The organism is Enterobacter sp. 04-C-12-SI-ECC (genome assembly GCF_047530715.1).
Taxonomy (GTDB): domain Bacteria; phylum Pseudomonadota; class Gammaproteobacteria; order Enterobacterales; family Enterobacteriaceae; genus Enterobacter; species Enterobacter bugandensis.
Map to the genome: position 1 here is coordinate 1 of NZ_JBLKDI010000024.1, position 57,501 is coordinate 57,501.

49 protein-coding genes, 1 pseudogene and 1 riboswitch (1 of these 51 only partly in view) are annotated in these 57,501 nt (G+C 56.2%); of the genes and pseudogenes, 19 read left to right on the forward strand and 31 right to left on the reverse strand.

All coding sequences use genetic code 11. The annotated features are described in order from the left end of the window. The 7 genes from ACMWL8_RS22045 to ACMWL8_RS22075 form a co-directional block, all read right to left on the reverse strand. Positions 1–85: IS1 family transposase (locus tag ACMWL8_RS22045; RefSeq protein WP_001774864.1), on the reverse strand; the 85-nt coding region annotated here is incomplete at its 3' end. Between the two features lie 165 nt (positions 86–250). Further along, positions 251–1,384: a glutathione-independent formaldehyde dehydrogenase gene (locus ACMWL8_RS22050; protein ID WP_017384068.1), complete on the reverse strand. Its 1,134-nt coding sequence runs from the start codon at positions 1,382–1,384 to the stop codon at positions 251–253. A 351-nt stretch (positions 1,385–1,735) separates the two neighbouring features. Next, positions 1,736–2,871 (reverse strand): IS3 family transposase gene (locus ACMWL8_RS22055; RefSeq protein WP_201405648.1). Its coding sequence is split into 2 segments (ribosomal slippage): positions 1,736–2,625 and positions 2,625–2,871, totalling 1,137 coding nucleotides; the frame shifts between segments, so codons are not numbered across the junction. 126 nt (positions 2,872–2,997) lie between these two features. After that, a complete protein-coding gene (locus ACMWL8_RS22060; RefSeq protein WP_017384060.1) occupies positions 2,998–3,426 on the reverse strand; it encodes a hypothetical protein in 429 nt (142 codons plus the stop codon). Between the two features lie 3 nt (positions 3,427–3,429). After that, positions 3,430–5,547: a hypothetical protein gene (locus ACMWL8_RS22065; RefSeq protein ID WP_017384059.1), complete on the reverse strand. Its 2,118-nt coding sequence runs from the start codon at positions 5,545–5,547 to the stop codon at positions 3,430–3,432. Beyond that, complete coding sequence (locus ACMWL8_RS22070) at positions 5,535–7,301, reverse strand: hypothetical protein (RefSeq protein WP_007897920.1); 1,767 nt, start codon at positions 7,299–7,301, stop codon at positions 5,535–5,537. The genes ACMWL8_RS22065 and ACMWL8_RS22070 overlap by 13 nt, the downstream gene beginning before the upstream one ends. Continuing rightward, on the reverse strand, positions 7,288–8,535 hold the full coding sequence (locus tag ACMWL8_RS22075; protein WP_007897923.1) for a tyrosine-type recombinase/integrase: 1,248 nt from the start codon (positions 8,533–8,535) through the stop codon (positions 7,288–7,290). The genes ACMWL8_RS22070 and ACMWL8_RS22075 overlap by 14 nt, the downstream gene beginning before the upstream one ends. 613 nt (positions 8,536–9,148) lie before the next feature. On the opposite strand from ACMWL8_RS22075, the gene ACMWL8_RS22080 reads away from it, so the two are divergent. Then, positions 9,149–9,784, forward strand: coding sequence for a hypothetical protein (locus tag ACMWL8_RS22080; protein WP_012477419.1), 636 nt, complete (start codon positions 9,149–9,151; stop codon positions 9,782–9,784). A gap of 135 nt (positions 9,785–9,919) precedes the next feature. On the opposite strand, the pseudogene ACMWL8_RS22085 reads toward ACMWL8_RS22080, so the two are convergent. From ACMWL8_RS22085 to ACMWL8_RS22105, 5 genes and pseudogenes are all read right to left on the reverse strand, one after another. After that, positions 9,920–11,095 (reverse strand): annotated as a pseudogene (locus ACMWL8_RS22085) (YgiQ family radical SAM protein); the annotation flags it as partial. A gap of 131 nt (positions 11,096–11,226) precedes the next feature. Next, a complete protein-coding gene (ftsP, locus tag ACMWL8_RS22090; RefSeq protein WP_028014423.1) occupies positions 11,227–12,639 on the reverse strand; it encodes a cell division protein FtsP in 1,413 nt (470 codons plus the stop codon). 58 nt (positions 12,640–12,697) lie between these two features. Then, the gene (gene plsC, locus ACMWL8_RS22095; protein WP_028014424.1) at positions 12,698–13,435 is read right to left on the reverse strand and encodes a 1-acylglycerol-3-phosphate O-acyltransferase; all 738 of its coding nucleotides are present in this window, start codon (positions 13,433–13,435) and stop codon (positions 12,698–12,700) included. Between the two features lie 162 nt (positions 13,436–13,597). Then, positions 13,598–15,856 (reverse strand): DNA topoisomerase IV subunit A, encoded by a 2,259-nt coding sequence (parC, locus tag ACMWL8_RS22100; RefSeq protein WP_045261341.1) that lies wholly within the window; start codon positions 15,854–15,856, stop codon positions 13,598–13,600. Positions 15,857–15,974: 118 nt separating this feature from the next. Next, complete coding sequence (locus ACMWL8_RS22105) at positions 15,975–16,376, reverse strand: YgiW/YdeI family stress tolerance OB fold protein (protein WP_023309189.1); 402 nt, start codon at positions 16,374–16,376, stop codon at positions 15,975–15,977. Between the two features lie 139 nt (positions 16,377–16,515). Here ACMWL8_RS22105 and qseB point away from each other — a divergent pair, with 139 nt between their 5' ends. The 5 genes from qseB to lysM all read left to right on the forward strand — a co-directional run bounded on the left by qseB (position 16,516) and on the right by lysM (position 20,068). After that, positions 16,516–17,175: a quorum sensing response regulator transcription factor QseB gene (qseB, locus tag ACMWL8_RS22110; RefSeq protein ID WP_045261340.1), complete on the forward strand. Its 660-nt coding sequence runs from the start codon at positions 16,516–16,518 to the stop codon at positions 17,173–17,175. After that, positions 17,172–18,509: a quorum sensing histidine kinase QseC gene (gene qseC, locus ACMWL8_RS22115; RefSeq protein ID WP_041908123.1), complete on the forward strand. Its 1,338-nt coding sequence runs from the start codon at positions 17,172–17,174 to the stop codon at positions 18,507–18,509. The genes qseB and qseC overlap by 4 nt, the downstream gene beginning before the upstream one ends. A 105-nt stretch (positions 18,510–18,614) precedes the next feature. Then, positions 18,615–19,196, forward strand: a complete 582-nt coding sequence (locus tag ACMWL8_RS22120) for an NAD(P)H-dependent oxidoreductase (RefSeq protein ID WP_041908121.1) — start codon at positions 18,615–18,617, stop codon at positions 19,194–19,196. A gap of 31 nt (positions 19,197–19,227) precedes the next feature. Then, positions 19,228–19,542, forward strand: coding sequence for a putative quinol monooxygenase (locus tag ACMWL8_RS22125; RefSeq protein WP_008502984.1), 315 nt, complete (start codon positions 19,228–19,230; stop codon positions 19,540–19,542). A gap of 85 nt (positions 19,543–19,627) precedes the next feature. Continuing rightward, positions 19,628–20,068, forward strand: a complete 441-nt coding sequence (gene lysM / locus ACMWL8_RS22130; protein WP_028014428.1) for a peptidoglycan-binding protein LysM — start codon at positions 19,628–19,630, stop codon at positions 20,066–20,068. A 33-nt stretch (positions 20,069–20,101) separates the two neighbouring features. Here the strand turns inward: lysM and ACMWL8_RS22135 are convergent, their stop codons facing one another. From ACMWL8_RS22135 to ACMWL8_RS22145, 3 genes are read right to left on the reverse strand one after another with little or no spacing between them, the layout of a single operon-like run. Continuing rightward, a complete protein-coding gene (locus ACMWL8_RS22135) occupies positions 20,102–21,289 on the reverse strand; it encodes a glycoside hydrolase family 88 protein (RefSeq protein ID WP_045261339.1) in 1,188 nt (395 codons plus the stop codon). Positions 21,290–21,306: 17 nt separating this feature from the next. Further along, positions 21,307–22,572, reverse strand: coding sequence for an oligosaccharide MFS transporter (locus ACMWL8_RS22140; RefSeq protein ID WP_241276759.1), 1,266 nt, complete (start codon positions 22,570–22,572; stop codon positions 21,307–21,309). A 32-nt stretch (positions 22,573–22,604) separates the two neighbouring features. Then, a complete protein-coding gene (locus tag ACMWL8_RS22145) occupies positions 22,605–24,419 on the reverse strand; it encodes a DUF2264 domain-containing protein (RefSeq protein WP_045261123.1) in 1,815 nt (604 codons plus the stop codon). Positions 24,420–24,585: 166 nt separating this feature from the next. On the opposite strand from ACMWL8_RS22145, the gene ACMWL8_RS22150 reads away from it, so the two are divergent. Then, the gene (locus tag ACMWL8_RS22150; protein WP_028014432.1) at positions 24,586–25,425 is read left to right on the forward strand and encodes a helix-turn-helix transcriptional regulator; all 840 of its coding nucleotides are present in this window, start codon (positions 24,586–24,588) and stop codon (positions 25,423–25,425) included. A gap of 41 nt (positions 25,426–25,466) precedes the next feature. On the opposite strand, the gene ACMWL8_RS22155 is transcribed toward ACMWL8_RS22150, so the two are convergent. Genes ACMWL8_RS22155 through ACMWL8_RS22175 form a run of 5 tightly spaced genes read right to left on the reverse strand, consistent with a single transcriptional unit; the run spans position 25,467 to position 30,128 of the window. After that, positions 25,467–26,342, reverse strand: a complete 876-nt coding sequence (locus ACMWL8_RS22155; protein WP_028014433.1) for a MurR/RpiR family transcriptional regulator — start codon at positions 26,340–26,342, stop codon at positions 25,467–25,469. After that, positions 26,339–27,289 carry an iron-siderophore ABC transporter substrate-binding protein gene (locus tag ACMWL8_RS22160; RefSeq protein ID WP_045261124.1) on the reverse strand — a complete coding sequence of 317 codons (951 nt, stop codon included), beginning with the start codon at positions 27,287–27,289 and terminating at the stop codon, positions 26,339–26,341. The genes ACMWL8_RS22155 and ACMWL8_RS22160 overlap by 4 nt, the downstream gene beginning before the upstream one ends. A 9-nt stretch (positions 27,290–27,298) precedes the next feature. Then, positions 27,299–28,339, reverse strand: a complete 1,041-nt coding sequence (locus tag ACMWL8_RS22165; protein WP_045261125.1) for a FecCD family ABC transporter permease — start codon at positions 28,337–28,339, stop codon at positions 27,299–27,301. Beyond that, positions 28,336–29,319 carry a FecCD family ABC transporter permease gene (locus ACMWL8_RS22170; RefSeq protein WP_045261126.1) on the reverse strand — a complete coding sequence of 328 codons (984 nt, stop codon included), beginning with the start codon at positions 29,317–29,319 and terminating at the stop codon, positions 28,336–28,338. Before ACMWL8_RS22170 ends, ACMWL8_RS22165 begins: the two co-directional genes overlap by 4 nt. After that, a complete protein-coding gene (locus tag ACMWL8_RS22175; RefSeq protein WP_045261146.1) occupies positions 29,316–30,128 on the reverse strand; it encodes an ABC transporter ATP-binding protein in 813 nt (270 codons plus the stop codon). Before ACMWL8_RS22175 ends, ACMWL8_RS22170 begins: the two co-directional genes overlap by 4 nt. A 385-nt stretch (positions 30,129–30,513) precedes the next feature. Here ACMWL8_RS22175 and ACMWL8_RS22180 point away from each other — a divergent pair, with 385 nt between their 5' ends. Further along, positions 30,514–32,652, forward strand: a complete 2,139-nt coding sequence (locus ACMWL8_RS22180) for a TonB-dependent siderophore receptor (protein ID WP_045261127.1) — start codon at positions 30,514–30,516, stop codon at positions 32,650–32,652. Between the two features lie 84 nt (positions 32,653–32,736). On the opposite strand, the gene parE is transcribed toward ACMWL8_RS22180, so the two are convergent. From parE to nudF, 5 genes are read right to left on the reverse strand one after another with little or no spacing between them, the layout of a single operon-like run. Continuing rightward, entirely contained in the window at positions 32,737–34,629 is a 1,893-nt protein-coding gene (gene parE, locus ACMWL8_RS22185; RefSeq protein ID WP_028014439.1) for a DNA topoisomerase IV subunit B, read from the reverse strand. Between the two features lie 28 nt (positions 34,630–34,657). Then, a complete protein-coding gene (gene yqiA / locus ACMWL8_RS22190) occupies positions 34,658–35,239 on the reverse strand; it encodes an esterase YqiA (protein ID WP_041908103.1) in 582 nt (193 codons plus the stop codon). Further along, positions 35,239–36,066, reverse strand: a complete 828-nt coding sequence (gene cpdA / locus ACMWL8_RS22195; protein WP_028014441.1) for a 3',5'-cyclic-AMP phosphodiesterase — start codon at positions 36,064–36,066, stop codon at positions 35,239–35,241. Before cpdA ends, yqiA begins: the two co-directional genes overlap by 1 nt. 27 nt (positions 36,067–36,093) lie before the next feature. Beyond that, positions 36,094–36,516: a DUF1249 family protein gene (locus ACMWL8_RS22200; RefSeq protein WP_003862516.1), complete on the reverse strand. Its 423-nt coding sequence runs from the start codon at positions 36,514–36,516 to the stop codon at positions 36,094–36,096. After that, the gene (gene nudF / locus ACMWL8_RS22205) at positions 36,513–37,145 is read right to left on the reverse strand and encodes an ADP-ribose diphosphatase (RefSeq protein WP_028014443.1); all 633 of its coding nucleotides are present in this window, start codon (positions 37,143–37,145) and stop codon (positions 36,513–36,515) included. Before nudF ends, ACMWL8_RS22200 begins: the two co-directional genes overlap by 4 nt. A 204-nt stretch (positions 37,146–37,349) precedes the next feature. On the opposite strand from nudF, the gene tolC reads away from it, so the two are divergent. From tolC to ACMWL8_RS22220, 3 genes are all read left to right on the forward strand, one after another. Next, complete coding sequence (tolC, locus tag ACMWL8_RS22210) at positions 37,350–38,828, forward strand: outer membrane channel protein TolC (RefSeq protein ID WP_028014444.1); 1,479 nt, start codon at positions 37,350–37,352, stop codon at positions 38,826–38,828. 161 nt (positions 38,829–38,989) lie between these two features. Then, the gene (locus ACMWL8_RS22215; RefSeq protein WP_028014445.1) at positions 38,990–39,655 is read left to right on the forward strand and encodes a DUF1190 family protein; all 666 of its coding nucleotides are present in this window, start codon (positions 38,990–38,992) and stop codon (positions 39,653–39,655) included. 2 nt (positions 39,656–39,657) lie between these two features. Then, positions 39,658–40,818 carry a glutathionylspermidine synthase family protein gene (locus ACMWL8_RS22220; RefSeq protein WP_045261129.1) on the forward strand — a complete coding sequence of 387 codons (1,161 nt, stop codon included), beginning with the start codon at positions 39,658–39,660 and terminating at the stop codon, positions 40,816–40,818. A 38-nt stretch (positions 40,819–40,856) separates the two neighbouring features. Here the strand turns inward: ACMWL8_RS22220 and ygiD are convergent, their stop codons facing one another. Beyond that, positions 40,857–41,645 (reverse strand): 4,5-DOPA dioxygenase extradiol, encoded by a 789-nt coding sequence (gene ygiD, locus ACMWL8_RS22225; protein WP_045261130.1) that lies wholly within the window; start codon positions 41,643–41,645, stop codon positions 40,857–40,859. A gap of 130 nt (positions 41,646–41,775) precedes the next feature. On the opposite strand from ygiD, the gene zupT reads away from it, so the two are divergent. From zupT to ACMWL8_RS22250, 5 genes are all read left to right on the forward strand, one after another. Continuing rightward, entirely contained in the window at positions 41,776–42,549 is a 774-nt protein-coding gene (gene zupT / locus ACMWL8_RS22230; RefSeq protein ID WP_028014448.1) for a zinc transporter ZupT, read from the forward strand. 333 nt (positions 42,550–42,882) lie between these two features. Beyond that, positions 42,883–43,443 carry a fimbrial protein gene (locus ACMWL8_RS22235; RefSeq protein ID WP_045261131.1) on the forward strand — a complete coding sequence of 187 codons (561 nt, stop codon included), beginning with the start codon at positions 42,883–42,885 and terminating at the stop codon, positions 43,441–43,443. 73 nt (positions 43,444–43,516) lie between these two features. Continuing rightward, positions 43,517–45,955, forward strand: coding sequence for a fimbria/pilus outer membrane usher protein (locus ACMWL8_RS22240; protein ID WP_045261132.1), 2,439 nt, complete (start codon positions 43,517–43,519; stop codon positions 45,953–45,955). 9 nt (positions 45,956–45,964) lie between these two features. Then, entirely contained in the window at positions 45,965–46,726 is a 762-nt protein-coding gene (locus tag ACMWL8_RS22245; RefSeq protein WP_045261133.1) for a molecular chaperone, read from the forward strand. After that, positions 46,710–47,771, forward strand: coding sequence for a fimbrial protein (locus tag ACMWL8_RS22250; RefSeq protein WP_028014452.1), 1,062 nt, complete (start codon positions 46,710–46,712; stop codon positions 47,769–47,771). Before ACMWL8_RS22245 ends, ACMWL8_RS22250 begins: the two co-directional genes overlap by 17 nt. Before the next feature lie 44 nt (positions 47,772–47,815). Here ACMWL8_RS22250 and ribB read toward each other — a convergent pair whose 3' ends face one another. Next, positions 47,816–48,469: a 3,4-dihydroxy-2-butanone-4-phosphate synthase gene (ribB, locus tag ACMWL8_RS22255; RefSeq protein ID WP_045261134.1), complete on the reverse strand. Its 654-nt coding sequence runs from the start codon at positions 48,467–48,469 to the stop codon at positions 47,816–47,818. A gap of 106 nt (positions 48,470–48,575) precedes the next feature. Then, positions 48,576–48,726: riboswitch (FMN riboswitch) on the reverse strand. 121 nt (positions 48,727–48,847) lie between these two features. Here ribB and ubiK point away from each other — a divergent pair. Continuing rightward, positions 48,848–49,144: a ubiquinone biosynthesis accessory factor UbiK gene (gene ubiK / locus ACMWL8_RS22260; RefSeq protein WP_028014454.1), complete on the forward strand. Its 297-nt coding sequence runs from the start codon at positions 48,848–48,850 to the stop codon at positions 49,142–49,144. A 64-nt stretch (positions 49,145–49,208) separates the two neighbouring features. On the opposite strand, the gene hldE is transcribed toward ubiK, so the two are convergent. The 3 genes from hldE to ACMWL8_RS22275 are packed head-to-tail and all read right to left on the reverse strand — an operon-like array spanning position 49,209 to position 54,858. Continuing rightward, a complete protein-coding gene (gene hldE, locus ACMWL8_RS22265; protein WP_003862540.1) occupies positions 49,209–50,639 on the reverse strand; it encodes a bifunctional D-glycero-beta-D-manno-heptose-7-phosphate kinase/D-glycero-beta-D-manno-heptose 1-phosphate adenylyltransferase HldE in 1,431 nt (476 codons plus the stop codon). Between the two features lie 40 nt (positions 50,640–50,679). Then, positions 50,680–53,535, reverse strand: a complete 2,856-nt coding sequence (gene glnE / locus ACMWL8_RS22270; protein WP_045261135.1) for a bifunctional [glutamate--ammonia ligase]-adenylyl-L-tyrosine phosphorylase/[glutamate--ammonia-ligase] adenylyltransferase — start codon at positions 53,533–53,535, stop codon at positions 50,680–50,682. A 21-nt stretch (positions 53,536–53,556) separates the two neighbouring features. Then, positions 53,557–54,858 (reverse strand): inorganic triphosphatase, encoded by a 1,302-nt coding sequence (locus tag ACMWL8_RS22275; protein ID WP_045261136.1) that lies wholly within the window; start codon positions 54,856–54,858, stop codon positions 53,557–53,559. A gap of 229 nt (positions 54,859–55,087) precedes the next feature. Between ACMWL8_RS22275 and ACMWL8_RS22280 the strand changes: the two genes are divergently transcribed. Together ACMWL8_RS22280 and ACMWL8_RS22285 are read left to right on the forward strand one after the other, a co-directional pair. Beyond that, positions 55,088–55,708: a TIGR04211 family SH3 domain-containing protein gene (locus ACMWL8_RS22280; protein ID WP_028014457.1), complete on the forward strand. Its 621-nt coding sequence runs from the start codon at positions 55,088–55,090 to the stop codon at positions 55,706–55,708. Positions 55,709–55,768: 60 nt separating this feature from the next. After that, positions 55,769–57,010: a multifunctional CCA addition/repair protein gene (locus tag ACMWL8_RS22285; protein ID WP_028014458.1), complete on the forward strand. Its 1,242-nt coding sequence runs from the start codon at positions 55,769–55,771 to the stop codon at positions 57,008–57,010. Positions 57,011–57,023: 13 nt separating this feature from the next. On the opposite strand, the gene bacA is transcribed toward ACMWL8_RS22285, so the two are convergent. Continuing rightward, positions 57,024–57,501: the 3' portion of an undecaprenyl-diphosphate phosphatase gene (gene bacA, locus ACMWL8_RS22290; protein WP_028014459.1), read on the reverse strand. It continues 344 nt past the right edge of the window; only the last 478 of its 822 coding nucleotides appear in the window; the start codon falls outside the window, past its right edge; the stop codon is at positions 57,024–57,026.

The window sequence follows — 57,501 nt, forward strand, 5'->3', positions numbered from 1 at the left end:
GCTGATGTCCGGCGGTGCTTTTGCCGTTACGCACCACCCCGTCAGTAGCTGAACAGGAGGGACAGCTGATAGAAACAGAAGCCACTGGAGCACCTCAAAAACACCATCATACACTAAATCAGTAAGTTGGCAGCATCACCTGGCAGCTGAAAGTATGAATAATAACGCCCTGACAGGATATTTTATTGCACCCTGTCAAAAGTCATACATTCTTTCCCGGTTTTTGCTTTCTCATACCGGATAACTCTATTTAAGGCTTAAGGATAACCTTCGTCCATCCTTCATCCCGCTCATCGAAGTGCTTATATCCGGCAGGAGCCTCTTCAAGCGAAAGACGATGAGAAATTATTTTGCCCGGACTGGCTTTATCGTGATGGATGAGGCGAGACAGCTGACGGTTATAGGCCTTAACGTTCGCCTGGCCGGTACGGATTGCCTGTCCTTTAAACCAGAAACTCCCAAAATCAAATGGCATCTTACCCTCTCTGGCAAGCTCCGATTCAGCCCCCGGATCCTGAGGAATAAAGACGCCAACCACACCAATTCCCCCGGTTGCTTTCGTCGACGCAACAAGACTGTTCATGGTGACAGAGTTATCTTCATGGCCATGTTTGTTACAGCACTGATAGCCAACACATTCGCAGCCACAATCCGTACCGCGTCCATCCGTCAGGTCGAGAATTTTTTGTACAGCTTCATCGCCAGTAGCATTGATGCCCGTCGCCCCCATTTTTTCAGCCAGAGCCAACCGGTCTGTGTGCGTATCAACCACAAACACCTGTGAAGCACCTTTAATGATCGCCGAATGAGCTGCCATCAAACCGACCGGCCCCGCGCCATAAATGGCCACGCTTTCACCAGGCTTCAATCCGGCAAGTTCTGTTGCATGCCAGCCGGTAGGAAAAATGTCAGAGAGCATCACATAATCATCTTCTTTTTCTGCCGCATCAGGGGGAAGAACAAGGCAGTTAAAGTCGGCAAATGGCACCCGAAGCAGTTCCGCCTGCCCCCCCTCCCAGGGACCCATTTCAGCAAAACCATAAGCTGCGCCTGCCGAACCCGGATTGGTAGTGAGACAAAAGCCGGTCAGACCTTTTTCACAGTTTTCGCAAAAACCACATCCCACGTTAAACGGCAGACAAACATAGTCGCCCACCTTAATACGTTCAACGCCTGAGCCAATTTCGACCACTTCACCCAGGTTTTCGTGACCCAGAATCCGTCCCTGTTCAAAGCTGGTCCGGCCCTCATACATGTGCAAGTCCGACCCACAAATGTTGGTGGTGGTGATGCGGACGAGTACATCCGTGGGGCGGACAATTTTCGCATCCGGTACGTCTTTTACTTTTACATCATAAGGACCGTTGTAAATTACTGCTTTCATGATCTTCTCCTTCTTGCGTGCGGAAAGGAAATGCTGCCCGGCGGATTGGGGTATCAATCGAGTTTAGCTGCCATAACAGATCTCGCGATCGGCGAAAGGACGATTAGGATGTTTCTTAACTAAGTGCATTGAAGTCTGTAAGACAGGTACTTACCGATGAAGGCTGCCTGGAAAACGTAAAAACATCACACGTTAATCCGGTTTTTTTAAGCAGGCAGGGGATTACGGACAGCTTTGAGCGAGAAGCGGATAAAGTAAATCTATCTCATTTCTGCATTGTGCCAGAAGTAGACATAGGTGAATTAGGTAACCCTAGTGGACTGACCCCACGCCCGTAGACAAATTCTGTCCTCACGATGAGGCCTGTTCGAAGGCCTCCGGACTGAGGCCGCCGAGGTGACTGTGGCGCCGGGCCCGGTTGTAGAACACTTCAATGTAATCGAAGATATCGGCCCGGGCCAGATCCCGGGTTTTATAGATGCGTTTTCTGATCCGCTCTTTTTTCAGCGAACTGAAGAACGATTCGGCCACCGCATTATCCCAGCAGTTGCCACGCCTGCTCATGCTCGGGGCCAGGTTATTAGCCCGGCAGAAGCGCTGCCAGTCGTCACTGCCGTACTGGCTGCCCTGGTCTGAGTGCACGATGACCTCGCCGTCCGGTTTTCGCCGCCAGACGGCCATCATCAGCGCGTCGAGTGCCAGTTCGCGTGAGAGAGTGGGCTTCATCGACCAGCCGACCACATTACGGGCGAAGAGATCGATAACCACCGCCAGATACAGCCAGCCCTGCCAGGTGCGGATATAAGTAATATCTGTGACCCAGACCTGATTGGCCCGGACAACAGTAAACTGCCGTTGCACGCGATTAGGGGCAACCACTGAAGGCCGGCCGGCGATACGACGCGGCGCTTTATAGCCGCGTACGGCTTTGATCCGGTTTTGTTGCATAATACGACCCACCCGGTTTTTGCCGCAGGTTTCCCCGATTTCGTTCAGGTCGCCATGAACCCGCCGGTAACCGTATACGCCTCCGCTCAGTGAATATGAGTCGCGGATAAGCATCAGCAGACGCTGGTTATCTTTATCACGCGCCGAGACCGGGTTGTGCAGCCACGCATAGAACCCGGCCCGGGCGACATTCAGTACCCGACACATCGTCATCACACCCCATACAGTGCGGTGTTCATTGATAAAGCGGTACTTCAGTCGGGCTCCCTTGCAAAGTACCGCGCGGCCTTTTTCAGGATATCCCGTTCTTCTTCGGTGCGTTTTAGCTGCGCCCGGAGTTTCAGGATCTCGCTTTTGGCTTCCAGTAAATCCCGGGCATGCTGTTCGCTGTTATCAGGTTTGATAGCCCGTAGCCACTTGTAGAGGCTGTGTGCAGAAACGCCCAGACGGTCGGATACTTCGGCAACGGAATAACCGCGTTCTGTTATCTGACGGACGGCTTCTTCCTTAAATTCAGGTGTAAATCGTGGTGTGCCCATACGCTCCTCCTATGCTCAAACTATAGGGCAGGATCGTCTACCGGGGCGGGGTCAGTCCATAAATGACTCTGAGGTGTCTGTTAAACGCGTGGCGATTCACCTCGCGTCCTTCCGTTCAGTATAGCCTCAGTCCCTGACACCACCCGAGAACGGAATGACGTCCCCTTTCTCCCTCCCGGTGTTGCGTTCAAGCTCCCTGACATACTGCTGTAAAAGTATAAGGTTATGTAACAGCTCTACATTTTCAGCCATCATCTTTTTGATTTCTTCCCTCAGCTCATTTCTCTGACGGCGATACTTTTCTTTCAGCTTGATCTGCTGCTCAATGCCCTGCTCATCAACCGGCGCGGTGCCCTGGCACGTTTTTTTCAGACTGCGGATAGCCTCCCTGACCTGCCTGTACTCAGGACAGTTATAATTCAGGGTGCCGTTTGCCAGCCCCGCTCGTTTTTCCACAGCATACTGGCTGATACGCTCCCCTGATAACATCAGTTCCCTCAGGGCCTGCTCTGCTCTTGCCTGTGTTTTTTTAACCCCCGACTGTTCGTTCGTCATGCTCTATTCATCCTTTTCAAAAAAGCGGACAGCATCTGCATAAAAATCTCTCTCAAGCATCAGAAAATCCCTGTCAGCCTGAGGAGCATTATTTCGCACGGCAATCTCCAGAAGGTTGTCATAATGAGCCATCCTGCGTTTCCACACGGGAACAGAATCAGCTCCGGCCAGCATGTTCTCACATCCCGGATTGCAGGACGCTGACTGAACAACCGCCTTAAACTCGCAGTCATGGCCATTCATGCAATAAAAACCGTTTCCAAGAGATACCAGTTTTTGCCCGCCTCGTTTAGCCATGCTCATCGCTTTTTTCAGTGTAGGAAACGTCATCTGATGTAAGTGCCCACCTCTCTGGGACATCAGTAACTTCCCGCCTTCGCCATAAAGCAGGCCTTCATGCTGATAAGAAACAGCCCTGGAAGCTGAGAGTTCGGTATCAACCCTTTCAATCTCGGCAGCGAATGCCTGAGGGATCGCCCGGCTAAAATGCGAAGCGTTGAGTGCACCGGACATATACCACTCCGTCATGCCTCTGATTAAGTGCTTAAACTGCCGGATAAGATCATTAGTAGAAATCAGATCAAGACGCCTGAGGTGTACAGCAAGTGAACGGCGAAACTGATGGGTTCGCAATGGCCAGAAAGCCCCCTCCCGAATCTCCATCGCAACGCGTTCATCATCACGTATGTTTGGATTTAAAAGCCTGAACTCATCAATATGGTCACGTCGGATGAACAGATGGTGTCTTTTCACAAATTTCTTTGCCCACTCAGTCTGGCGCTGCGTCCCCATAAAAGAGAGTTTTTGCTCCGAGAACCACGACCTGATATTTAAAGACAATGGAACATTGTCCAGCGTCTTCCCGTCCAGGCCTGTCATGATTTGATTAATTCTGCGTAAATGCTGAAAAGGCTTTTCCACATAGCGACAAACAACCCAGTCTTCGTGACTTCCACCTTCCGGGGCGAACTTATGCAACACCGAACGAAGTCCCAGGATATCACCATCATAAATCAGTGAACCGTGCATCACGCCAAGCACTTCGCTGTGTCTCATCCCCGACATGGCCTGTATCACATTCATGACTTTTAACGTCAGCTCAAAATGCCAGGTGTTCAGCTTTATGTGATCAACGCCAATAAAATCAGATCTCCAGCGCTTATTTTTATGTACCGAGAACCAGCCCTGCATCCCGGGGCCAAGTGTCGCGAAAAGCGCCCGAATTTCCCCGGCAACAATATTGTAGTAATACGCGGCCCGGTAATCCGGTATGCTTTTTGCTGTCCCTCTTTTACGGGCTTCCAGCATCGACGTATAGTAAGGCGAATCATAAAAACCGTTTATGATAGCGCACAGCCGGGAAAACCCGTCAAAATCGAAATCACTGATTTCAGCATCCAGTTCAGTAATCAGCCCTTCCCAGACAGACATCATAAGACTGAAAGGCATACAATATGTCTGGTTTGAATCATCCACACTGTTGTAACTGTCGAAGCTAATATCAGGAAAGTAACCGTATTTTCGAAGACGGGTATGACCTGTCAGCGAGATATCCGCCAGGTCCATAAAGTAATTACGTAATGTTCTTTCAGAACGCTTCCTGCCGTGCTCATCCTCCTCCTTCATCTTTACAATGAAAGCATTCCGGACAAGCGGAAAACGAAGCTGAAACAGACTGCGATACCCCATAGACTCAATAATACGGGCTCCCGCCACAATGTTTGCACATTTCCGGATCAGTGACTGCGTCTTCGCGGTCCTGCCGACAATCCAGAGCAGGCTGGCTGAGATGATTTTGGCTTCAAGACGCAGTTCAGGATCCCGTATGCCTGAAAAATTAACGGTTCTTAACGTTTCACCAATATGGGTTCTGACATAGCGATTGGTCCAGACATCATCCCTGAAATAAATATTCAGCGTCTCCTCATTGATAAAACGCATATCATGTTCATCTGAGCTGGCGATAACCAGGCAGTTATTCAGACGTTCAAAGCTTTTGTTTTCTAGTGCCTCACAGATGATATCCTCAGTCGGAAACTCATCCCCTGAACGAAGCGGCGTTCCGGCAGGAAACTCCGCCATTCGACTACGGCTTACCTCTTTTTTCTTCAAATCTGCCATACCGGAGCCACACCTTCTCGCTGAAGTTTAACGCGCGCTTTTTTCAGGGTCGCCTCATCTACCAGCCCAAGCCGTAAATCAATCTTCAGGAGTAACGTTTCATAACGCTCCACAGCATTGACCGAACCGATGTACAACGGTTTTCCATACTCGATAGCATGCCTGAATGACAGCAGGAGCCATACAGACTCCAGCGTTTCCACAACGCAACTTTTTGAACATTCGACACAATGAGAAAAATCCGCACAAGCCTTTGGTGTCCGGCCAAATCGTTTTTGCTTTTTTATAAAGCGCAATTCAATATCTGTAGGCGGCTCCTGCGATCGACATCCCAGGCCATTCAATAAAAGATCCACACCCTCATCGCTTCCACGCAGATCGATCCCCAGCTCATCAGCAACTTTTACCCGCTCGGATAACGCACGTGTCGCAATCCCCTGATTCATAAGCGTATCAAGTGCAGCACTGAAGTTTTCCTTCGCCCCCTGTGGGTTACCTGCAGCATAATTCCGCCTGTAAGTGCCCCAGTTATGCTGTGCTTTTTCCGCCGTAATCAGACCATTCTTTAATGTTCTGTCCGTATACTGCTCAGACGTTTTGCGCAAGCCAGAAACGGTAATTGATGGAAGCGAGGGATTAAGCTGCCGCATCGTGGCCCACGCCCCCTCAGAGTTAGAAAATTTAGTCAGATGACTGGGATTAAGAGAATAAAGCTTACGGAATTTCACCTGCGGCTCACTCAGAAACAGCGCCTGTACCGGAGGGAAGTTATCTGCGGAAACCAGATAGTTAACGATGTCGTCCCTGAGCCTGATAAAAGACAGAAACCAGTAATAGCCCGCACGTTTGGTCACATACTCCGATTTACCTATCGTCAGACGTATATACTTATTCGCTCTCCCCTTATAAACATAATCAGTGCTGATACCCTTTTCATCCAGATGTATATCATCCCGCGTCAGACCCAGAACCTGAGAGGTGTTTCCCCATGTGTGGTAACAGAACAGAAAAAAAGAAGTAAGAAAGTAATTTTCCAGAACGTCCCTGATGATGATCTCTGCCCTGCTGACCCCGTTCTCTCCCGGATACCGGAAATACGCTTCATAAACAGGTGCCAGCAAAGACGGTGAGAAATGCCGCACCCCTTTTTCCGATTTAGCGATATGCTCCCGGATACATCCCGCAAGGAACTCATTCATGGATGACAACTGCCTCAGGATCTCGGAAAGTTCATTCCTGGTATAGCTATCCCTTCCCTGCTGCTGATACGTTCCTTTCGGTAAGAATTCATATTCATACCGCCTCTGAATCTGCCCGCCCGTAAGCAAAAACCGGTTGACCACGGACAAGTAGTGTCTTGCCATCCTGACTGAAATTTTTCGCCGACGAATATCGTTCATGAGATGTTTAATATACATTTCAACGCCTTCAGCCGTGCCATAGTCATACTGATTGACTGACTGCCATATAAAAAACATATTGAGATAACGGAAAATGGTTAACCTTCCGGCGGGACGGTAAGACAGAAGAAATCGTTTCAGAGAGGCAATAAAATCGCGTTTTTCAGGGCGGGCAAGATGCGAATGTTCACTAAACCATCCGGGGAGCAACACATAATCTGAAAAATGAGCCTGAAGATAAACGTCAAGTAAATAATATCGGTTCAGATCCCGCTGAGTGATGTGTCCGCTGACCGTCTCCCATGACAGCACATTTTCGGCCATCCACGTTATCTGCGTTTCACTCCGGCTCATATATGGCTCCATCGCGACCTGCAGCACCGTCAATCAATGCGTCCATGACCCCGGCGACTGCATCAGAAATCTGGTTTTGCTGAAGAAAGACGATGTATTTCATCGTCGTATTTTCGCTTTTATGGCCCATCCAGTATTTTACTGTACCCAGCGCATTTGCGGCCTGATCGGGATAGCAACTCAGTGCCGAGCGTAAAAAATGGGTCGCAAACGTTGCCCGCAAATCATGGGGTTTATGTCTGAACACATTTCCCGGAGCAGACCGGGCCAGGCGATGGCGAAAACTGTACCAGCGGGAGTAAAAGGCTTTTTCAGACATCCGTTTCCCGTTTGCCATTAAAAATAAAGGCTCGTGCCGCCCTTCCCCACCCTGTCGTGCACGCCATTTTTGGATCTTCTTTTCATACTCCTCATCCGCCAGATAATCCAGAACCTGCTCGTACAATCGTCTGGTGATGAAGAGTTCTCGCGTCATCCCAAACTTCGTATGAACTCCGCATCTCGGACCAATATGAAGCCCCCTGATGGTCAACTCAGATACAGGGACACTGGCAAGGTACTCTTCAGTAAAGAGTGACGACGGCAGGGTCAGCATTTCATCCAGCCGTAGCCCACAATTTTTCATCAGCACAATCATTAAACTGAACAACCCGGACTCAGATTTCAGTGCCTCATCCAGGATATGAACCTCTGCATCATTCAGTGGGTTGATTGTCCTTTTTGTTGTGCTGGTTATCCTGATGGCAAGATCCGAACTTATCACCTTGCGTCGCCCGTCAACGACTTTTTCGACCAACGTAAAAAATGAGCTGGCAGCCAGCTCACCACACTTGCCCAGAAATACGTAAAACCGTCGGATAACGCTGATGTACACCGCCGCGGTGGATGAGGCGATGCGCCCCTGCCTTACGGCCCCCAGAAGATACTCCCTGAAGCCATATGTAGGGCTTTGGTATTTCAACGTTCCCGGGGTGAAAGGGTCAAGTCCGTTATCCTCCAGCCACCTTATCCAGCGTAAAAATGCCCGGGCTAAAGGCTTTAAATCCCTGGCCTGCAGGATAGCTTTATCCATAAGATAAAAGTGTACATATCGGCTCAGTTTTCGATTCTGGATGCCGCTAATATAAGGTATTTCAGCATACAGAAATCCGGGTTCAAATTTCAGTTTCGGCTCTGTTGCATCCAGTTTGCTGACACGCCCATAACGCGCATGAATGTTAGTGATTATCCTCACAGTCTGTCGCCCTGAAACGCCACCTCATGCCTACACTATAAATCCGGAAGAAGAAAAAACAAACAACCAGGTTGCCGGGAGTGAATATGCAAATCAGGAGGAAAGTAAAAGATGTAACGACACCATCACGATGCAATACATTGACCTCAACACGTTACCCGGACCATACGTGATAAACATCACAAATCCTTTGAGTGAAGAACTTAAGATGTGATTTTCATTTCCCGGCACAAACCGTGCCCTTAAAAAACAGGCAACGGATACATCTTAATGCCAGAAGTAAACCTTAATTGATTGAATACAGCCTGAGTCCATTGCAAAAATAACACACAGGGTAAATTCGCATATACAGAACCCAACGAAAAGCAAAAGAAACCTGTAACACATTTCGTTTACCTGTCACTTTCAATTGTAAAAGCCAGCAGAAAAAGCGCATATAACTATATTTATCCCTGCGGGGACTTTTGTTTGTGCTATATATTTTTTACAGAGAACCGCAACGCGTCCAAACACAAGAATATATTTACCTCTGGAAAATGGTCTGACTCCCTTTCACGTGGTTGTAGTGACCTGTTCTGTGATTCATGTAATGTCTTTTCTGGATGAGGAAAATATGTCATCACTGATATTTTATACAGACGAAGCACAAGCACTGATTGTAACAGATACCCTTGCCGTCACCGATAATGGGGAGCCGTTATCTTTTGTTTCCAAAGCAGGTTACATCCCCCAGCTAAGAACCATCATAGCAGGAACGGGGGCAGGTGGATTTTCTAACACCTGGTTGCTTGAAGCATCAACCAGAATGGTCGTATCAGGTATACAAAATCTCAATTATCATACATCGGCCTGTCTAAGGAGGCTGTGGAAACAATACAAGCATGACCATGCAATTCCCTCTTCTTCAACGGTGACAACCAGTGTTTATCAGTTCGCAATTTGCGAGGAAACAGGAAATATCGTTTCGTTCGCCTATCGCTCAGTCCATGATTTCGAATCAGAGCAATTACAATACGGAACAGGAGTAAAACCTGAGTGCCAAATCTTGGATGGGGATTTGTTGCAGACAATTCCTGTAATGATGAATGAACAAAGGGCTATACAGGCGACATACCCACACCCGGAACGGATCCATATTGGCGGTGAGATGATTGCGCATTATCTGACATCATCTATGTATCAATGCTTTAAGATTGGGGAATTTGAGGATTTCAGAACTCAGGGAGAGTATATATTGAGCAGGATTTAGGCAAAACGCGGTTCAGATAAAGTGCTTTTAACAGGCTTGCTGAACATTAAAAGGATATCTCTCAATTACGATGAATAGCTTGAATTCTAAAAATAGAAAAGTAGAGTTTAACTCTAAATACATAAAAACAAGAGTAAAGGAGCAGCCGCCGAAGCAGCCGCGCATGATGTTGATCGAGAAGCGGATCATCTCATACGCCGGGATACGGGCGTTGCCGTACGCCGGGTGTGGCACGCGCTTGTACGGCAGCGCAAAGACGCTGTCCATCTCTTCGGTGGAGAGCGGTATCGCCGGCGGGTTGATCCAGATAAAGCGCTCGCCGTGCTTCTGCATTAGCGCGCGGGCGCAGCCCGGGTTGGTTTCATGGTGCAGAATACGGGACGCGTGCGCGTAGAGCACCTTGTCGGCTTTCACCTTCTCGTAGGACGGCAGCAGCACGTAGGTCTTTTCCCACGGCTTCGGGCGCGGCGGCTGCACAACGATAGCCTTCGCTTCCGCTTTCTTCGGCTCAACCGGCTTGTTATCGGCACACGGCAGATCTTCACCGTACGGGTGCGGGATCGGGTCGATTTTGCCCGGCATATCAATAATGCGTGAATCCACCCCGCTCCAGCCCGGCAGCGCTTCTTTCACCATGATCGCAGTATTGCGCACGTCGCGGATGCTGCTTACCGGCTCGCCCTGCGACAGACGGTGCGCCACTTCCACCAGCGGACGCTCGCCGTTACCGTAAATCAGCATGTCGGCCTTGGAGTCCACCAGCACCGAGCGGCGCACGGTATCTGACCAGTAGTCGTAGTGCGCGGTGCGGCGCAGGCTCGCCTCAATGCCGCCGAGGATCACCGGCACGTCTTTCCAGGCTTCTTTGCAGCGCTGGGTATAAACCAGGGTCGCGCGGTCCGGACGTTTGCCCGCCACGTTATCCGGCGTCTAGGCGTCGTCATGGCGCAGCTTACGGTCGGCGGTATAGCGGTTGATCATCGAGTCCATGTTGCCGGCGGTCACGCCGAAGAACAGGTTTGGTTTCCCCAGACGCATGAAGTCGTCTTTGCTGTTCCAGTCGGGCTGGGAGATGATCCCCACGCGGAAGCCCTGCGCTTCGAGCATACGGCCACAGATGGCCATGCCGAAGCTCGGGTGGTCAACGTAGGCATCGCCCGTGACCAGAATGATATCGCAGCTGTCCCAGCCCAGTTGGTCCATCTCTTCCCGGGACATCGGCAGGAACGGCGCCGGTCCAAAGCAGGCCGCCCAGTACTGGGGCCAGGAGAAGAGGTCACGATCCGGCTGGATCAGGGAAATTGCGCTCATAGTGCTTCCGAAGAAAAAATAGACAAAAGGGCGGGGATTATACGCTGGAACATTGTGGGAAATGAAGGGATATTATGCGGGCTGCTGCCCTCACCCCAACCCTCTCCCACAGGGAGAGGGAGAAAAGCACGTTACGGCGCCGGATTCACCAGCATCTGCCCCACGGAACCCCTGTCCATCATCTCCAGCGTCTGGCTGTGGAACAGGAACGGGAAGTGCGGCCACGAAGGCTGACCGTAGTAGACGAGCAGTTCAACCTGGCCGTCCACCCAGACGGTATCTTTCCAGCCGCGGTCTTCCGGGAACGGCATCGCGCCATTAACGTTGCGGATCAGGAATGACACACCTTCAATATGGAACGACTGCGGCATATCCGAACGCACCGTCCAGCGCTCCCACGTTCCCTGCTGAGCGGTGATATCAATGCGATTGACATCCCACAGCGCGCCGTTGATGCCCGGATCGTCGCCCAGGCTGATATCACGGCTGCGTACCGGCGAGCCGCTCATGATCTCCTGCGGCAGCAGGCGCATCGGCAGGCTATCGGTGACCAGCGGCAGCAGGCCGGTTGGACGCAGAGTTAGCACCAGCGTGGAGACCAGAATGCTCGACGGCTCAAAGAACCCGCGAATACGGTCAACGATGCTCGCGGCTTCACCACAGGTGACGGAGACTTCGTCCCCGTTGGTCATATCCACCAGAATTTCACGACGTTCACCCGGCGCCAGCGCCAGCTGTTTAACGGAGACCGGCGCGGGCAAGAAGCCCTGGTCACCGGAGATCACGTGCAGCGGGCGGCCATCGCTCATCTGCAGCTGATAGCGGCGCGAGTTAGAGGCGTTGAGCAGGCGCAGGCGCACCCAGCCGCGGGACACTTCCACGTACGGGCTCTGCGCGCCGTTAACCAGCAAGGTATCGCCGACAAAGCCACCGCTGCCCGGCTCGCTGTACTCCGGCGTACCGAAGTTATCCAGACGTTTGTCCTGAATAATGACCGGGAAATCGTCCACGCCGTAGTGGTTCGGGATCGGCAGAGATTTACTGACCTCATCTTCCACCAGCCACATGCCGGCCAGACCGTTATAGACCTGCTGCGCCGTACGGTTAGGGGTATTGGCGTGATACCACAGGGTTGCCGCGCTCTGGCGAATCGGCAGGACGGGCGCCCAGTCGGCGTTGGGGGACATCATTCGCGCCGCGCCGCCAATCAAAGGGCCAGGAACCTGTAAGCCGCTGATGGTCATGGCGACATTTTCCGCCGTACGGTTGCTGTAAATGAGCTTAACGTCATCGCCGTTCCACACGCGGATGGTCGGCCCGAGGTAGCGCCCGTTAATGCCCCACACCGGCGCGCGCGTGCCCTGGGTAAAGGACCAGTGGCTGCGCTGAAGCGTGAGGAAAAGCGGCTGCCCGCGACGGGATTCAATCAACGGCGGAATGGGCAGCGGCTGCTGCTGCCCGGCGGCGCTGGCTGTCAGCGGCATCGCACCCGCACAAAGGGCAATCCCCGAAGCCTGAATAAACTGACGCCGACTGAGTGACATATAAGCTCCATCTGAAACGACTAACAACGCGGGAATTCTTTTTCCCTTTAACGCCGAATTAAACCTTACCGGCGGCTTCTCTTTCTGCGACTTCTTTATCCAGCAGCGCAATATGCTGAGCCATTAGCTCGCGGCAGTGTGCTGCCAGTTCGCGCACCTGGTCTTTACCGTATTTGCTGGTATCGACGGGTGGCAGCATTTCGACAATCACCAGACCATTATTCAGGCGGTTAAGATTAATCTTATTAGAAGTATTGGAAACGCACACGGGAATAATTGGAACACCTGCCGCAATTGCGGCATGAAACGCGCCGGTTTTAAACGGCAGCAGGCCGCGACCGCGGCTACGCGTCCCTTCCGGGAACATCCAGATTGAGATCCGGCGCTTTTTAAAATGATTCACCACTTCTGCAATCGTGCCGTGCGCTTTTGCACGGTTGTTACGGTCGATCAGCAGGTTACCGGTCAGCCAGTACAGCTGGCCAAAAAACGGGATCCACAGCAGGCTTTTTTTCCCCACCGTCACGGTCGGAGGCAGAACAATATTGGAGGCCGTCACCATATCGTAGTTGTTCTGATGGTTGGCGATATAGATGGCGTTACCGAAGTTCTCCGCTCCTTCAGGCAGGCGTTTTTCAACCTTCAGACCAAACAGCGGCGCAAGGCGACCGAACATATGGCCAAAGGTGGCAACATGCTTCGGATTACGCGGGCTGAACAGGCAGTAAATAGAGCCGAAAATACAGACCAGAATGCAGTAAATAACGGTAAGAATAAGACGAACAATGTATAGCATAGCGACCTCTGAAGCCCTGACAGCTGACAATTATACTTCACCTGTGGCCAGGTAAGGACTTTATTACGAGCGCGTATTGTTAATCGCAACGCACGAATTAACAACGATTTTACGGGAAATTTTATTGAAATACCCCCTCCGGACAGAGGGGGTGTCATGACATTACTCTTCGCTGTCGCCCGCGCTGCTGCGCGCAGGCGAATCAATCTCCACGCGGTCGATACGCTGCAGGCCGCGCATCAGCGAACCGCGGCGACCGCGCTCGCCCACCACTTTCTGCAGCTCTTCCGGGCGAAGCTTGATTTTACGCTTGCCAACGTGGATGGTCAGCGTGCTCTGCGGCGGCAGCAGGAAGAGGTGCGCCAGGCCATCTTCACCTTTCGCGGCTTCCGCCGACGGGATGTTGATGATCTTGTTGCCCTTACCTTTCGACAGCTCCGGCAGGTCGCTGACCGGGAACATCAGCATGCGTCCGGCAGAGGTGATCGCCAGCAGCATGTCGCTCTCGTTCTCAATCACCAGCGGTGTCATCACGCGGGCATTGTCCGGCAGGCTGATCAGCGCTTTACCGGCACGGTTACGCGACACGAGGTCGTTAAAGGTACAGATAAAGCCGTAGCCCGCATCGGACGCCATCAGCAGCTTCTGGTCGTCGGCCTCCATCAGCATGTGGTCAACCGTTGCGCCCGGCGGCAGCGTCAGCTTACCGGTGAGCGGTTCGCCCTGGCCGCGCGCGGAAGGCAGCGTGATCGGGTCGATAGCGTAGCTGCGGCCCGTGGAGTCGATAAACGCCACCGGCTGGTTGCTCTTGCCTTTCACCGCCGCCTTAAAGCTGTCGCCCGCTTTGTAGCTCAGACCCGGCGCGTCGATATCGTGGCCTTTGGCGCTGCGCACCCAGCCGCTCTGCGACAGGACAATGGTCACCGGCTCGGACGGCTGCATGTCGTGCTCGTTCATCGCCTTCGCTTCTTCGCGCTCGTGCAGCGGAGAACGACGGTCGTCGCCGAAGGCATCGGCATCCGCCTGCAGCTCTTTCTTCAGCAGGGTGTTCATCTTGCGCTCGGAGGCGAGGATCGCCTGCAGCTGATCGCGCTCTTTTTCCAGCTCGCTTTGCTCGCCGCGGATCTTCATCTCTTCCAGCTTAGCGAGATGGCGCAGCTTCAGTTCGAGGATCGCTTCGGCCTGGGTTTCGCTGATGCCGAAGCGCGACATCAGCGCGGGCTTCGGCTCGTCCTCGGTACGGATGATCTCAATCACTTCATCGATATTGAGGAACGCCACCAGCAAACCTTCGAGGATATGCAGGCGCTTAAGCACTTTCTCCAGACGATGGTTCAGACGACGGCGCACCGTATCGCGGCGGAACGTCAGCCACTCGCTGAGGATCTCCAGCAGGTTTTTCACCGCCGGACGACCGTCCAGACCAATCATATTCAGGTTGATGCGGTAGCTTTTTTCCAGATCGGTAGTGGCGAACAGGTGGTTCATCACCTGCTCCATGTCCACGCGGTTAGAGCGCGGCACGATCACCAGACGAGTCGGGTTCTCGTGGTCGGATTCGTCGCGCAGATCGTCCACCATCGGCAGCTTTTTATTGCGCATCTGGGAGGCGATCTGCTCCAGCACTTTGGCACCGGAAACCTGGTGCGGCAGCGCGGTGATCACCACGGCGCCGTCCTCTTTATTCCACACCGCGCGCATGCGCACGGAGCCGCGACCGTTCTGGTAGATTTTGCGGATTTCTGCACGCGAGGTGATGATCTCGGCTTCGGTCGGGAAATCCGGACCCTGCACGATATCCAGCAGGTCGTCGAGCGTGGCTTTCGGCTGCTCAATCAGGGTGATGGCGGCTTTCGCCACTTCACGCAGGTTGTGCGGCGGAATGTCCGTCGCCATACCGACCGCAATCCCGGTGGTGCCGTTCAGCAGGATGTTCGGCAGACGCGCAGGCAGCATCTTCGGCTCCTGCAGCGTACCGTCGAAGTTTGGCACCCAGTCAACGGTTCCCTGACCCAGCTCGCCCAGCAGCACTTCGGCGTATTTGGACAGGCGGGATTCGGTATAACGCATCGCTGCGAAGGATTTCGGATCGTCCGGCGCACCCCAGTTCCCCTGCCCGTCCACCAGCGGATATCGGTAAGAGAACGGCTGGGCCATCAGCACCATCGCTTCATAGCAGGCGCTGTCGCCGTGCGGATGGTATTTACCCAGTACGTCACCGACGGTACGGGCGGATTTCTTGAACTTGGCGGTGGCGTTCAGCCCCAGTTCGGACATCGCATAGACGATGCGGCGCTGAACGGGCTTCAGGCCATCCCCGATAAACGGCAACGCCCTGTCCATGATGACGTACATGGAGTAGTTCAGGTAGGCGTTTTCCGTGAATTCATGTAGCGCGAGGCGCTCTGCCATATCGCTCATTACGTGTGATTCCTCAACTCAGAAACCGAAGGGTTTCAGGCAATATTGCCGCAGATACTACCTCATCTGACGAATTGAGTCACAAAGAAAAAGGGCCGCATAAGCGGCCCTTTTCGGGTTATTTGTTCAGCTTGATAACCTGCTTCACGTCGATTTCAAACTCGTTCCAGTCTTTGTCGACTTTACCCTGCAGTTCTACTTTATCCTGCGGGGTGACGGTCACGCCGTTCCAGCGCTTGTGGTCAATCTCAACCACCACCGTGCCCGACTCGTCGCGGAAGGTGTAGCGGTCATCGGACAGGCGCTCGGTAATGTTCCCGCGCAGCTTCACCCAGGCATCGTCCTTCAGATCTTTCACTTTAGCCGCGGTGGTGAGGTTGGCGTTGTTATCGACAAAACCGCCCTGCTGGGTTTGCGTCTGGGTCTGTGTCGCAGATGGGCCAGTAAAGCCGCCCTGTGCAGCAAAGACCGGCGCGGTGGTCATCATCATGATGGCAGCAATTGCAGCGAATTTTTTCATCTTCATCTCTCCCTTTAATGTCGTTTCGCAGTCCATTAAACAGGGTAAACCTTAACAACTTCTTAAGGGGAAAATTTATTTATTTTTACTGTACAGCAGGCGCTTGCAGAGGGTTTACTGACGGCATCAAGGAGGGAACATGCGCATTTTACTGGTAGAAGACGACAGGTTAATCGGCGATGGCATCAAAGCAGGCTTAAGCAAACTGGGCTTTAGCGTGGACTGGTTTACCGAGGGGAAAACCGGGCAGGCCGCGCTCGCCTCTGCGCCCTATGATGCCGTGGTGCTTGACCTGACCCTACCGGGAATTGACGGTCTGGAGATCCTGCGCGCCTGGCGCGAAAGCGGCCGCAGCGAGCCGGTACTGATCCTGACCGCGCGGGATGCGCTGAACCAGCGCGTTGAAGGGCTGCGCCTCGGTGCGGACGATTATCTCTGTAAGCCGTTCGCGCTGATAGAAGTGGCCGCCCGCCTGGAAGCGCTGGTGCGCCGCAGCCACGGTCAGACCCGCAGCGAGCTGCGCCACGGCAAGGTGACGCTCGATCCGGCAAGCCTCGTCGCCACGCTGGAGGGCGAAACGCTGACGCTTAAACCCAAAGAGTTCGCCCTGCTGGAGCTGCTGATGCGCAACGCGGGCCGGGTGCTGCCGCGCAAGCTGATCGAGGAAAAGCTTTATACCTGGGACGATGACGTCTCCAGCAACGCCGTCGAAGTCCATGTTCATCATTTACGCCGCAAGCTCGGGAGCGAGTTTATCCGCACCGTGCACGGCATCGGCTACACCCTGGGTGACGCATGAAGCTGAGCCTGAAGCTGCGCCTGACGCTCCTCTTTTTAGCGCTGTCTCTGACGGCCTGGTTTGCCGCCAGCCTGGTGGCGTGGCAGCAGACCACCCACAAGCTCGATAAGCTGTTCGACACCCAGCAGATGCTGTTTGCCAAACGGCTGCTGACGATGGATCTGGACGAGATCCGCGCGCCGGAGCGCATGCGCGAGGTGCCGAAAAAGGCCAAACACGGGCATCTGGACGATGACGCGCTGGCCTTCGCTATTTACGCTTCAGACGGCACGATGATCCTTAACGACGGCGAAAACGGGCGCGATATCCCGTATCACTATCGTCGTGACGGCTTTGATGACGGACGGCTTCAGGATGACAACGATGAATGGCGCTTTTTATGGCTGACGTCGCCAGACGGAAAATACCGTGTCGTTGTCGGCCAGGAGTGGGAGTACCGGCAGGATATGGCGCTGGACGTGGTCAGCTCGCAGCTGACGCCGTGGCTGGTGGCGCTGCCGGTGATGCTGCTGTTGCTTATTGTCCTGCTGAGCCGGGAGCTGAAGCCCCTGAAAAAGCTGGCCCAGACCCTGCGTTCCCGCTCGCCGGACGCCACCGACGCCCTGCCCACTCAGGGCGTGCCGGCAGAAGTGCGCCCCCTGCTCGACTCGCTGAACCATCTTTTTACCCGTACCCAGGAGATGATGACCCGCGAGCGCCGCTTTACCTCCGACGCCGCCCACGAGCTGCGCAGCCCGCTGGCGGCGCTGAAGGTGCAAACCGACGTGGCGCAGCTTTCTCAGGACGATCCGCAGGCGCAGGAAAAAGCGCTGGCGCAGCTGCACGCGGGTATCGACCGCGCCTCCCGGCTGGTGGATCAGCTCCTCACCCTGTCGCGCCTGGACTCGCTGGACAGCCTGGACGGCGTAGAACAGATAGCGATGGCCGACCTGCTGCAGTCTGCGGTAATGGATATTTATCCTTCTGCACAGCAGGCGGGTATTGATATTCGCCTGCACATCAACGCGCCGGAGGTGACCCGAACGGGTCAGCAGCTGCTTCTGAGCCTGCTGGCGCGCAACCTGCTGGATAACGCCACCCGCTACAGCCCGCGCGGCAGCGTGGTAGACGTGACGCTGAACACCCGTAGCGTTACCGTGCGCGACAATGGCCCGGGCATTTCGCCCGATGCGCTGGCGCGTCTCGGCGAGCGCTTTTATCGTCCACCGGGTCAGGACGCCACGGGCAGCGGGCTGGGGCTATCCATTGTGAAACGCATTGCCGCGCTGCACGGCATGCGCGTCTCGCTGGGCAATGCGCCAGAAGGCGGCTTTGAAGTAAAGGTTAACTGGTAAGGGATTATTGCATTTAGCGCAAAAGACTTTGCACATTTTGCTTATTTTTCCGCTCCGTCCTCGCGCGTAGAATACCCGGCATACTCTCATCACCGAGGACAAATAATGAGCAATATTCTGATTATCAACGGCGCGAAAGAGTTCGCGCACTCTAAAGGCCAGCTGAATGACACCCTGACCGAGGTCGCGGACGGTTTCCTGCGCGACGCCGGGCATGATGTTAAGGTCGTGCGCGCGGACAGCAACTATGACGTGAAGGCCGAAGTGCAGAACTTCCTGTGGGCCGATGTGGTTGTCTGGCAGATGCCGGGCTGGTGGATGGGCGCGCCGTGGACCGTGAAAAAATACATGGACGACGTCTTCACCGAAGGTCACGGTTCGCTGTATGCCAGCGACGGACGCACCCGCTCAGACGCCTCTAAAAAATACGGCTCCGGCGGTCTGATTCAGGGCAAAAAATATATGCTCTCCCTGACCTGGAACGCCCCTCTGGAAGCCTTCACCGAAAAAGATCAGTTCTTCGAAGGCGTGGGCGTAGACGGCGCGTATCTGCCGTTCCACAAGGCGAACCAGTTCCTGGGGATGGATCCGCTGCCGACCTTTATCGTCAACGACGTGATTAAAATGCCTGACGTCCCGAGCTATATCGCAGAATATCGCAAGCATCTCGCGAAAATTTTTGCTTAACTGGTAGCCTGGAATTAAAGGAGTAGTAACCATGCTTACAGTAATCGCAGAAATCCGTACTCGTCCAGGTCAACATCACCGCCAGGCGGTGCTGGATCAGTTCGCGAAAATCATCCCAACCGTACTGAAAGAAGAAGGCTGCCACGGCTACGCGCCGATGGTGGACGCCGCTACCGACGCAAGCTTCCAGGCCACTGCGCCAGACTCCATTATCATGGTTGAGCAGTGGGAAACTGTCGCGCACCTTGAAGCACACCTGCAGACCGCGCACATGAAAGCGTGGAGCGATGCGGTGAAGGGTGACGTGCTGGAGACCCACATCCGTATTCTGGAGCAAGGGGTTTAAAACCTGCCTTCCCTCTCCTTCCGGGGAGGGAATTCTCTCTGACCTGCTATGCTTATTCTGACTTCATGATTAACAGGAGGATGGAATGGGTCTTTTTAACTTCGTGAAAGAAGCAGGCGAAAAGCTATGGGATAACCTGACCGACCACAAAGGTCAGAGCGACAAAATCACCGAGCACCTCAAGAAACTCAACATTCCCGGTTCAGACAAAGTTCAGGTTAACGTTACCGACGGCAAGGCCAGCGTGACGGGTGACGGGCTGACCCAGGAGCAGAAAGAAAAAATCCAGGTCGCCGTCGGCAACATCGCGGGCGTCAGCGAGGTGGAGAACAACATCACCACGACCGATGCCAAAGATGAAGCCACCTACTACACGGTAAAATCCGGCGACACCCTGAGCGCTATCTCCAAAACCGTGTACGGCGATGCCAACCAGTACAACAAGATTTTTGAGGCTAACCGCCCGATGCTCTCCAGCCCGGATAAAATCTACCCCGGCCAGACGCTGCGTATTCCTAAAGCGTGATCCGCGAGTCGGGGGGGCGCCCCCCGACCGTTTTTACCAGTACAGTTTCCAGCTCTGCGTAAAGCGCACCAGCGCCTCCACGTAGAAGTAATCTCCCCAGCTCGCACACTCGTCCACCCCTTTGTTGCTCGCCAGGTGATAGACCGAGTGCTTCAGCAACCCGGTGCCCTTCTCCTCTTTGCCCATCAGGTAGTGCTTCGTCAGTGACGACATAATGCCTTTGGCCCATTCCAGATAACGCTCCCGGTCCGGATCCGTCACGGGCAGGTGCTTCACCAGCTCCAGCAGCCCGCACACCGCAATCGCCGCCGAGGACGAATCGCGCAGCGCGTCGGTCCCCACCAGCGCCAGATCCCAGTGGCAGACGTAGTCTTCCGGGAGGCGGTTGAGGAAGTAGTTCGCCAGCCGCTTCGACAGGGCGACCATCGTCTCGTCGCCGGTATAGATATAGCTCAGCAGGAAGCCGTAAATCCCCCACGCCTGCCCGCGCGACCAGCAGGAGTCATCGGCATAGCCCTGCTGGGTGTTGCCGTAGCGCGGCGCGCCGGTTTGTACGTCCATATAATAGGTGTGGAACGTCGAGGCATCGTCGCGGATGAGATACCTCGCCGCCTGCATGACGTGCGCTTTTGCGGCGTCAGCAAAGCGCGGATCCCCCGTCTGCTCCGTCGCCCAGTAGAGCAGCGGCAGGTTCATGTTGCAGTCGATGATCATCCGTCCGGCCTGCTCCGGGTCTGAAAGATCGCCCCACGCCTGAATGATTTTCGCCTTCTCATGAAAGCGCTCCAGCAGGGCTTCAGCCGCCAGCAGGGAGAAACCGCGCGCCTCGCGGCTGCCGGTGAGTCGCCAGGCCGCCACGCAGGAGAGCGTGTACAGGAAGCCCAGATCGTGAGTGTTGGTGTCGCTGCGCCCGGCGATGCGCAGGCCGAAGGAGCGCACGTGTTTTTCCGCCATCGAGCGGAATTTCTCCTCGCCGCTCATCTCCCACGCCAGCCACAGCTGGCCGGTCCAGAAGCTGGTTGTCCACTCTACGTTGTCGGTCAGCGGGTAATAACCGTTCCGGCAGGTTTCCGCCGGGAACTGCTCTCCGAATGCCGTTAAATGACGGCTAATCAGCTCGAGGACGTGGCTACGCGCAGAGATCAGTTCATCGCTAAACAGGCGCGAGTCTACGGGAGCAGGAATGGCAGACAGGCGTTCCTCTCTGATACGACTTAACATATTTCGGTTCCTTGTGGTCAGCGTGATGAAGGTTCTGCTACGTTCAGCGGGCGGGGGCCGCGCCATTTGCTCTGGCAGGCGGATAACGTAAAGGCAGAAATAAAGGTAAAGATCAGCGCCGTCGCCCCCATGATGATATAGGTCTGTTCAAAGCCGATGAGGTCATACATATATCCGGCAGGCGAGGAAACCACCACGTTCCCCACGTACAGCATCGCCTGATAGCCCAGTAAATACATGGTGGCGTTCACGCGCTTGTCGAAATGCTCCGCTATATATTTAAAGACCGACACCAGCAGCAGGCAAATTTCTATACCGTATAGCGGCTTGAGCACGGAAATTAACAGATGCGAGTCGCACATCCCGGAAATAATCAAACGCGCCCCGACGATCAGCCCGACAATTAATAGCCCGCGCCTGGCGCCAATAAAGTTAACGAACAGCGGGACAACCATATACATGACGAATTCTATGCCCGACTGCACGGTGCCGAGATAACCAAACACCGCGTTGCCCTCATGAATATCGTCAAAGAAGGTGACGAAATAGCGCGAGAACTGCTGCTCGGCGATAAACATCATCCACGCCACGCCCGCCACGTACAGGCAAAAAGCCCAGAATTTACGGTTACGCAGCAGGGCGTACACATCTGCCGGGGCGATTTTCTCTTTGGTCAGTACCGCATCGGCATGAACGGAGTTAGTGTTCACTTTCAGGCTGAGCAGGACAACCAGCATCACGATCGACGTCACGCTGCCCATAATGAAGTTATAGGTCGGTGAGAGGTTGAACAGCAGGCCGGAGAAGGACGATGCCACCGCCCAGCCGAGCGAGCCCCACATACGAATTTGCCCGAACTCCATGCCGTTTAAGCGGCTGAAGCGGTCGGAATAAGATTCACACGCCGCCACGCCCGCATACCAGGCAAAGCTTAAATAGAGCGCGCCGATAATAATCCCCAGCAAGGTGCTGGACATTAACAGCGGCTGATAGACGTAAATAAAAAACGGCGCCATCAGGGCCGACATGGCGACCACAAAATAGAGCAGGTATTTGCTCATGCCGATTTTATCGAGAATATAGCCGTAGATGGGTTTGAGAATAACGGAAAATATTCCGTTCACCGCGAACACGGTTCCAATTACCGTCCCGCTGAGATTCGCTTTTTGACCCAGCCAGATCGCCAGCAGGCCAATACTCGCGGACCAGGTAAAGAAATAGAGAAAAATAAAGCTGCTGATTTTGTAATATTCGGTTCTGTTGGTTGTCGATGTATTTTTCATACCATCCTCGCCAAGGTGTAGGGTCAGAATTTTTATAACGTGAACGACAGCAGACGTTCGCCTCCAGGGTCGCGGATTACGACCCGGTTATGGTTCATATCCAGCTGCGGCGCGGCCGCAACGTTCTGTTTCTCACTGGCAATGACGGCACAGCAGAGCCAGCACTCTCCCGGTTGGAGATCGGTTTTTAACAGCGGAATGGAGGCGCATTCCGGGAACATGATGCTGCTGTTCGGCGGCGTGACGATGCTGTCCGGGGTGCGTTCAATGAAAGGCGACAGATCGACAATCGCACTGCTGCCGTTCTCTGCCGCCAGATAGCTGCCGCGCGCGCGGATCTGGTGCTCCGTTTTCATCACGGCGAAACCGCCCTCCGCCGTTTGCAGCGTGCGCGCGCTGTTGATGCGGTGCAGCCGCAAATGCCACTCGCCGAAGGGGATTTGCCAGGTCTCAATGTGCACGTCGTGCCACGGCGACCAGCGTGAATAGATGTAGTTTTCATCCACCCGCACCGCGGCGCACTCGCGACGGCCGCGGAAATAGTTATCCCCGTCCGCCAGCAGCAGCATGGAATCACAGGCCGCATGCTTCAGGCCAAAGCGCCCGCGCTCAATGGTGAAGCCAAAGCGGCTGGAGTAGGCAAATTTGGTGTATTTCGCTTCGGTGTTGACGTAGTTGTTCAGCTCCAGCTGACCGGCGGTGAGCATGGTGACGTGCTGAGAGTTCGTCGAATGCATCAGGATCTGCTGCGCGCGCGGGATTACGTGCTTCTCCGCCAGCGCGGGCAGCGGCTGTTCTTCTGCCTGCCAGAACGGATGCGTCTCCGGCAGCGCCAGAATCAGGTAGCTTTTTAGCGCCCAGTAGGGCGAGCCGGGAGAGTTATAGTCCTCACACATGGCGAGGTTCGGACAGGCAAAACCGAGGGTCAGAATGCCGTCCCGGTCGGTAATTGTCCGCTGCTGCCACCAGCGGAGATGGCGCAGGATAATGCCCTTCACAATACCCGGCGTGAACACGTCAAGTTCAGAGAAGGCAACCGCGCTCCAGAAGGCGACCATCGCAAAGCGGTAGGTCAGGCTGCGGCCAAACGGTACCGACGCGCCGTCCGCGGCGGACCAGTAGATAAAGTCCTCCGCAAACAGACGCGAGCGCTCGCGCAGCACTTCTGCCCTCGCCTCGTCGCCGCTTAAAGTGGCGTAAATCAGGCCGTAGAAGTGGAACGCCATGGAGATGTAATAATCTTTCGGGCGACCCGCGCCGTCGGAATACCAGCCGTCACCCAGGTAATAGGCCTCCATCAGCGCAAACCGATGGTCGATGGCGGCCTGATCGTACGGCAGCCCGGCGCGTTTGAAGCCCAGCTGGACCATAATGGCAAAGTAGTTCCAGTTGCTGTCGGGCATCTGCGCGTCGGCAATCTGATTCAGCCACGCGCGCAGGTTCATCACCTCGCGCTCGCTGAAGCAATCGGTGAGTTTATTCCCCAGCAGGGAAAGCCCCAGACCGTAGGATGCCATCTCGACCAGACGCTGATCGTACGGATCGGTTTCGCCCCAGTAGCCCGGGCTTTGCGGATCGGTGCCGATCCTGATGGCCTGCATGTACTTCTCGCTAAACGGCGAAGCATCGCCCGAAGCCAACAGCGGAAACAGCCCCCATAGCGCGCGGGAGAGCCCCTCCATCTGCGCGATATCCGTCGCGTAGTGCGCGCAGGTATCACCCAGCGAGAACCGCGAATGATTTACCGGAAACTGCTTATCCAGCGCGCCAAGTAAGGTATTCAGAGACGCCACGACGTCCTGGCGTGAAGACAACAGATTTGATTTTTCTTCGCTTTCCGCCCGCATAGTTCCACCCTCGTCATCAACTGCGGCCAAGCATAGTGAATGCTTAAGGTGGAGAAATGTTAGCCACGTCACAGGTGAGAACGTTCGATAAACCTGCGGTTGATAAAATTTAAAAAGGTGGTTTATAAATCTCTTCTGACGGGGAAAAGTTGAGTTTTATTGCACTATGCATGACGCGCCCATAACCGATCGTCTTGAGCTCATTACCTTAAACGACACCGTAGCGTCGTTCAGCCGCCTGTTTGCTAACACGGTGCGTTACCACCACTGGCATCAGTGTCTTGAAATTCTCTATGTGGAAGAAGGGTTTGGCGTCGCGATTGTCGATAACCGTCACTACACCATGCGCCCCGGACGCCTGTTTTTCTTTCCGCCATTTACCCTGCATAAAGTCAGGGTGGACGAACAGGCGGAAGCGATTTACCGCCGCACGATTATTCACCTCGACCACCACGCGGTGCTGAAGTGCCTGCGTGATTTTCCGCACACGCAGCAGCGGCTGGAGAAACTCTCGCGTCGCGGCTCAGAGGCGTGGGTGGTTGACCTGGCACATTGCCACAGCCATGTCGATCATCTGTTCAGCTGTTATCCGCCGCCGATGAGCAGCGAAAGCATCGCCGGGCTGCTGATTAGCCTGTTTGCTATGTTGCCTGACGATCGTACCGGCGCACCGGGCAGCAGCACGGGGATCGCCAGCCAGGTGATGTTCTGGCTGGACGAGCATTATCAGGAGAAATTCCGCCTCGACGCGCTGGCAGCGGAACTGGGCAGATCGCGCAGCTACGTGTCGCGAAAATTTCATGCGGAGACGGGGGAGAAAATCCACCACTACCTGAACACGCTCCGCCTGCGTAAGGCGTGCGAATGCCTGCTGCACAGTGACGCGAGCGTGCGGGAGATTGCCGTGCGGGTGGGATTTTCCGACGTGACCTGGTTTATCAGCGCATTTAAGAAGGGGATTGGCGAGACGCCGCTGCAGTACCGGAAGAATCATCGTGCGGTATGACACCCTCACCCGCCCCTCTCCTTCAAAGGAGAGGGAGACAATCAACTGCTTTTCTTGCCCGGCTTTAGCCCACGGTGAAGCTCGTTGATGCGCTTCATCGACTTGATGGTGCGCTGCGGCTCGGTGGAGGCGACGGATAAAACAATCATCTCCAGGCACAGCAGCACCGTGCCGTGGAGGGGGATTTTGCCCTTCTCGCCGCCGCGCGGAACGTGGATCACCACGCTGGCCTCTTTGCTGAATCGCGAGTCGGTGGCATTGGTGAGCAAAATGGTGGGGATCCCCAGCCGTTTCGCTTCGCGCAGCGTGGTCTGCCCTTCCCGATGCGCGGATTTTTGCGCCATCATGATCAGCACATCCCCGCGCTGGAGACCTATCAACTGCTCGGCCAGCCCTATTCCGGTGCGGTTAAGCGGCGTGGCGGGTAGCCCCATCCGGCTGAACAGCCTGGCGGTGTAGTCGGCCAGAATGCCGGACGCGCCAATCCCAAATATGGCAACCTGCCTCGCCTGCGCCAGCAGCGAGACCGCCTGCGCCATCGCGAAGCGGTTGTGGGGTTCAGACAACACCTCACAGGTGTGCTGATGCCCCTCCAACACGAAATCAATGCTCGCATTGACGTCGCTGGTCAGCGTATTCACCGTGGTGGAGATCTTTTCGCTGGAGGTCACAACCGGGCCAAACCACTGCTCCAGCGTCTGCTTGAGATCGCGCAGCCCGGCGAAACCCAGCGCCTGGATGGCGCGAACGACGGTGGCGTCCGACGTTTTGAGCAGCGTCGCGATCTCCATTGCCGTCTGCTCCATCACCGCTTCACGATTTTCATTGATATAGCGCGCCACCTGCAGCAGGCGCGGCGTGAGCTGGTGCGACCGGGAGCGGAGGCGGTCACCGAAGAGATCAACTTTACGGCTCATCGTGACGCCTCCGGCAGCGGACGTCCGGCAATCTGCGACTGGACCTGCGCGGCCATCAGCCCTAACGAGGCGAACGAGTTCGAGATGGCCTCTTCACGCGAGATCAGAACATAATGTCCGGTCCGACAGGCATTCAGGAACTGACACCAGCCCGGCATCACCGCATCCATCGCCGCCAGCTCATCCTGCGGTTTGCCGCCCGTATCCCCGCGCCAGGTGGCGAAAACGAAATCCGCATCCAGCTCCGGCAGCCGCTCGGCGCTGACGTCAATGCGTCCCCCTTCCGGGATGGACTCAATCAGCGGCGGGAAGGTAAACCCGGCATCACGCAGCACGCGGCCCAGCGAGTGATAGCTGTGCATGGCGTTGATTTTCCCCTGATTGGCCTGAATCACCGACACGCTCACTTTGCGGGTATCAATAGTCGCTTTCAGCGCCTTAATTTGCTCCTGATAGCGCCGCTCCAGAACCTTGAGCCGCGCCTGCGTGCCCGTCAGCTGCGCCAGCTTGCGGTAGATCTCCGGCGCGCCGCCGTCGAGATGATCGATACTCACCGTCGGGGCAATTTTCTCCAGCTGTTCCACCGGGGTATTTCGCGTCGGCTCGGTAATGATCAGGTCAGGCTTTGCGGCGGCGATGGCTTCAATGTCGATATCCGCAGTGCCGATAAACTTGATGTCGGAATTATCGAAATCGACGCCGGTCAACATGCCGCTGGAGCGCAGAAAATGGCTGCCGTCCGGCCGGGTGCGGCCATGGCTCGCCACCGGCGGTACGCCAAGCTCAATCAGCGGAATAGTAATGTCCAGGTCGTGTAGCGAGACGATCCGTTTCGGATGCACCGGCACCACCACCTTACGGTTCAGATCGTCAGTAAACGTCTGCGTCGGCTTGGTCGCGCTCGCCGCAAACCCCACCAGCAACAGCAATGAAAACAGTATGCGCATGTTAATCCCCTAAAATCTGTCCCGACGCTGCCAGAGCAGCAGCAGGAAAAACGGTCCGCCAATCAGTGAAATCACAATTCCCGCCGGCAGCTGCAGCGGGAGGAATGCCAGCCGCCCGACGTTATCCGCCAGTAGCACCAGCAGCGCCCCCAGCACGGCGCTACCCGTCAGGAGCGCCGTTTGCCCGCCGCGGAGCAGCAGGCGCGCCATGTGCGGCGCAATCAGCCCGACAAAACCAATGCTGCCCACGCAGGAGACGCAGGCCGCCGTCAGCACTACCGGGGCGAGAACCCTTAGAAGCGCCAGCCGGTTTGTGCGCACGCCAAGGCCCGCTGCGGTGTGGTTACCAAGCAGCGCCACGTCCGCAGCGCGGGCGGTAAACAGCAGCAGCGCAAACGCCGGAAGCGCCCAGGCAGCGGCAATGCAGACCAGCGTCCAGTTTGCCGCATGGAGGCTGCCCGCCAGCCATAGCATCGTCGTCTGCACGTCGCGCACGTCCGCCGTGGTCATAAAAACGCCCATTACGGCGGCAAAGACCCACGACACGCCGATGCCGATCAGGATGAATCGCGGACGTGAGATATCGCGCGCCAGGGCCACCACCAGCAGCGCGGTGAGCAGCCCCCCGGCCATGCCAACCAGCGGCCGCCAGGCCAGGCCCAGCGCCGGGAACTGAAATATCAGCAGCAGTACCGCCGCGCTACAGCCCTCTTTCACCCCGATAAGCCCCGGATCGGCCAGGCCATTGCGGGTAATGGACTGCATTGCCGCCCCCGCCATGCCGAGCATCCCACCGCACAGCGCCGCCATCAGCAGGCGCGGCAAGCGGATATCCATCACGATGTAGCGCGTCTCTGACGTCAGGGTTTCTGGATAAAACAGCGCGCGCCCGATGGCGGAAGTGGGGATGGGCAGAGAGCCGTGCGTCAGGCCAAACCCCGTCAGCAGGCAGGCGGCCAGCGTCAGGATGACCAGACATACCAGTGCCTTTGGGCGGACCAGCGCCGAGAAGGTGCCAACGCGTAGCGCACGCAGTCCGGCGCGGTTCATTTAAACATCCTCGAGGCCATGAAGATAAAGACCGGGGCGCCAACCAGCGCGGTCATGATGCCGGTTGCCAGCTCCCAGGGCGAAAACAGCGTGCGGGCAGCGATATCCGCCAGCAGCAGAACCAGCGCCCCGCACAGGGCGGACAGCGGCACCATCACGCGCAGATCGACCGACACCAGACGGCGAACGAGCTGAGGCACCACGAGCCCAATAAAGCCGATCGGCCCGGCGAGGGAGACCGCCGCACCGCAGAGCAGCGCGATGGCCATCAGGGCAAGCAGCCGGGTTTTCAGCAGCGATACGCCAAGCCCCTGCGCCATTCTGTCGCCCAGCGCCAGCATGTTGAGCGAGGGCGACAGCCAGAGCGCCAGCGCAAAGCCCACGCCAGCCACCCACAGGGCAGCGGCAATCGTTTCACCGCTGACCCCCGCTAAATCCCCCGCCAGCCAGGTGCGCATGGCGAGCAGCGTCTGTTCATCGAGGATGAGCACCGTGGCGGTAATCGACGAGGCAAACGCCGACATCGCCACGCCGCACAGCGTGACCTTCATCGGCGTAAGCCCGGAGCGTCCGGACGAGGAGAACGTGAGCACCAGCAGAAACAGCGCCGCGGCTCCGGCGGCGGCAATCAGCGGGCGCCCAAACGGCAGCGTCATCCCCAGCGCGCTCGTCAGCACCACCGCCAGCGCCGCCCCGGCGTTGAGCCCCAGAATATGCGGTTCGCCGAGCGGGTTGCGGATCGTGGATTGCAGCAGCACGCCCGCCACGCCGAGCGCGGCGCCCGTCACCATCGCAGCGCAGAGGCGCAGCAGTCTGAGCTTGATGATGATGTTATGGTCGAAATTGCGCGGATCGAAGTGGAGGATGGCCTCCACCACCGTTTGCGGGGCGATAAAGCGGGCGCCGATCCCCAGATGGGCAATCGCGCCCGTTGCAAGCAGCAGGGCGAACATCAGGAAAGCCAGAGAGGTGCGCATCATGGCTGTTTTGCGACCTGGCGAAACGGCATAAAGAACGGTTTACCGGTCAGCGGATTGATGGACATATGCACGTCGACATCAAACACCGCTTTAATCAGCTCCGGCGTGCAGGCGTCCCCTTCATGCAGTACGCCCTCGACTTTTCCCTGGCGTAAAAAGACCAGCGAATCGCCGTAGCTCACGGCGAAGTTGAGATCGTGCAGCACCACCACCACGGTACGTCCGTGCTCGCGCGTCAGCGTATGCAGCAGTTCGAGGATCTCCACCTGGTAGCGGAGATCGAGGAACGTGGTGGGTTCATCCAGCAGGATATAGGGCGTTTGCTGCGCCAGCGCCATGGCGATCCAGCAGCGCTGACGCTGGCCGCCGGACAGGCTTTCGACGGGCATGTGGGCAAACTCGGCCGTGCCGGTCAGGCGCAGGGCCTCCTCCACCGCCTGCTCGTCCTCGTCGCTCCACTGGCGCATAACGTTCTGCCAGGGAAAACGCCCGCGCGAGACCAGTTCAAAAACGGTTAACCCTTCCGGCAGCAGCGGAGACTGTGGCAGGATGCCAAGCTGGCGGGCGACGGCTTTCGTCGGCTGCGCGTGGATCGCCTTGCCGTCGAGAACCGCCGCGCCGCCAAGCGGCTGAAGCAAACGCGCGATGGTACTCAGCAGCGTGGATTTTCCGCAGCCGTTCGCCCCCACCAGAACGGTGATTTTCTGCTGGGGGATCGCAAGGGAAATATCATCAACGATGATTTTTTTCTGATAACCGGCAGAAAGATTCTCCAGAACCAGACCCGATTTTGTCGTGTTGTGAGCCACGTGCATGCCAACGTAATAAAAAAAGGGAAACAAATATAAATAAAAATCATTCTCTTTTGAGAGTTTGAGGCCGCGCCGTGTAGTAGTCAAGGGAAGAAACACCCTGAAAAAACCAGGGATAACGGTGCGTTACTACACTGACCGGTAAAACAATAAAGACTTATTTTTCAATTGATTAACCTGCTACCACTGCGCTTTTCCGTTACGTTTCAGAGATGTAGCCGATTTTTAGCTTTTTTCATTTACTACTACATTTCCGCATGATTGAATGATTCTCAATTACATGTTCGATGCCAGTTCTGGCTAACGGGCAGACCATAAAGGGCAATGACTCACAGGTTCTTCCGTGAAGGTGCTTCACGGATATTTTGGGATAACAGTTGTAATGGCTACGTTCACACCTTCACTCTCTGGGATAAAAGGGCGCGCGCTCTTTTCACTGCTGTTTATGGCGCCGCTGTCGCAGGCAGCAGACACCACGGCTAAAGACGGCGAAACGCTTACCGTCACCGCCGATCCAAATGCTACGGCGGAGGCCACCAACGGCTACCAGCCGCTGAATACCTCCACCGCCACGCTGACCAACATGCCGATGCTGGATATCCCGCAGGTGGTGAATACCGTCAGCGATAAGGTGCTGGCGGATCAGCACGCCACCACGCTGGATGAAGCGCTCTATAACGTCAGCAACGTGGTGCAGACCAACACCCTGGGCGGTACGCAGGATGCCTTTGTGCGCCGCGGGTTTGGCGCAAACCGCGACGGCTCGATCATGACCAACGGCCTGCGCACCGTGCTGCCGCGCAGCTTTAACGCCGCAACAGAACGCGTGGAGGTGCTGAAAGGCCCGGCCTCAACGCTGTACGGCATTCTCGATCCGGGCGGCCTGATTAACGTCGTCACGAAGCGCCCGGAGAAAATCTTCGGTGGCTCGATTTCTGCCACCTCTTCCAGCTTTGGCGGCGGCACCGGACAGATCGATGTCACCGGTCCGATTGAGGGCACGCGCCTGGCGTATCGCCTCACGGGCGAGTATCAGGACGAGGATTACTGGCGCAACTTCGGCAACGAACGCAGCACGTTTATCGCCCCGTCGCTGACCTGGTTCGGCGACGATGCCACCGTGACCGTGCTCTATTCGCATCGCGACTATAAGACGCCGTTCGATCGCGGAACGATCTTCGATCTCAACACTAAAAAGGCCGTCGACGTCGATCGCAAAACCCGCTTTGACGAGCCGTTTAACGTGACCGACGGGCAGTCCGATCTCGCTCAGCTTAACGCGGAATACCGCCTCAACAGCCAGTGGACCGCGAAGTTCGACTACAGCTACAGCCAGGATAAATACAGCGACAACCAGGCCCGCGTCATGGCCTACGATTCAAAAACCGGCACCCTGACCCGCCGGGTGGATGCAACCCAGGGCTCGACCCAGCGCATGCACAGCACCCGTGCGGATCTGCAGGGCAACGTGGATATCGCGGGCTTTTATAATGAGATCCTCACCGGCGTGTCGTATGAAAATTACGATCTGCTGCGCACGGACATGATGCGCTGTAAGAACGTTAAAGGTTTCAATATCTATAATCCGGTTTACGGCAAACTCGACGAGTGTACAACCGTCTCCGCCGCTGACAGCGACCAGACGCTCAAGCAGGAGAGCTACTCGGCCTACGCCCAGGATGCCCTGTACCTGACGGATAAATGGATCGCCGTCGCCGGGCTGCGCTACCAGTATTACACCCAGTACGCGGGCAAAGGTCGTCCGTTTAACGTCAATACCGACAGCCGCGACGAGCAGTGGACGCCGAAGCTGGGGCTGGTTTACAAACTGACGCCAGCAGTCTCGCTGTTTGCCAACTATTCGCAGACGTTTATGCCGCAGTCGTCCATTGCGAGCTATATTGGCGACCTACCGCCGGAAACCTCAAACGCGTACGAAGTAGGGGCAAAGTTCGATCTGTTCGACGGCATAACCGCCAATATCGCGCTGTTTGATATCCACAAACGCAACGTGCTGTACAACGAAAGCGTGGGAGGTGAAACCATCGCCAAAACCGCGGGCCGCGTGCGCTCCCAGGGCGTGGAGGTGGATCTTGCCGGGTCACTGACCGAGAACACCAATATTATCGCCAGCTACGGCTATACCGACGCGAAGGTGCTTGAAGACCCGGATTACGCGGGTAAACCGCTGCCGAACGTGCCGCGCCACACCGGCTCACTCTTCCTGACGTACGATATTCATAATGCGTTTGCCGGGAATACCCTGACGCTCGGCGGTGGCGGGCACGGCGTTAGCCGCCGCTCGGCGACCAACGGCGCGGATTATTATCTGCCGGGCTATTTCGTGGCAGATGCGTTTGCGGCGTATAAGATGAAGCTGCAGTATCCGGTGACGCTGCAGGTGAACGTGAAGAACCTGTTTGATAAGACCTACTACACGTCGTCGATTGCGACCAACAACCTGGGCAACCAGATTGGCGACCCGCGCGAAGTGCAGTTTACGGTGAAGATGGAGTTTTGATGTAAAAAAGCCCGGTGCCGCTAATGCTTACCGGGCCTACGATCCATTCCCTCAGCCCTGTGGGAGAGGGTTAGGGTGAGGGCATCAGGCCTCAATATCCGCCATATCCCCTTTCTCCTGCAGCCAGTTACGTCGGTCTTCCGAACGTTTCTTGGCGAGGAGCATATCCATCACGGCGTTGGTTTGCTGTTCGTCTTCGTCGCTGATCGTCAGCTGCACCAGGCGGCGCGTGTTCGGATCCAGCGTCGTTTCGCGCAGCTGCATCGGGTTCATTTCGCCCAGCCCTTTAAAGCGCTGCACATTTGGTTTGCCCTTCTTACGCTTAAGCTGCTCCAGCACGCCCGCCTTCTCTTCTTCCGTCAGCGCGTAGTACACCTCTTTGCCGAGGTCGATACGGTAGAGCGGCGGCAGCGCCACGTGGACGTGACCGTTTTTCACCAGCGTGCGGAAGTGCTTCACAAACAGCGCGCACAGCAGCGTGGCGATGTGCAGACCATCGGAGTCCGCATCCGCGAGAATGCAGATCTTGCCGTAGCGCAGCTGGCTCAGATCCTCGCTGTCCGGATCGATGCCGATCGCAACGGAGATGTCGTGCACTTCCTGCGAGGCCAGCACTTCGTCTGAAGAGACTTCCCAGGTGTTCAGGATCTTACCCTTGAGTGGCATGATCGCCTGATATTCACGATCGCGCGCCTGTTTGGCCGACCCACCCGCCGAATCCCCTTCCACGAGGAACAGCTCGGTGCGGTTGAGATCCTGCGCGGTGCAGTCCGCCAGCTTGCCCGGCAGCGCAGGGCCGCTGGTCAGCTTTTTACGCACCACTTTCTTCGCGGCACGCAGACGACGCTGGGCGCTGGAGATGGCCATTTCAGCCAGCATCTCAGCCGCCTGAACGTTCTGGTTCAGCCACAGGGTAAACGCATCTTTCACCACGCCGGAGACGAACGCCGCGCACTGGCGCGATGACAGACGTTCTTTGGTCTGACCGGCAAACTGCGGATCCTGCATCTTCACGGAGAGCACGTAGGCGCAGCGGTCCCAGATATCTTCCGCCGAGAGCTTCACGCCGCGCGGCAGAATGTTGCGGTATTCGCAGAACTCACGCATCGCGTCCAGCAGTCCCTGACGCAGGCCGTTGACGTGGGTACCGCCGAGCATGGTTGGGATCAGGTTGACGTAGCTTTCGGTCAGCAGCTCGCCGCCTTCCGGCAGCCACAGCAGCGCCCAGTCCACCGCTTCGGTATCACCGCTAAAGTTACCGACAAACGGTTTTTCCGGCAGCGTCGGCAGGCCGTTTACCGCTTCGCACAGGTAGTCGTTCAGGCCATCGGCATAGCACCAGGTCTGCTCGGTGTTGTTGACGTGATCTTTAAAGGTAATTTCCACGCCCGGGCACAGTACCGCTTTGGCTTTCAGCAGATGCGTCAGGCGAGAAACGGAAAAGCGCGGGCTGTCGAAGAAGCTTTCGTCAGGCCAGAAGTGGACGCTTGTGCCGGTGTTGCGTTTAGCGCACGTGCCGACAACCTGCAGATCCTGCACCTTCTCGCCGTTTTCAAACGCGATGTTGTAGACCTGGCCGTCGCGACGGACGTTCACTTCCACGCGTTTGGACAGGGCGTTCACCACGGAAATCCCCACGCCGTGCAGACCACCGGAGAACTGATAGTTCTTGTTGGAGAACTTACCGCCCGCGTGCAGTCGGCAGAGAATCAGCTCAACGGCAGGCACGCCCTCTTCCGGGTGGATGTCCACCGGCATGCCGCGACCGTCGTCGATGACCTCCAGCGACTGATCGGCGTGCAGGATGACGTCAACGCGTTTGGCATGGCCCGCCAGCGCTTCGTCCACACTGTTATCAATAACTTCCTGGCCCAGATGGTTCGGGCGCGTCGTATCGGTATACATCCCCGGGCGGCGGCGAACCGGCTCAAGCCCGGTGAGTACCTCAATGGCATCAGCGTTATAGGTTTGCGTCATGATTTAAACTAGCAATTCGCATTGATTGTCAGTGGCTGTGCAGTCCAAGAAAATCGACAATCTGGGTGAAATGATCCTCAAAGCCCGTGAAAGCATGGTTTCCGCCCTCTTCTATAGTCTGGCGGCAGGAGGCGTAATACGCCACTGCCTGGCGGTAATCCAGCACTTCATCACCCGTCTGCTGCAGCAGCCAGATGAGATCCGGCGCTTCAAGCGGGTCGACCTGCATAACTTTGAGATCGTAAATATGGCGTGACTCTAGCACATATTGCTGCCCGGTGTAGGGGTTCTCGTTTTCGCCAAGAAAGTCCCTCAGCAGCTCAAATGGCCGTACCGCCGGATTAACCACAACGGCGGGCAGCATAAAGCATTGTGAGAGCCAGGTGGCATAGTACCCGCCCAGCGATGAGCCGACTACGCCAAAGGATTCACCGCCGTGTTCAAGCACGATCGATTCGAGCATTTCCGCCGCCTCCGCCGGGTACGGCGGCAGCTGCGGGATAATCATCTCAACGTGGGGGTGATGCTCGCTCAGCCACTGGCGAAACTGCGTCGCTTTTGCGGAGCGCGGCGAGCTGTTGAATCCGTGCAGATAAAGGAGCGTAGACATCAGTAGCCTTCTGAAGCGGTATCCGGGCGGAACTCTGCGCCTGCCAGACGGCAGACTTCCGTGGTCAGCGTGCCGTCGGCATGCAGTTCCAGCCAGCGCCAGCCTGGCGCGATGGTATCCAGCGTAAAGTTGGCGCAGTGCGGCTTAAACTGCACACAGGTTGACGGCGTCGCCAGCATGCGGCGTCCGTTCCAGTCGAGATCCTGTTCCTGATGGATGTGTCCGCACAGCAGGTGTTTCACGCGCGGGTATTTCGCCAGCACGCTATCCAGCGCCGCGGAGTTACGCAGGCTGTGCTGATCCAGCCAGCTGCAGCCCGCCGGCAGCGGATGATGATGGAGCAACAGCAGCGTATGACGTTCAGGTTCGGCAGCCAGTTTGGTCTCCAGCCAATCGAGTTGAAACTCGCTTAATTCACCGTGCGGGACGCCAAATACCTGGCTGTCCAGCAGCAGGATCTGCCACTGTTCACCCGCAAATACGCATTTCGCCGGAGAAATCCCCGCATCCTGAAGGGAGCTGTACATTGCGGGCTGGAAATCGTGGTTTCCGGGCAGCCAGACGCAAGGCACGCTAAAGCTCGCGATGCCTTCAGCAAAATGCTGGTAGGCCGCGGAGGACTGGTCCTGCGCCAGATCGCCCGTTGCGACAATCAGGTCGCAGTCGCGATGTTCAGCGTGAATGGCGCTCAGTACCGCCTGATAACTCTCCCAGGTATTAACCCCCAGCAAAGTTTCATGCTTTTCGGCAAAAAGGTGGGTATCGGTGATTTGTAATATCCTGACTGGCGCCCCACCAGCAACAGTCAGGTTCAACAGGCTTTCCAAATGGTGTCCTTAGGTAGGTTTATGACGCTAACAAACCGGAATCGCCATTGCTCCATGTGCTAAACAATATCTTAGCCAGTCGGCTAAAAACTGGTTAATTTGATGCTTTTCGTCGCGTTGATGCAACTTTTTATTCGGATAATCATACCGCGCCTTGAAGCGAAAGATCTGCTGACTTGAACACACTTCAGCGACCATCGCGTCATGATAGAGACGCACCGTCATTGACGGCAGGCTCCAGTAGCTGATGCTGGGCGCTGTTTGTTCTATTTCCACCAGCGTAGTGTAGCGCGTTGATTCTGTTATCGTTAACCGATACTGCGCGTTGCTCACCTGATAGCTTACCGTTTCGCCGGGTGCGTCGTTTCTCGGCAGCAGGCGGCGCAATTGTGCGAAATTGGTTTCGCACAGGCGCATCATTTCTGGGAAGTCAGGCGTATAGCGCTTCATTTTTTCCACTCGTTTCGTAATGTCTGATAATGCAGCTGCAGCCATTGCAGGGCGATGACAGACGCTGCGTTGTCGATTTTCCCCTCTTCTACCCACTGATAAGCCTGTTCCCGGCTCACCACATGAACCCGAATATCTTCGTTTTCATCAGCCAGACCGTGAATGCCTTCTGCGGTCGTGGCGTCCACTTCGCCCACCATAATGGATAAGCGTTCGCTGGTGCCACCCGGACTCGCCAGATAGCTCAACACCGGTTTTGTGCGACCTACCACCAGCCCGGCCTCTTCCAGCGCCTCGCGCCGGGCGACGTCCTCGACCGACTCGCCTTCTTCGATCATCCCGGCCACCATCTCCAGCAGCCACGGGCTTTCACTGGTGTCATACGCGGCAATGCGGATCTGCTCCACCAGCACGACTTCGTCACGCACTGGGTCAAAGGGTAGCAAGACAGCCGCATGCCCGCGCTCAAAAATTTCACGTCTGATTTCGCCGCTCATTTCACCGTTGAACAGGCGATGCCTGAAACGGTAAAGATCCATCGAAAAAAAACCGCTATAAAGCGTTTCTCGTGCAATAATTTCTACATCGTTTTTGGCGAATGTCACGGGCAACTTTTCTGGTTTTTGCATGAGTCGAGTCCTGGTAGCAATGGTGATGAAATTATGAATTTCAAGGCTGTTTGGCTGCCGTTTGTAAGGCTATATGGTAGATTGGTGCAAATTACCGCCAGATGGCACGTAACGCCAACCTTTTGGTGTGGATGATTCTGTTAGAATCGGCAATTATTTTTTAATTAGATCAGCGCTAATACTGCTTCACAACAAGGAATGCAAATGAAGAAATTGCTCCCCATCCTTATCGGCCTGAGCCTGACGGGCTTCAGTGCAATGAGCCAGGCGGAAAACCTGTTACAGGTCTACCAGCAGGCACGTCTGGGCAACCCTGATTTACGTAAATCAGCGGCCGATCGTGATGCTGCGTTTGAAAAGATTAACGAAGCGCGTAGCCCACTGCTGCCGCAGTTAGGTTTAGGTGCAGATTATACCTACAGCAACGGTTTCCGCGACGCTAACGGCGTTAACTCCAATGCTACCAGCGCCTCACTGCAATTAACACAGACGCTGTTTGATATGTCCAAATGGCGCGCCCTGACCCTGCAGGAAAAGAGCGCGGGCATCCAGGATGTGACCTATCAGACCGACCAGCAAACGCTGATCCTGAATACTGCCACCGCGTACTTCAACGTGCTGAGCGCCATTGATGCGCTCTCCTACACCGAAGCGCAGAAACAGGCGATCTACCGCCAGTTGGATCAAACCACCCAGCGCTTCAACGTGGGTCTGGTGGCGATCACCGACGTGCAGAACGCCCGTTCACAGTACGACACCGTGCTGGCCAACGAAGTGACCGCGCGTAACAACCTCGACAACGCGCTGGAATCCCTGCGCCAGGTGACCGGGAATTACTATCCTGAGCTGGCTTCCCTGAACGTCGACAGCTTCAAAACGGATAAGCCGCAGGCCGTTAACGCCCTGCTGAAAGAGGCGGAAAACCGCAACCTGACGTTGCTGCAGGCGCGTCTGAGCCAGGACCTGGCCCGCGAGCAAATTCGTCAGGCGCAGGACGGCCATCTGCCAACCCTGAGCCTGAGCGCGTCCACCGGCGTTTCTGACACGACCTACAGCGGCTCTAAAACCAATTCTGCCCAGTATGACGACAGCAATATGGGTCAGAACAAAGTGGGCCTGAGCTTCTCTCTGCCACTGTACCAGGGCGGTCAGGTAAACTCTCAGGTGAAACAGGCGCAGTACAACTTTGTTGGCGCGAGCGAGCAGCTGGAAAGCGCGCACCGCAACGTGGTGCAGACCGTGCGTTCGTCCTTCAACAACGTGAACGCGTCTATCAGCAGCATCAACGCCTATAAACAGGCCGTTGTGTCTGCACAGAGCTCCCTGGACGCGATGGAAGCGGGTTACTCGGTCGGTACACGTACTATCGTTGACGTGCTCGACGCGACCACCACGCTGTACAACGCGAAACAGCAGCTCTCCAGCGCACGTTATCAGTACCTGATTAACCAGCTGAACATTAAGCAGGCTCTGGGTACGCTGAACGAGCAAGACCTGCAGATGCTGAACAGCGCGCTGGGCAAGCCAGTCTCCACCTCTCCGGACAGCGTTGCGCCGGAGAACCCGGAGCAGGTTGCCGCCGTTGATAACTTCAACGCTAACGGCAGCGCCCCTGCCGCACAGCCAGCGGCCGCGCGTAGCACGGCACCTGCAAGCAGCGGTTCTAACCCGTTCCGTAACTAAGAGTGTTATCACGCCCTCTCTCACCGGGAGAGGGCGCAGCTGAATCACACCCGAACGTAAGCCAACGTAAAGATCCCCCTGATTCCGCCCCTCTTCGCTTCATTTTCAACCACTCATCCACTATCCTGAGCGTTATTACCACTGGGTCCTGGAAGACAAACATGAAACGGACAAAAACGATCAATCACGCGTCGTTCCGCAAAAGCTGGAACGCACGTCATCTCACCCCTGTTGCGCTGGCAGTAACCGCGGTCTTTATGCTGGCAGGCTGTGAGAAAAACGACGAAACGGTTTCGCTGTATCAAAACGCGGACGACTGCTCCGCCGCAACCGGCCAGGCAGCAGAATGTAAAACCGCCTACACCAACGCCCTGAAAGAAGCGGAACGCACCGCGCCGAAATACGCCTCACGCGAAGACTGCGTGGCGGAATTTGGTGAAGGACAGTGTCAGCAGACGCCAGCTCAGGCAGGTACTGCGCCGGAAAATCAGGCGCAGGCGCAGTCCAGCGGCAGCTTCTGGATGCCATTAATGGCAGGCTACATGATGGGCCGCCTGATGGGCGGCGGCGCGGGCTATCAGCAGCAACCGCTGTTTAGCTCGAAAAACCCGGCCAGCCCGGCTTATGGTCAATATACCGATGCCAGCGGCAAAGGCTATGGCGCAGCGACCCCGGGCCGCACCGTGACCGTCCCGAAAACCGCGATGGCGCCGAAGCCTGCGACCACCAGCACCATCACCCGCGGTGGGTTCGGTGAGTCTGTGGCGAAACAGACCAGCATGCAGCGTAGTGCAACAGGCACTTCCACTCGCTCAATGGGCGGCTGATCATGGAACGAGTCGGTATTACCGAGCGCCCGGACTGGCGCGAAAAAGCCACTGAATACGGTTTTAACTTCCACACCATGTACGGCGAGCCGTACTGGTGTGAAGATGCTTACTATAAACTGACGCTCGACCAGGTGGAAAAACTGGAAGAGGTGACGGCCGAGCTGCACCAGATGTGCCTGAAGGTGGTGGATAAAGTCATCAACAGCGACGAGCTGATGACTAAATTCCGTATTCCGAAGCACACCTGGAGTTTCGTTCGTCAGTCGTGGAAAACGAATCAGCCTTCGCTTTACTCTCGCCTCGATCTGGCGTGGGACGGCGTGGGTGAGCCGAAGCTTTTAGAAAACAACGCGGATACGCCGACCTCTCTTTACGAAGCGGCATTCTTCCAGTGGATTTGGCTGGAAGATCAGATGAACGCCGGAAACCTGCCGGAAGGTAGCGACCAGTTCAACAGCCTGCAGGAAAAGCTGATTGAGCGTTTCGCCGAACTGCGGGAGCAGTTTGGCTTCAATCTGCTGCATCTTGCCTGCTGTCGCGACACGGAAGAAGACAGGGGCACGGTACAGTATCTGCAGGACTGCGCAGCCGAAGCGGAAGTGGCGACTGAATTCCTCTATATCGAAGATATTGGCCTGGGGGAAAAAGGTCAGTTTACGGATATGCAGGATCAGGTGATCAGCAACCTGTTCAAGCTCTATCCGTGGGAATACATGCTGCGTGAAATGTTCTCCACCAAGCTGGAAGACGCGGGCGTGCGCTGGCTGGAACCGGCGTGGAAGAGCATTATCTCCAATAAAGCCCTGCTGCCGATGCTGTGGGAGATGTTCCCGAACCACCCTAACCTGTTGCCAGCTTACTTTGCCGAAGATGAGTTCCCACCGATGGAGAAATACGTCGTTAAGCCTATCTTTTCCCGCGAAGGCGCGAACGTCTCCATTATCGAAAACGGTAAAACGCTGGAAGCGGTTGAAGGTCCATACGGTGAAGAAGGGATGATCGTCCAGGAGTTTTATCAACTGCCGAAGTTTGGCGACAGCTATACGCTGATCGGCAGCTGGCTTATTAACGATCAACCTGCCGGGATCGGCATCCGCGAAGATCGCGCGTTGATTACGCAGGATCTGTCACGGTTCTATCCGCATATTTTTGTTGAATAAAACTTGCCCGGTGGCGCTACGCTTACCGGGCATGTTTTTTACCCCACCTGCACCGACAGCATACTCAAACTGCCCATTTCAATGCCGTCAACCGGAATGGTAACCGGCTCCTGACCGTCCCATGCACCTAACACATACAGCAGCGGCAGGAAGTGTTCCGGCGTCGGGTTAGAGAGCGAACCGCCTTCGTGATCCAGATAGTTCACTAACGGATGCTTCTCAACCGGGCCTTGCCAGGTCAGGTTCGCTTTGACGTAGGCGTTAAAAGCGCTCGCCCACGGGTATGGCGTATCCTCACCGTGCCAGCGCGCCGTACGCAGGTTATGCACCACGTTGCCGCTTGCCACCAGCATGATGCCCTCATCACGCAGGGTCGCCAGTTTGCGGCCCATTTCCAGATGCCAGGCCGCCGGTTTAGTGCTGTCGATGCTTAACTGCACCATCGGAATATCTGCATCAGGGTACATCTTAATCAGTACGCCCCACGAGCCGTGGTCAAAGCCCCAGGCTTCTTTATCCAGCGCCACTGGAACAGGTGCGAGCAACTCTACCAGCCGCTGTGCCAGCGCAGGCGAGCCGGGAGCCGGATAATGCGTATCATACAGCGCCTGCGGGAAGCCGCCGAAATCATGAATGGTTTTAGGCGCTTCCATGGCCGTCACGCCGGTACCACGGGTAAACCAGTGCGCAGACACCACCACAATCGCCTTCGGACGCGGCAATGTCTCCCCCAGATGACGCCAGGCGCGGGTATAAACGTTGTCTTCCATAACGTTCATTGGGCTGCCGTGGCCTAAAAACAGTGCAGGCATACGAGAAGAAGACATGGTGGTATCCTTAGAGAAGGTGTCAATTTGATGGTTCTACATTACGCGCATTCAGGTGAAGATAAACGCAGATAACCGTGAAGATCATCATCAGGAAATTTGAACGTAAGATATCGCTTAAGGAGAGTGCATGTCAGTACCCTTAATTTTGACCGTGCTTGCGGGTGCCGCGACCTTTATCGGTGCGTTCCTCGGCGTGCTCGGGCAAAAACCGTCTAATCGTCTTCTGGCGTTCTCGCTGGGCTTCGCCGCTGGCATCATGCTGCTTATCTCGCTGATGGAGATGCTGCCAGCAGCGCTTCACACCGAGGGCATGTCTCCGGTTCTGGGCTACGGCATGTTCATCGTCGGCCTGCTGGGCTATTTTGCGCTCGACCGTATGCTGCCCCACGCCCACCCTCAGGATTTGATGCAAAAAAGCGTTACTCCAATCCCCGGCAACATCAAGCGCACGGCGATCCTGCTGACGCTGGGTATCAGCCTGCACAACTTCCCGGAAGGTGTCGCCACGTATGTCACGGCCAGCAGCAATCTGGAAATGGGATTTGGTGTCGCGCTGGCGGTAGCCTTACACAATATTCCTGAAGGACTTGCCGTGGCCGGGCCGGTTTATGCCGCAACGGGTTCAAAACGTACAGCCGTCTTCTGGGCGGGGATTTCCGGGATGGCCGAAATTCTCGGCGGCGTGCTGGCGTGGCTGATCCTTGGAAGCCTCGTCTCCCCTGTCGTGATGGCGGCGATTATGGCTGCCGTGGCCGGGATTATGGTTGCGCTCTCCGTAGATGAGCTGATGCCGCTGGCGAAAGAGATCGATCCTAACAATAATCCCAGCTACGGCGTGCTGTGCGGCATGTCGGTGATGGGGTTAAGCCTGGTTCTGCTGCAAACGGCAGGTATAGGCTGACACGGATGCCCTCATCGATGAGGGCAATTCTTTGATGCGCCCCAGCGCAGCCGTTGCATTTTACACTGTCTGCGGCTCTGTATTTACAATTGGAAAATCAAGAGTTTTTATGGATATTTTTAAGCGCAATATTTCCCAATTAAATTGCGCTTAAAAAACCGCTGCTGCATGAAATATTAACCGGTTACGATAGTAATAAATTATATATTAACCTCCTCTAAAAATATCTTTAAGCCTCATTAATCGTAAAAGCCTCCCTCAACCCGTTATACTTTGCGAGCATTCTGAAAATTAATATTCAGATTATGAATTCAATTGAAAAAGGATATTTTCATGTATATGGGTAAAAAAGTATTGTTAGCGGTTGCGATGGCTGCCATCGTTTCGGGTTCTGCTTTTGCTGATGACCAGGGTTCCGGCAAAATCAAATTCAAAGGCGTGGTCATTGATGCACCGTGCAGCATTGCACCAGACAGCGTTGATAAAGAAGTGGACCTCGGTGAAGTTACCACTGCCGTGATCAATGCTAACAAAAAGTCTACCGCTGTTCCGGTTGATATCAATCTGGAGAACTGCCAGCTTGACGATCCGGCGGACGAAACGGATACGCCAGTGACCAAAGTTGACGTGACCTTCACCAGCGCAGCAACTGACGCTACTGACACCAGCCTGATGAGCAACACCTATGCTAGCGGTGCTCAGAACGTCGGTGTTCGTCTGCTGGACAACAACGAAGCCAACATCACCCTGGGTTCGGCTCAAACGGTCGATCTGCTGGCGGGTTCCACCACTCAGACTCTGCACTTCAAAGCATTAATGGAAGTTGCTCAGGGTAAAACTGCCACAGCGGGTCAGGTTGAAGCGACTGCCAACTATGTGCTGATGTACAAATAAGGCAATGCATCACGATAAAACCGGCTGGCATTATTTGCCAGCCGGTATGTGATATTATTTTGGTAACAGGATGATGACATATAAATTACAATCTAAAATCATCATTGCGTCCCTGTTAATGACGAAGATTGCCTCTGCCACCGAGTTTAATATCAATGCCATCGATAAAGACCAGCGGAGCAGCGTTGACCTCTCCCTTTTTAAAAATGAAATAGCGGTTACCCCTGGCAGCTATTTTGTTACCGTATCCATTAACGACACACCGCTGGCTAACGGCTGGCAGCTTAGCTGGAAAGAGGTAAATAACACGGTACAGGTGTGTATTCCTCCTGAACTGGCGGATACGTTTGCCCTGAAAGAGGAAGTCCGCGACGCCTTACCCGAAAAAGAGGGATGCGTCGACTTTTCCTCCAGACCGGATATCACCTTTAATTTTGAACAAGCGACCCAGACGCTGAAGGTCACCGTACCCCAGGCATGGTTGCAGTACCGCGCCGCCGACTGGATGCCACCCGCAACATGGGACAATGGCGTACCGGGCGTGATTCTGGATTACAACCTGTTCGCCAGCCACTATCAGCCCAGCGACGGCAGCAGCACCAACAACGCCAACACCTATGGCACGGCGGGCGCGAATATGGGCGCATGGCGCCTGCGCAGTGATTATCAGTACAGCCAAACGCATACCGATGCAGGTTCGGATCATGACGGACGCTTTTCGCGCGTCTACATGTTCCGCCCTCTTCCTTCACTTGGTGCTAAGTTGACGCTGGGTGAAACGGACTTCCAGTCCTCAATCTTTGACGCTTTTACCTATACCGGCGCCTCCCTGATCAGCGATGAGCGCATGCTCCCCTGGTCGCTGCGTGGCTATGCGCCACAAATTACCGGTATCGCGCAAACCAACGCGACCGTCACGGTCAGCCTGTCCGATCGCGTAATTTATCAAAGTAAAGTTCCGCCTGGCCCCTTTGTTATTCAGGATCTTAACCAGTCCGTTCAGGGGACGCTGGACGTAAAAGTGACGGAGGAAGACGGGCGCGTCAGCACCTTCCAGGTCTCGGCGGAATCGGTGCCTTTTTTAACGCGTAAAGGGCAGGTTCGCTACAAGCTGGCGGCGGGTAAAGCGCGTAAAGACGCCTCGCATGACGTCGAAGACACCGGTTTTATGAGCGGTGAATTCTCATGGGGTATACTGTCAAACACCTCGCTCTATGGCGGGACGCTTGCCGACGGGGATCATTACCGTTCCGTTGCCGCCGGGATCGGGCAGAATATGGCGCATCTGGGTGCCCTCTCTTTTGACGTCACGCAGGCCACCAGTCAGCTCCCCTTCCAGGATAGCCAGACGGGTTACAGCTACCGTTTTAATTACAGTAAGCGTTTCGATACCACCGGCAGCCAGCTTACGCTTGCCAGCTACCGCTACTCCGATCGAAAGTTCCTGAGCTATGCCCGCTTCCTTGATTATGACGACAACGATCGTCAGACAGAAAAGCAGACGCTGAGCGTAACCGCCAGCCAGTACATCAGCCCGTTATCGCTCAACCTCTACGTCAACGTACTGCGTCAGACCTGGTGGAATGAAGCCCCGTCCACGACCGGAAGCATTACCGCAGGCTACAACTTTGATCTGGGGCGCTGGAAAAACCTCGGCGTCACCCTCTCCTGGAGCAAGACGCATTACGAAGATGAAGACGACGATACGCAGTTTTACCTGTCCCTGAGCGTACCGATCGATCCGGATCATCGCCTTAGCTACGATCTGCACAACAGCGATAGCCTGAGCCAAAATGTCTCCTGGTACGACACGTCCGATCGCAATAATACCTGGGGCGTCTCCGCGGGGACGGAGAGTGAACACGCGGACGCGGGCGCGCAGATGAGCGGCAACTATCAGCACTATTCACCTTTTGGCGATCTGAATATCTCCGGAAGTTATAAAGCTGATGAATATAACTCCCTGAGCGCCAGCTGGAATGGCTCGTTTACCTCAACGGCCAAAGGCGCGGCGCTGCACCGTCGCAGCTACGGAAACGAACCGCGCGTGATGGTCAGCACCGACGGCGTCGGCAACATTCCGCTGAACATGTCGCGGGATGAAACCAACCGCTTTGGTATCGGCGTTTTACCGTCGGTTTCCAGCTACTCTCCCGCCAGCGTACAGGTCAATCTGGATAACCTGCCTGACGGCGTCGATGTGGACAACCGCATTACGACCTCCACCTGGACCGAGGGGGCGATTGGCTACCGTCAGATTGCCACGCGCGCAGGCAACGATATTGCCGGAATTATACGTACGCCAGCCGGCACTCCGCCGCTGGGCGCGATTGTTCACCTGCTGGAAAGTGACCAGCAAATCGGCATGGTCGCCGACGAAGGCCACGTCTGGCTGGGTGCGGTAGAGCCTGAACAACAATTCCGGGTAACGTGGGGTGACAATCAGCAGTGTCGCTTCTCGCTGCCTTCACACCTTGAAAACAGTATGCAGTTGATACTGCCATGTCAGTAAGAAACCATGATGAAACTCACCTCTTTTACCAGCCTGTGCCTGATGTTAATCGGCACCGCATTTACCACCCACGCTGCCGTTAACCTGGACCGCACCCGCATTGTGTTTCCGGAAAGCGATAAGGCCAGCAGCCTCAAGATTGATAATCAGAGCAAAACGTTGCCTTATCTGGCGCTCTCCTGGATAGAAGATGAAAACGGACGCAAGGAGGACAGCCATTTTATGGCGCTTCCGCCGATCCAACGTCTTGAAGCGGGCGCCTCGTCTCAGGTCCGGATTGTGAAGCAGGCCGCGACCGCCCGGTTGCCGAAAGACCGGGAATCACTGTTTTATTTCAACCTGCGCGAGGTGCCGCCGAAAAGTTCCAGCGCGAGCGAGGAACGCAGCGTAATGCAGGTCGCGATGCAAAGCAGGATCAAACTGTTCTGGCGTCCCAAAGCGATCGCCAAAAAGGCAGGCGATCAGGCAGAAATGCGTATGGAAGTCACCGCAAACGCGAAAGGGCTCACCGTGCATAACCCTACGCCTTACTACATCACGCTGGCGTGGCTGAGCAAAAATGCGAAAACCATGCTGCCCGGTTTTGACAGCCTGATGATCGCCCCGTTTGCGACGGCAACAACCTCTACCGGTGACTATCACGGCAGCTACTACAGCATTGGCTACATCGATGATTACGGTGCGCTGAAAAAGGTCGACGCGCAATGTTCAGGTACGGCGAAATGTACGCTCAGCGAGCATAAGGTCGATAAAGATGCGCAAGCTCGCTAATCTGCTGTTCCTGCTGCTGATTTCCGCTCTGCCCGTAAGAGAAGCGCTGGCGCTGGACTGCTATCTTGGTGCTTCAGGCGGGCCGGTTGAAGAGACAAAAACCATCTCGCCCTTTGCTATCCCCAGCAACGCGCAGGTGGGGCAGAAAATCTGGGAATCAGATGACATTAAAATCCCGGTTACCTGCGATCACAACGTCACCAGCGGCTTTCAGCCGGAAGACGTTTACGCCTGGGTCAACCCTTACCCGGCCGCAACGGACCCTTACTATGAGCTTGGCGTAACCTACGAAGGTGTGGACTACGATGCCACGGGCCAGCCGAATGGCGTGGATACCCGCCAGTGTCTCGATAACAAGAACATCCTCATCTATACCCCGGCTCAGATCCGGCAGATGGGCTGGGAAAACCTGATCTGCTCCGGTAACCCGGATGACGTCCATACGACACGCACGTTTATTGCCCGCTTTCGCCTGTTTGTAAAAATTAAGGCGATTCCGCCTCACGGCTACGTGAGTTCGCTCGGCGATTACATCGTGGTGCAGTTTGACGGTAAAGGCGGAGTCAACCAGATGGCCGACGCGAAAAACCTCAAGTACCACATCAACGGCTTGCAAAACATTACCGTTCTGGACTGCGGGGCAACCTTCAGCATCTACCCTGAAAACCAGGAGATCGATTTTGGCACCTTCAGCGCTCGCGACATTGTGAACCAGAAAACGCGCGTTCGTGAATTTACGGTCAAAACCACCAAGGTGCAGGACGCGCAGTGCTCTGATGGATTCAAAATGGATTCGTCATTCTACACGAACGAAAAACTCAGCGCTGACGATACGGCGCTGTTGATTGGCAACGGGCTAAAACTGCGTATTCTGAACGGAACGGATCCGTTTACCTTCAACCACTATCAGGAGTATGCCGACTTCACCGGGAGTACGTTGCAGTATGAGCAAAAGTACACGGCAGAGCTGTCGTGGGATGAGGGAAAAGCGATCCAGTCCGGACCGTTTGAAACCGTGGTGCTGTTTAAAATTAACTACCACTAGCGACAAAAAAGCCGGGTTTCCCCGGCTTTTTCACATCAGCGGTCTCAGCTGGCCTTGCGCTCGTGCGCCTGGCGGTATTCCACCAGATCTTCAATTGTGACAACCGGCATGTTATGCAGACGCGCAAAGGTGATGCACTCTGGCGCGCGGGCCATGGTGCCGTCATCATTGGTCAGCTCACACAGCACGCCCGCAGGCTTGAAGCCCGCCAGGGTCACCAGATCGATGGTCGCTTCGGTATGACCGCCGCGGGTCAGCACGCCGCCCGCCTGTGCGCGCAGCGGGAAGACGTGGCCTGGACGATGCAGATCGGAGGGTTTCGCATCGTCAGCAATGGCGGCACGCACGGTGGTCAGACGGTCAGCCGCAGACACACCGGTGGTTACGCCATGCGCCGCTTCGATGGTCACAGTAAAGCCGGTTCCAAAGGCGCTGGTGTTGTTCTCAACCATCATCGGCAGATCAAGCTGCTTACGACGATCTTCGGTAATACACAGGCATACGATGCCGCTGCCGTGACGGATGGTCAGCGCCATCTGTTCAACGGTCATGCTTTCGGCGGCGAAAATCATGTCGCCTTCGTTTTCACGATTTTCATCGTCAAGCACCATCACACCGCGGCCTTCGCGCAGTGCATCCAGTGCATGTTCAACACGTTGAGTTGAAGTGCCAAAAGAGGAAAGTAGCGTCTGATTCATGGTAAAAAAACCTCATTAACATTATGGTTACCAGAATCAGGGCAGTCTTAGGAGCGCCGTATAAGCGGCAAAAAGATAACGTGAGCGGGCCCATGCCCGACTGGATCGTTACTCTCTCCCATCCGGACTCTAACCGTCGGCCCCGGAATTACACCGGATCTGCTGACCTTTGAGAATTCACCCAAAGCGCTCGCGGGCTTTCAGCGTTAAGCTGATTTACCGCCGGTGGGGAATTTCGCCCCGCCCTGAGAATAAGCGAGATAACTATAACGCTATTGATTAACCTGGGCAATGCATAAGCTTCAAACAAATCTGCTTTATCCTGGGTCATGACGCGCTACAATGTTCATCAACACTGACTTATCAAGGGAAGCCATTATGATTGACCCGAAAAAAATTGAGCAGATCGCGCGTCAGGTTCATGAGTCCATGCCGAAAGGCATTCGTGAATTTGGTGATGACGTTGAGAAGAAAATCCGCCAGACGCTGCAGGCGCAGTTGGTTCGCCTTGATTTAGTCAGCCGCGAAGAGTTTGACGTGCAGACCCAGGTTCTGCTGCGCACCCGCGAGAAGCTGGCGCTGCTGGAACAGCGTCTGAGCGAGCTGGAAAACCGTAATGCGCCGGAAGAAGTGAAGCCGGCACCGGCCATTCCGCCGGTGGACGATCAGGAGTAAGTGCGGCCTGATGCCCTCTCCCACAGGGAGACGGTGAAAAAAAACGGGCCAATTGGCCCGTTTTTTACTGACTGTCTTTCTGGATCTTCTTGATGATGTTGGTGGTGGAACACCCGTCCTCAAAGTTGAGCACCATCACTTCACCGCCATTCGCCCAGACCTCTTCGCTACCCGCGATTTGCTCTGGCTTGTAATCGCCGCCCTTCACCAGCAGGTCAGGCAGGATCCCGGCAATCAGGCGCTGCGGGGTATCTTCTTCAAACGACACCACCCAGTCCACCGCTTCCAGCGCGCCAAGCACAATCATACGTTGCTCGAGCGGGTTCACCGGGCGCGTTTCGCCCTTCAGGCGTTTGGTCGACGCATCGCTGTTCACTGCCACAATGAGGCGATCGCCCAGCTTGCGCGCATTCGCCAGATACGACACGTGGCCCGCGTGCAGGATGTCAAACACGCCGTTGGTCATCACCACTTTTTCACCGCGCTTGCGCGCGGCGGCGACGGCCACCTTCAGCTCGTCTTCGGTCATGACGCCAAAACCGGTATCCGCACGACCGCGCACCGCGTTTTCCAGCTCGATGGGCGAAACGGTTGAAGTACCCAATTTACCGACGACCACGCCCGCCGCGGCGTTCGCGAAGTAGCACGCCTCTTCCAGGGAGTTACCCGCGGCCAGCGTTGCCGCCAGCACGCCGATCACCGTATCACCGGCACCGGTCACGTCGTACACTTCCTGCGCCTGGGTTGGCATATGCAGCGGTGCCTTGCCCGGCTGCAGCAGCGTCATCCCCTGTTCGGAGCGGGTGACCAGCAGCGCGGACAGCTCGAAATCAGCGATGATTTTCATGCCGCGCTCAACCAGCTCTTCTTCCGTTTTGCACTTGCCCGCCACCGCTTCGAACTCAGAAAGGTTTGGCGTCAGCAGGGTTGCGCCTCGATAGCGCTCAAAATCGGTGCCTTTCGGGTCGATCAGCACCGGCACGCTGGCTTTACGCGCCAGCTGAATCATCGTTTGCACGCTCGCCAGCGCGCCTTTGGCGTAGTCAGACAGCACCAGCGCGCCGATGTTGCCCAGCGCCTGGTTAATGCGCTCGTGCAGCGGCTCAGGATCAACGCCTTCAAAGCCTTCTTCGAAATCGAGGCGGATCAGCTGCTGGTTACGCGACAGCACGCGCAGCTTGGTGATAGTTGGGTGTGTCGGAACAGAAACGAAGTCGCACTTCACGTTCACGTCCGCCAGCGACTTGCTCAGCGCACGCGCCGCATCGTCAATGCCGGTCAGGCCCACCAGACGCGAGTGCGCGCCCAGCGAGGCTATGTTCATCGCCACGTTTGCCGCGCCGCCGGGACGCTCTTCAATGGTGTCGACCTTAACCACCGGTACCGGCGCTTCAGGAGAGATGCGGCTGGTCGGCCCATACCAGTAGCGATCCAGCATCACATCCCCGACAACCATTACTCCAGCACGTTCAAACTCTGGCAGTGTTACTTTCATTCCTGACTCCAGAAAGATTCACAATTTGCGCGCGATAATATCACACTTGTTTTGTTACGCACGGCTCCACCAGCCATTTCTGCCAGCTTGCCGTCACCTGGGCGCGCTCTGCGGTAAAACAGTCCAGCGCCACGTGGCCCGGCTGTTCCTGCAATGCCAGGTGATGAAGCTCATCGCGCAGCGTGGTGTAGGCGCGGGTTAAGGCCTGCGCCTCCTGCTCGTCCATAATGTCGTTTTGCGCCAGCAGTTCCAGAATGCGCACGTTATCGGACCAGCGGGTCAGCTTCGGCTTGTCGTGGGCATGCAGTAGCACCAGGTACTGAGTGATGAACTCAATATCGGTAATCCCGCCCTCATCGGCTTTGATATCAAAGCGATCGCGATGTTTGTTGCCCAAATGCGCGCGCATTTTCTCACGCATTTCGCGCACTTCAGTTTGCAGGGTGCTGCCCTCGCGCGGGGTCGTCATGACTGACTTGCGGACCGCATCGAACTGCGTTTTGAGCTGCGGATCGCCGTACACCACGCGGGCACGCACCAGCGCCTGATGTTCCCACGTCCAGGCTTCGTTCTTCTGATAGTCAGCAAAAGCGTCCGTCGAGGTGACCAGCATGCCTGCCGCGCCGGACGGGCGCAGACGCGCGTCCACCTCGTACAGAATGCCCGACGAAGTGCGGGTGCTGAACAGGTGCATGATGCGCTGGGCCAGGCGCAGGTAGAACTGCCGCCCGTCAATCTCACGCTCGCCGTCGGTCATGACGTCCGCCGGACAGTCGTGCAGGAAAATCAGATCCAGATCGGAGCTGTAGCCCAGCTCCCAGCCGCCCAGCTTGCCGTAACCGACCACGGCAAACCCTCGCCCCTCGCGGTCAGCAAGATGCTTCGGCTGGCCGTAGCGGGCCACCATCTGCACCCACGCCTGATGGACTACCGCGTCGATGATCGCCTCCGCCAGCCAGGTTAAGTGATCGCTCACTTTCATTACCGGCAGCGTACCGGCGATATCCGCTGCCGCCACGCGCAGCATCTGCGCCTGCTTAAACTGACGCAGCGCCTCAAGCTGTTGCTCTTCGTCCTCTTCCGGCACGCGCAGCAGATACTGGCGCAGCTCGTCGCGGTAGGCGTCCATCGCCGTCGGCTGATAGAGCGTGTTCGGGTCGAGCAGTTCGTCCAGCAGCAGTGGGTATCGCGCCAGCTTGTTGGCCACCATCGGCGAGGCGGCGCAGAGGGAAATCAGGTGCTTCAGCGCGCCGGGAAACTCGCTCAGCAGTTCCAGGTAGGTGGTACGCGTGATAATCCCGCTCAGCAGCGGCATCATGCGCGACAGCGGCACCGGCGCATCCTCGCGGGAGCAGACGTCGCTCAGCAGATGCGGCATCAGATGATCCAGCACCTGCCGACCGCGCGGGCCAATGGCGCGCTTGTTCAGTTCGAGACGAAAATCGGCAATCAAGGCCACCACGCGATGGCGGGCGTCGTCGCTTAAGTGCGCCAGCACCGGCGTGGTGTCATCTTCCTGGAGCGCGTCCTGCCACAGCTCGCGCCAGTGCTCGGAGAGCGCATCGTCCGGCGATTCACTTTCGTCGTCACCAATAAGATCGTTAAAGATGCGGCGAACGCCTGCCATATGGGCATCCAGCCGTTCGGTCAACGTTGACCAGTCTTCCGCCCGCATGCCCCAGGCCAGGCGCGCCCGGTTAAGGTCATCCCCCGGCAGGGTCTGGGTCTGTTCGTCGTTAATGCTTTGCAGCAGGTTTTCCAGACGGCGCAGGAACAGATAGGCCTCGCGCAGGGTTTGCGCGTCGCCGTCCGGCAGCAAATGCAGTTGCTCAATGGCGCTCAGCGTCGGCAGCAGCGAGCGGGACTGCAGCGACGGCTCGCGCCCGCCGCGGATCAGCTGGAAGACCTGAACGATAAATTCGATTTCGCGGATGCCGCCCGCGCCAAGCTTGATGTTGTCCTTCAGGCCGCGACGGCGCACCTCGCGGGCGATCATCCCTTTCATATTGCGCAGGGACTGGATCACGCTAAAGTCGATGTAACGGCGGAACACGAACGGGCGCAGCATGGCGCGCAACTCGTTGGCGTAGGCGTCGTCGCTGTCGCCCATGATCCGCGCTTTGACCATCGCGTAACGCTCCCAGTCGCGCCCCTGCTCTTGGTAATAATCTTCCAGCGCGGCGAAGCTCAGTACCAGCGGGCCGCTGTCGCCAAACGGGCGCAGGCGCATGTCCACGCGGTAAACAAAGCCGTCCTGCGTAGGCTGGTCCAGCGCCTTAATCAGACGCTGCCCGAGTCGGGTAAAGAACTGGGCGTTATCCAGCTCGCGACGACCGCCTCGCGTGGCGCCATTCTCCGGCCAGGCAAAGATCAGGTCGATATCCGAGGAGAAGTTCAGCTCGCAGCCACCCAGCTTGCCCATCCCCAGAATCAACAGCGGCTGCGGAAGCCCTTCTTCGCTGCACGGCGTGCCCCACTCTTTACAGCAGGCGGCGTAGAGCCAGTCCCGCGCGGCGACAATCAGCGTCTGCGCCAGCTCGCTCAGCTGCTGCAAGGTGCTCTCTTCACTCACCAGCTCCAGCGCCTGCGCCCAGGCAATGCGCACCATCACCCGGCGGCGGAACTGGCGCAGGACGCGCATCAGCGTGGCTTCATCCGCCACCTCTGCCAGCGCGGTTTGCAGCCAGCCAGCATAGTGCCGCCACTCGTCAGCCTGCGGCGGCGCGCTTTCCAGCTCTGCCAGCCAGTCAGGATTGGCGCTGACGCTCTCCTGCACAAAATCACTGAACGTGAGCACGCTTTTCGCCTGCTCGCTTAACGATGACGCGGGTAACGACTCGGGCAGACGTTCGCAAACGGTTTGCCAGTGCTGCTGTAACTGCGAAGAAAGCGGCATATCAGGGGTTCCTTGCCAGAATTAACGTTTTCCGCTGTGCAGCCAGTATGGATCCTGCGAAATGGCTTCGTTGCGGAAATGCTCGATCTCAATCTGCTGACGGGTCTCAATGGCATGCTTAAGCCCCTGCCAGTTCTCCAGCCAGGCCTGCGCCTTCACGCCCTCGTACGCTCCCGACAGAAGCAACATGCTGTCGATATTACGCGCCAGGCGGGGAAGCTGGTCGCCATACTGGTCGCCCAGCGGATGCGCGAAGGTGGTTCTCAGCTCGGCGGCGTGGCGGGAAAGATGGATATCCGCGAAACGTTTAAAGTTGTCCGCGATTTTGGTCTGCGCTTTTGCATCGAGGAAGACGCGCCAGCCGCGCGTCACCAGATACTCGGTCAGCGCCAGTTTTGCCGCGGCATTTTGCGGGCTATAAAGCGCGGTTTGCGCCGACACGTCGGAAAGCAGCAGCGTTTCGGTCTGGGTCAGCAGATCGCGTAAGTGAGCGCTAGCTTTACGCGGTACGATACCGCCAAACAGCGTCAGGGTATGACGCACCAGTCCAATAGCGGCCAGCACCTGTTTTTTGGCATTTTTGACGTTACGCGCCCACAGTTCTTCATGGTACTGCCATTGGGAGAGCGCCAGCTCCAGCGCAGCTTCCATGCCCTGCTCAATGCTGGCTTTCGGGACGACGCGCAAAATCGGAGTCTCTCTCAGCACGCGTGGCGCATTTCCGGCAGCCAGGTGGTAGCCGCGCGCCGCTTTGCTCAAGCTGCCCTGACGTAAACCCGGCTGGCTTACCAGCTTGCGCGCCAGCTTCAGCACGTCGCTCGCATCCCCTTCCAGAAGTTCCAGCTCCAGCTCGCAGATCGGTTCCTGTAACTCACCCGCCTTCACCTCGCCTAAATCCAGCGCGATTTCAATGCGGCTTTTGCCTTCCGTCACCAGCCATTTCTCGCGAGCGAAATCGGTGCTGAACAGCGGCTGCACCTGTCCAGCCAGCGTGGCGGGCAGTTCGCCTTCCGGCCAGACTTCCGCCGGGAAACGTTCCAGCTCAAGTTCTGGCTTACTGATGTCGATATTGTATTCCGGGCGCTGATGCAAACCGCCGACCACGCGGCCGGCGATTTTCATCGTCATCTCGTAGCGTCCGTTCGCGCCGCGGATGCGCAGCCCCATATCGTGGTTGCGCAGCCAGTTGTCCGGCGTTTCGTAGTAGATGTTGAGCAACGGTACGGGTTCATGGTGCTCGCCGGAGAGCGTATTCAGATGCTGACGGAGCGCGTCAACGCTGTCTTTTTCGACGATAAATTTTAATTCGATTTCCTGAGCCATAGCCTTGTACTTTTGCGGGCGTCACAGACGCGTCAATGAGGGCGAACTTCCTCGCCATTTGTTTGTCAGTACATAGTATTTTGCGCCAAATTGCCATGCAATGAGCAATTTGTCGGGCGTAAATGTGTAGAGTCGTGACACAGATGATTCTGATTGCTGATGAATGCTTTGCGTAGAGACACTGTTGCCACTACTATCGTTCCACTTTTTATGAAAATAACGACTAATGATGCTTAAATTACGCCTGATTGGACTTACTTTACTCGCTTTTAGCGCCGCAACCGCAGTGCACGCTGAAGAGAAGCGTTACGTTTCTGACGAACTTAACACCTGGGTGCGCAGTGGCCCCGGAGATAATTATCGCCTCGTGGGCACGGTGAATGCCGGCGAGGAAGTCACCCTGTTGCAGACCAACGCGGAGACCAATTACGGTCAGGTTCGCGACAGTTCCGGCCGTACCTCCTGGATCCCAATGAAAGAGCTGAGCACCGTGCCAAGCCTGCGCACCCGCGTGCCGGATCTGGAAAACCAGGTGAAGACCCTGACCGACAAGCTGAACAACATCGACGGGACCTGGAACCAGCGCACCGCTGAAATGCAGCAGAAAGTGGCGCAGAGTGACGGCGTGATCAACGGTCTGAAAGAAGAGAATCAAAAGCTCAAAAACGAGCTGATCGTCGCGCAGAAAAAAGTGAACGCCGCGAACCTGCAGCTTGATGACAAACAGCGCACCATTATCATGCAGTGGTTTATGTATGGCGGCGGCGTGCTGGGCGTCGGTCTGGTGCTGGGTCTGGTTCTGCCACATCTGATCCCAAGCCGTAAACGTAAAGATCGCTGGATGAACTAATTCGTCTTCTCTGCCAGACTTACGTATCATTCTGGAAAAGAGAAAACGGGAGAGTTGGGCGTGAAGAGTTATCTGGTCGGTGGTGCGGTACGTGATGCGTTGTTAGGTCTGCCGGTCAAAGATAAAGACTGGGTGGTGGTGGGCGCCACCCCGGAAGAGATGCTCGACGCGGGCTACCAGCAGGTAGGCCGCGATTTTCCCGTGTTCCTGCATCCGAAAAGCCGGGAAGAGTACGCCCTGGCGCGTACCGAACGGAAATCCGGTTCCGGTTATACCGGCTTCACCTGTTACGCCGCGCCGGATGTGACGCTGGAGCAGGATCTGCTGCGCCGCGATCTCACCATTAACGCCCTGGCCCAGGACGAAAACGGCCATATCATCGACGCCTACGGCGGGCAGGACGACCTGCGCGATCGTCTTTTGCGTCACGTCTCCCCGGCATTTTCTGAAGATCCGCTCCGCGTGCTGCGCGTGGCGCGTTTTGCCGCGCGTTACGCGCATCTGAGCTTCCGTATTGCGGATGAGACGATGGCGTTGATGACGGCCATGACCGAGGCGGGCGAGCTGGAACACCTGACGCCGGAGCGCGTCTGGAAAGAGACGGAAAATGCCCTCACCACCCGCAACCCGCAGGTCTTTTTCCAGGTTCTGCGCGACTGCGGCGCGCTGAAGGTGCTGTTCCCGGAAATCGACGCGCTGTTTGGCGTGCCCGCACCGGCGAAATGGCATCCCGAAATTGATACCGGCGTGCACACGCTGATGACGCTGAGCATGGCCGCCATGCTCAGCCCTGAGGTGGACGTACGTTTTTCCACCTTGTGCCACGATCTCGGCAAAGGCTTAACGCCGAAAGAGTTCTGGCCGCGCCATCACGGGCACGGTCCGGCGGGCGTAAAGCTGGTTGACGGGCTCTGCCAGCGTCTGCGCGTGCCGAATGACATCCGCGATCTGGCAAAGCTGGTCGCCGAGTTCCACGACCTGATCCATACCTTCCCGATCCTGAAGCCCGCCACCATCGTGAAGCTGTTCGATAATATCGACGCCTGGCGCAAGCCGCAGCGCGTGGAGCAGATTGCGCTCACCAGCGAAGCGGACGTGCGCGGTCGCACAGGGTTTGAAGCGTCCGATTATCCCCAGGGGCGTTTGCTGCGCGAAGCGTGGGAAGTCGCAAAAGCGGTGCCAACGAAAGACGTGGTTGAGGCAGGATTTAAAGGCCCGGAGATTCGCGAGGAGCTAACCAAACGGCGGATTGACGCGGTTACCGCGTGGAAGGAAAAGCGTTGCCCTCAGCCGAAAGAGTGAGGGCAATCGGTTATCAGAAGAAGACCACGTACACCGCAGCCGCGACGATAAAGCGGTAGATCGCGAACGGAATGAACGAGATACGCTTAATCAGCTGCAGGAAGGTTTTGATGGCAATCAGCGCCACGATAAAGGCGGTGATAAAGCCCACGGCAAACATCGGAATATCGCCTGTGGTCAGGAAGCCAATGCTTTTGTAAAGGTCCAGCGCAGTGGCGCCCATCATCATCGGCACCGCCAGCAGGAACGAGAACTCGGACGCCGCGTAGCGGCTCACGCCCATCAGCATCCCGCCTGAAATGGTCGCACCTGAACGGGAGAAGCCCGGCCACAGCGCCAGACACTGGAAGCAGCCAATGATAAACGCCTGACGATAGGTCATATCGTCCAGGCCTTCCGCACGCGGGACTTTTGGCTTCAGCACTTCCGCGGCAATCAGCAGGAAACCGCCCACCACCAGCGCGTACATGACGTTAATCGGGTTAAACAGC

What these genes read in the sequence shown, in the direction of transcription:
- ribB (WP_045261134.1), bottom strand. Translation starts at nt 48,469, where the DNA reads ATGAATCAGACGCTACTTTCCTCTTTTGGCACTTCAACTCAACGTGTT.
- ACMWL8_RS22070 (WP_007897920.1), bottom strand. Translation starts at nt 7,301, where the DNA reads ATGAGCCGGAGTGAAACGCAGATAACGTGGATGGCCGAAAATGTGCTG.
- ACMWL8_RS22050 (WP_017384068.1), bottom strand. Translation starts at nt 1,384, where the DNA reads ATGAAAGCAGTAATTTACAACGGTCCTTATGATGTAAAAGTAAAAGAC.
- ACMWL8_RS22165 (WP_045261125.1), bottom strand. Translation starts at nt 28,339, where the DNA reads ATGAACCGCGCCGGACTGCGTGCGCTACGCGTTGGCACCTTCTCGGCG.
- ACMWL8_RS22180 (WP_045261127.1), top strand. Translation starts at nt 30,514, where the DNA reads ATGGCTACGTTCACACCTTCACTCTCTGGGATAAAAGGGCGCGCGCTC.
- ACMWL8_RS22220 (WP_045261129.1), top strand. Translation starts at nt 39,658, where the DNA reads ATGGAACGAGTCGGTATTACCGAGCGCCCGGACTGGCGCGAAAAAGCC.
- ACMWL8_RS22150 (WP_028014432.1), top strand. Translation starts at nt 24,586, where the DNA reads ATGCATGACGCGCCCATAACCGATCGTCTTGAGCTCATTACCTTAAAC.
- ubiK (WP_028014454.1), top strand. Translation starts at nt 48,848, where the DNA reads ATGATTGACCCGAAAAAAATTGAGCAGATCGCGCGTCAGGTTCATGAG.
- ACMWL8_RS22135 (WP_045261339.1), bottom strand. Translation starts at nt 21,289, where the DNA reads ATGTTAAGTCGTATCAGAGAGGAACGCCTGTCTGCCATTCCTGCTCCC.
- yqiA (WP_041908103.1), bottom strand. Translation starts at nt 35,239, where the DNA reads ATGTCTACGCTCCTTTATCTGCACGGATTCAACAGCTCGCCGCGCTCC.
- ACMWL8_RS22125 (WP_008502984.1), top strand. Translation starts at nt 19,228, where the DNA reads ATGCTTACAGTAATCGCAGAAATCCGTACTCGTCCAGGTCAACATCAC.
- parE (WP_028014439.1), bottom strand. Translation starts at nt 34,629, where the DNA reads ATGACGCAAACCTATAACGCTGATGCCATTGAGGTACTCACCGGGCTT.
- ACMWL8_RS22060 (WP_017384060.1), bottom strand. Translation starts at nt 3,426, where the DNA reads ATGACGAACGAACAGTCGGGGGTTAAAAAAACACAGGCAAGAGCAGAG.
- glnE (WP_045261135.1), bottom strand. Translation starts at nt 53,535, where the DNA reads ATGCCGCTTTCTTCGCAGTTACAGCAGCACTGGCAAACCGTTTGCGAA.
- ACMWL8_RS22105 (WP_023309189.1), bottom strand. Translation starts at nt 16,376, where the DNA reads ATGAAAAAATTCGCTGCAATTGCTGCCATCATGATGATGACCACCGCG.
- ACMWL8_RS22065 (WP_017384059.1), bottom strand. Translation starts at nt 5,547, where the DNA reads ATGGCAGATTTGAAGAAAAAAGAGGTAAGCCGTAGTCGAATGGCGGAG.
- hldE (WP_003862540.1), bottom strand. Translation starts at nt 50,639, where the DNA reads ATGAAAGTAACACTGCCAGAGTTTGAACGTGCTGGAGTAATGGTTGTC.
- ACMWL8_RS22155 (WP_028014433.1), bottom strand. Translation starts at nt 26,342, where the DNA reads ATGAGCCGTAAAGTTGATCTCTTCGGTGACCGCCTCCGCTCCCGGTCG.
- parC (WP_045261341.1), bottom strand. Translation starts at nt 15,856, where the DNA reads ATGAGCGATATGGCAGAGCGCCTCGCGCTACATGAATTCACGGAAAAC.
- ACMWL8_RS22160 (WP_045261124.1), bottom strand. Translation starts at nt 27,289, where the DNA reads ATGCGCATACTGTTTTCATTGCTGTTGCTGGTGGGGTTTGCGGCGAGC.
- ACMWL8_RS22145 (WP_045261123.1), bottom strand. Translation starts at nt 24,419, where the DNA reads ATGCGGGCGGAAAGCGAAGAAAAATCAAATCTGTTGTCTTCACGCCAG.
- ftsP (WP_028014423.1), bottom strand. Translation starts at nt 12,639, where the DNA reads ATGTCACTCAGTCGGCGTCAGTTTATTCAGGCTTCGGGGATTGCCCTT.
- ACMWL8_RS22240 (WP_045261132.1), top strand. Translation starts at nt 43,517, where the DNA reads ATGACATATAAATTACAATCTAAAATCATCATTGCGTCCCTGTTAATG.
- ACMWL8_RS22170 (WP_045261126.1), bottom strand. Translation starts at nt 29,319, where the DNA reads ATGATGCGCACCTCTCTGGCTTTCCTGATGTTCGCCCTGCTGCTTGCA.
- ACMWL8_RS22080 (WP_012477419.1), top strand. Translation starts at nt 9,149, where the DNA reads ATGTCATCACTGATATTTTATACAGACGAAGCACAAGCACTGATTGTA.
- ACMWL8_RS22280 (WP_028014457.1), top strand. Translation starts at nt 55,088, where the DNA reads ATGCTTAAATTACGCCTGATTGGACTTACTTTACTCGCTTTTAGCGCC.
- ACMWL8_RS22120 (WP_041908121.1), top strand. Translation starts at nt 18,615, where the DNA reads ATGAGCAATATTCTGATTATCAACGGCGCGAAAGAGTTCGCGCACTCT.
- lysM (WP_028014428.1), top strand. Translation starts at nt 19,628, where the DNA reads ATGGGTCTTTTTAACTTCGTGAAAGAAGCAGGCGAAAAGCTATGGGAT.
- ACMWL8_RS22275 (WP_045261136.1), bottom strand. Translation starts at nt 54,858, where the DNA reads ATGGCTCAGGAAATCGAATTAAAATTTATCGTCGAAAAAGACAGCGTT.
- ACMWL8_RS22235 (WP_045261131.1), top strand. Translation starts at nt 42,883, where the DNA reads ATGTATATGGGTAAAAAAGTATTGTTAGCGGTTGCGATGGCTGCCATC.
- ACMWL8_RS22200 (WP_003862516.1), bottom strand. Translation starts at nt 36,516, where the DNA reads ATGAAGCGCTATACGCCTGACTTCCCAGAAATGATGCGCCTGTGCGAA.
- tolC (WP_028014444.1), top strand. Translation starts at nt 37,350, where the DNA reads ATGAAGAAATTGCTCCCCATCCTTATCGGCCTGAGCCTGACGGGCTTC.
- qseC (WP_041908123.1), top strand. Translation starts at nt 17,172, where the DNA reads ATGAAGCTGAGCCTGAAGCTGCGCCTGACGCTCCTCTTTTTAGCGCTG.
- nudF (WP_028014443.1), bottom strand. Translation starts at nt 37,145, where the DNA reads ATGCAAAAACCAGAAAAGTTGCCCGTGACATTCGCCAAAAACGATGTA.
- ACMWL8_RS22140 (WP_241276759.1), bottom strand. Translation starts at nt 22,572, where the DNA reads ATGAAAAATACATCGACAACCAACAGAACCGAATATTACAAAATCAGC.
- plsC (WP_028014424.1), bottom strand. Translation starts at nt 13,435, where the DNA reads ATGCTATACATTGTTCGTCTTATTCTTACCGTTATTTACTGCATTCTG.
- ACMWL8_RS22250 (WP_028014452.1), top strand. Translation starts at nt 46,710, where the DNA reads ATGCGCAAGCTCGCTAATCTGCTGTTCCTGCTGCTGATTTCCGCTCTG.
- zupT (WP_028014448.1), top strand. Translation starts at nt 41,776, where the DNA reads ATGTCAGTACCCTTAATTTTGACCGTGCTTGCGGGTGCCGCGACCTTT.
- ACMWL8_RS22245 (WP_045261133.1), top strand. Translation starts at nt 45,965, where the DNA reads ATGAAACTCACCTCTTTTACCAGCCTGTGCCTGATGTTAATCGGCACC.
- qseB (WP_045261340.1), top strand. Translation starts at nt 16,516, where the DNA reads ATGCGCATTTTACTGGTAGAAGACGACAGGTTAATCGGCGATGGCATC.
- ygiD (WP_045261130.1), bottom strand. Translation starts at nt 41,645, where the DNA reads ATGTCTTCTTCTCGTATGCCTGCACTGTTTTTAGGCCACGGCAGCCCA.
- ACMWL8_RS22215 (WP_028014445.1), top strand. Translation starts at nt 38,990, where the DNA reads ATGAAACGGACAAAAACGATCAATCACGCGTCGTTCCGCAAAAGCTGG.